Origin of the sequence: Streptococcus sp. FDAARGOS_522, assembly GCF_003812445.1 — a bacterium.
Classification (GTDB): domain Bacteria; phylum Bacillota; class Bacilli; order Lactobacillales; family Streptococcaceae; genus Streptococcus; species Streptococcus agalactiae.
Genome location: NZ_CP033808.1, coordinates 1,357,006 through 1,414,676 on the forward strand (window position 1 = coordinate 1,357,006; position 57,671 = coordinate 1,414,676).

45 protein-coding genes, 2 tRNA genes and 3 rRNA genes (2 of these 50 only partly in view) are annotated in these 57,671 nt (G+C 37.2%); 9 read left to right on the plus strand and 41 right to left on the minus strand.

Features of this window, described 5'->3' with window-relative positions; all coding sequences use genetic code 11:
* The 7 genes from comGC to pbp1b all read right to left on the minus strand — a co-directional run.
* On the minus strand, positions 1-15 hold the beginning of the coding sequence (gene comGC, locus EGX70_RS06960) for a competence type IV pilus major pilin ComGC (RefSeq protein ID WP_000793380.1). 315 nt of this gene lie to the left of the window's left edge; 15 of the gene's 330 nt are visible here — the first part of the coding sequence; the start codon lies at positions 13-15; its stop codon lies beyond the left edge, outside the window.
* On the minus strand, positions 12-1,055 hold the full coding sequence (gene comGB / locus EGX70_RS06965) for a competence type IV pilus assembly protein ComGB (RefSeq protein ID WP_301182249.1): 1,044 nt from the start codon (positions 1,053-1,055) through the stop codon (positions 12-14). The genes comGC and comGB overlap by 4 nt, the downstream gene beginning before the upstream one ends.
* Positions 949-1,920, minus strand: coding sequence for a competence type IV pilus ATPase ComGA (gene comGA / locus EGX70_RS06970; RefSeq protein WP_000250805.1), 972 nt, complete (start codon positions 1,918-1,920; stop codon positions 949-951). Before comGA ends, comGB begins: the two co-directional genes overlap by 107 nt.
* Positions 1,921-2,092: 172 nt before the next feature.
* Positions 2,093-2,458 (minus strand): DUF1033 family protein, encoded by a 366-nt coding sequence (locus EGX70_RS06980; RefSeq protein ID WP_000285373.1) that lies wholly within the window; start codon positions 2,456-2,458, stop codon positions 2,093-2,095.
* Between the two features lie 113 nt (positions 2,459-2,571).
* A complete protein-coding gene (rpoC, locus tag EGX70_RS06985; RefSeq protein ID WP_000228729.1) occupies positions 2,572-6,222 on the minus strand; it encodes a DNA-directed RNA polymerase subunit beta' in 3,651 nt (1,216 codons plus the stop codon).
* Between the two features lie 116 nt (positions 6,223-6,338).
* Positions 6,339-9,914 (minus strand): DNA-directed RNA polymerase subunit beta, encoded by a 3,576-nt coding sequence (rpoB, locus tag EGX70_RS06990; protein WP_000907187.1) that lies wholly within the window; start codon positions 9,912-9,914, stop codon positions 6,339-6,341.
* A gap of 523 nt (positions 9,915-10,437) precedes the next feature.
* Positions 10,438-12,735: a penicillin-binding protein PBP1B gene (pbp1b, locus tag EGX70_RS06995; protein WP_000472396.1), complete on the minus strand. Its 2,298-nt coding sequence runs from the start codon at positions 12,733-12,735 to the stop codon at positions 10,438-10,440.
* A gap of 110 nt (positions 12,736-12,845) precedes the next feature.
* Between pbp1b and tyrS the strand changes: the two genes are divergently transcribed.
* Positions 12,846-14,105, plus strand: a complete 1,260-nt coding sequence (gene tyrS / locus EGX70_RS07000; RefSeq protein ID WP_001019844.1) for a tyrosine--tRNA ligase — start codon at positions 12,846-12,848, stop codon at positions 14,103-14,105.
* Positions 14,106-14,683: 578 nt separating this feature from the next.
* Complete coding sequence (locus EGX70_RS07005) at positions 14,684-15,715, plus strand: DNA/RNA non-specific endonuclease (protein WP_000777430.1); 1,032 nt, start codon at positions 14,684-14,686, stop codon at positions 15,713-15,715.
* A 210-nt stretch (positions 15,716-15,925) separates the two neighbouring features.
* On the opposite strand, the gene EGX70_RS07010 is transcribed toward EGX70_RS07005, so the two are convergent.
* From EGX70_RS07010 to EGX70_RS07075, 14 genes are all read right to left on the minus strand, one after another.
* The gene (locus EGX70_RS07010) at positions 15,926-16,738 is read right to left on the minus strand and encodes a metal ABC transporter permease (RefSeq protein WP_000923270.1); all 813 of its coding nucleotides are present in this window, start codon (positions 16,736-16,738) and stop codon (positions 15,926-15,928) included.
* On the minus strand, positions 16,728-17,438 hold the full coding sequence (locus tag EGX70_RS07015) for a metal ABC transporter ATP-binding protein (protein WP_001269501.1): 711 nt from the start codon (positions 17,436-17,438) through the stop codon (positions 16,728-16,730). The genes EGX70_RS07010 and EGX70_RS07015 overlap by 11 nt, the downstream gene beginning before the upstream one ends.
* A gap of 2 nt (positions 17,439-17,440) precedes the next feature.
* Positions 17,441-17,884, minus strand: coding sequence for a zinc-dependent MarR family transcriptional regulator (locus EGX70_RS07020; protein ID WP_000217076.1), 444 nt, complete (start codon positions 17,882-17,884; stop codon positions 17,441-17,443).
* Between the two features lie 85 nt (positions 17,885-17,969).
* Complete coding sequence (gene ispE / locus EGX70_RS07025; RefSeq protein ID WP_000688172.1) at positions 17,970-18,821, minus strand: 4-(cytidine 5'-diphospho)-2-C-methyl-D-erythritol kinase; 852 nt, start codon at positions 18,819-18,821, stop codon at positions 17,970-17,972.
* Between the two features lie 139 nt (positions 18,822-18,960).
* Positions 18,961-19,034: transfer RNA gene (locus tag EGX70_RS07030), tRNA-Asn, on the minus strand.
* 5 nt (positions 19,035-19,039) lie between these two features.
* Positions 19,040-19,155, minus strand: a 5S ribosomal RNA gene (gene rrf / locus EGX70_RS07035).
* Positions 19,156-19,229: 74 nt separating this feature from the next.
* Positions 19,230-22,126: ribosomal RNA gene (locus EGX70_RS07040) — 23S ribosomal RNA — on the minus strand.
* Between the two features lie 152 nt (positions 22,127-22,278).
* Positions 22,279-22,351: transfer RNA gene (locus EGX70_RS07045), tRNA-Ala, on the minus strand.
* Between the two features lie 54 nt (positions 22,352-22,405).
* Positions 22,406-23,950: ribosomal RNA gene (locus tag EGX70_RS07050) — 16S ribosomal RNA — on the minus strand.
* Together the 16S, 23S and 5S rRNA genes with 2 tRNA genes alongside form the textbook arrangement of a ribosomal RNA operon.
* 395 nt (positions 23,951-24,345) lie before the next feature.
* Positions 24,346-25,278, minus strand: a complete 933-nt coding sequence (locus EGX70_RS07055) for an ABC transporter ATP-binding protein (RefSeq protein ID WP_000138506.1) — start codon at positions 25,276-25,278, stop codon at positions 24,346-24,348.
* Positions 25,278-26,324 carry an ABC transporter ATP-binding protein gene (locus EGX70_RS07060; RefSeq protein WP_000410286.1) on the minus strand — a complete coding sequence of 349 codons (1,047 nt, stop codon included), beginning with the start codon at positions 26,322-26,324 and terminating at the stop codon, positions 25,278-25,280. Before EGX70_RS07060 ends, EGX70_RS07055 begins: the two co-directional genes overlap by 1 nt.
* Positions 26,325-26,336: 12 nt before the next feature.
* On the minus strand, positions 26,337-27,368 hold the full coding sequence (locus EGX70_RS07065) for an ABC transporter permease (RefSeq protein WP_000764052.1): 1,032 nt from the start codon (positions 27,366-27,368) through the stop codon (positions 26,337-26,339).
* Between the two features lie 9 nt (positions 27,369-27,377).
* Positions 27,378-28,292 (minus strand): ABC transporter permease, encoded by a 915-nt coding sequence (locus tag EGX70_RS07070; RefSeq protein ID WP_000598965.1) that lies wholly within the window; start codon positions 28,290-28,292, stop codon positions 27,378-27,380.
* Positions 28,293-28,410: 118 nt separating this feature from the next.
* Positions 28,411-30,066, minus strand: coding sequence for a peptide ABC transporter substrate-binding protein (locus EGX70_RS07075; RefSeq protein ID WP_123948045.1), 1,656 nt, complete (start codon positions 30,064-30,066; stop codon positions 28,411-28,413).
* 239 nt (positions 30,067-30,305) lie between these two features.
* Between EGX70_RS07075 and pbp3 the strand changes: the two genes are divergently transcribed.
* Positions 30,306-31,541 carry a D-alanyl-D-alanine carboxypeptidase PBP3 gene (gene pbp3, locus EGX70_RS07080; protein WP_000720942.1) on the plus strand — a complete coding sequence of 412 codons (1,236 nt, stop codon included), beginning with the start codon at positions 30,306-30,308 and terminating at the stop codon, positions 31,539-31,541.
* A 152-nt stretch (positions 31,542-31,693) separates the two neighbouring features.
* Positions 31,694-32,875, plus strand: coding sequence for a D-alanyl-D-alanine carboxypeptidase family protein (locus tag EGX70_RS07085; protein WP_001125235.1), 1,182 nt, complete (start codon positions 31,694-31,696; stop codon positions 32,873-32,875).
* Positions 32,876-32,946: 71 nt separating this feature from the next.
* Here EGX70_RS07085 and sufB read toward each other — a convergent pair whose 3' ends face one another.
* From sufB to EGX70_RS07130, 9 genes are all read right to left on the minus strand, one after another.
* A complete protein-coding gene (gene sufB, locus EGX70_RS07090; RefSeq protein WP_001289834.1) occupies positions 32,947-34,365 on the minus strand; it encodes a Fe-S cluster assembly protein SufB in 1,419 nt (472 codons plus the stop codon).
* 99 nt (positions 34,366-34,464) lie between these two features.
* Complete coding sequence (sufU, locus tag EGX70_RS07095) at positions 34,465-34,908, minus strand: Fe-S cluster assembly sulfur transfer protein SufU (RefSeq protein ID WP_001218456.1); 444 nt, start codon at positions 34,906-34,908, stop codon at positions 34,465-34,467.
* Positions 34,895-36,127, minus strand: a complete 1,233-nt coding sequence (locus EGX70_RS07100; RefSeq protein ID WP_000173341.1) for a cysteine desulfurase — start codon at positions 36,125-36,127, stop codon at positions 34,895-34,897. Before EGX70_RS07100 ends, sufU begins: the two co-directional genes overlap by 14 nt.
* Position 36,128: 1 nt before the next feature.
* Entirely contained in the window at positions 36,129-37,391 is a 1,263-nt protein-coding gene (gene sufD, locus EGX70_RS07105; protein WP_000031280.1) for a Fe-S cluster assembly protein SufD, read from the minus strand.
* 36 nt (positions 37,392-37,427) lie between these two features.
* Positions 37,428-38,198 (minus strand): Fe-S cluster assembly ATPase SufC, encoded by a 771-nt coding sequence (gene sufC / locus EGX70_RS07110; protein ID WP_000114502.1) that lies wholly within the window; start codon positions 38,196-38,198, stop codon positions 37,428-37,430.
* A gap of 164 nt (positions 38,199-38,362) precedes the next feature.
* Positions 38,363-39,523 (minus strand): glycosyltransferase family 4 protein, encoded by a 1,161-nt coding sequence (locus EGX70_RS07115; RefSeq protein ID WP_000612108.1) that lies wholly within the window; start codon positions 39,521-39,523, stop codon positions 38,363-38,365.
* A 1-nt stretch (position 39,524) separates the two neighbouring features.
* Entirely contained in the window at positions 39,525-40,280 is a 756-nt protein-coding gene (gene mecA / locus EGX70_RS07120; protein ID WP_000425371.1) for an adaptor protein MecA, read from the minus strand.
* A 119-nt stretch (positions 40,281-40,399) separates the two neighbouring features.
* Positions 40,400-41,239 carry an undecaprenyl-diphosphate phosphatase gene (locus tag EGX70_RS07125; RefSeq protein WP_000905327.1) on the minus strand — a complete coding sequence of 280 codons (840 nt, stop codon included), beginning with the start codon at positions 41,237-41,239 and terminating at the stop codon, positions 40,400-40,402.
* Positions 41,240-41,284: 45 nt separating this feature from the next.
* Positions 41,285-43,168, minus strand: a complete 1,884-nt coding sequence (locus EGX70_RS07130) for a DUF2207 domain-containing protein (protein ID WP_000710516.1) — start codon at positions 43,166-43,168, stop codon at positions 41,285-41,287.
* A 135-nt stretch (positions 43,169-43,303) separates the two neighbouring features.
* Between EGX70_RS07130 and EGX70_RS07135 the strand changes: the two genes are divergently transcribed.
* From EGX70_RS07135 to EGX70_RS07150, 4 genes are all read left to right on the plus strand, one after another.
* Complete coding sequence (locus tag EGX70_RS07135; protein ID WP_123948047.1) at positions 43,304-44,854, plus strand: ABC transporter substrate-binding protein/permease; 1,551 nt, start codon at positions 43,304-43,306, stop codon at positions 44,852-44,854.
* A gap of 9 nt (positions 44,855-44,863) precedes the next feature.
* On the plus strand, positions 44,864-45,604 hold the full coding sequence (locus EGX70_RS07140) for an amino acid ABC transporter ATP-binding protein (RefSeq protein ID WP_000189496.1): 741 nt from the start codon (positions 44,864-44,866) through the stop codon (positions 45,602-45,604).
* Positions 45,605-45,945: 341 nt separating this feature from the next.
* Positions 45,946-46,236: a hypothetical protein gene (locus EGX70_RS07145; RefSeq protein WP_000768361.1), complete on the plus strand. Its 291-nt coding sequence runs from the start codon at positions 45,946-45,948 to the stop codon at positions 46,234-46,236.
* Positions 46,237-46,603: 367 nt separating this feature from the next.
* Positions 46,604-46,720, plus strand: coding sequence for a putative metal homeostasis protein (locus EGX70_RS07150; RefSeq protein ID WP_000818733.1), 117 nt, complete (start codon positions 46,604-46,606; stop codon positions 46,718-46,720).
* Positions 46,721-46,811: 91 nt separating this feature from the next.
* Here the strand turns inward: EGX70_RS07150 and EGX70_RS07155 are convergent, their stop codons facing one another.
* From EGX70_RS07155 to rpmB, 4 genes are all read right to left on the minus strand, one after another.
* On the minus strand, positions 46,812-47,696 hold the full coding sequence (locus EGX70_RS07155; RefSeq protein ID WP_000052520.1) for an SPFH domain-containing protein: 885 nt from the start codon (positions 47,694-47,696) through the stop codon (positions 46,812-46,814).
* Positions 47,697-47,843: 147 nt separating this feature from the next.
* Positions 47,844-49,508, minus strand: coding sequence for a DAK2 domain-containing protein (locus tag EGX70_RS07160; RefSeq protein WP_000036700.1), 1,665 nt, complete (start codon positions 49,506-49,508; stop codon positions 47,844-47,846).
* The gene (locus tag EGX70_RS07165) at positions 49,508-49,873 is read right to left on the minus strand and encodes an Asp23/Gls24 family envelope stress response protein (protein ID WP_000216445.1); all 366 of its coding nucleotides are present in this window, start codon (positions 49,871-49,873) and stop codon (positions 49,508-49,510) included. Before EGX70_RS07165 ends, EGX70_RS07160 begins: the two co-directional genes overlap by 1 nt.
* Positions 49,874-50,004: 131 nt before the next feature.
* Positions 50,005-50,193, minus strand: a complete 189-nt coding sequence (rpmB, locus tag EGX70_RS07170; protein ID WP_001140949.1) for a 50S ribosomal protein L28 — start codon at positions 50,191-50,193, stop codon at positions 50,005-50,007.
* Between the two features lie 238 nt (positions 50,194-50,431).
* Between rpmB and EGX70_RS07175 the strand changes: the two genes are divergently transcribed.
* Positions 50,432-51,349 (plus strand): L-lactate dehydrogenase, encoded by a 918-nt coding sequence (locus EGX70_RS07175; RefSeq protein WP_000197060.1) that lies wholly within the window; start codon positions 50,432-50,434, stop codon positions 51,347-51,349.
* 83 nt (positions 51,350-51,432) lie between these two features.
* Here EGX70_RS07175 and EGX70_RS07180 read toward each other — a convergent pair whose 3' ends face one another.
* The 7 genes from EGX70_RS07180 to EGX70_RS07210 form a co-directional block, all read right to left on the minus strand.
* On the minus strand, positions 51,433-52,314 hold the full coding sequence (locus EGX70_RS07180; RefSeq protein ID WP_001018987.1) for a class II fructose-bisphosphate aldolase: 882 nt from the start codon (positions 52,312-52,314) through the stop codon (positions 51,433-51,435).
* A gap of 140 nt (positions 52,315-52,454) precedes the next feature.
* Complete coding sequence (gene argH, locus EGX70_RS07185; protein WP_123948049.1) at positions 52,455-53,843, minus strand: argininosuccinate lyase; 1,389 nt, start codon at positions 53,841-53,843, stop codon at positions 52,455-52,457.
* 18 nt (positions 53,844-53,861) lie between these two features.
* Positions 53,862-55,052, minus strand: a complete 1,191-nt coding sequence (locus EGX70_RS07190) for an argininosuccinate synthase (RefSeq protein ID WP_000514047.1) — start codon at positions 55,050-55,052, stop codon at positions 53,862-53,864.
* Positions 55,053-55,205: 153 nt separating this feature from the next.
* Positions 55,206-56,285: a cell wall metabolism sensor histidine kinase WalK gene (locus EGX70_RS07195; protein ID WP_001874772.1), complete on the minus strand. Its 1,080-nt coding sequence runs from the start codon at positions 56,283-56,285 to the stop codon at positions 55,206-55,208.
* On the minus strand, positions 56,269-56,940 hold the full coding sequence (locus EGX70_RS07200) for a response regulator transcription factor (RefSeq protein WP_000590686.1): 672 nt from the start codon (positions 56,938-56,940) through the stop codon (positions 56,269-56,271). Before EGX70_RS07200 ends, EGX70_RS07195 begins: the two co-directional genes overlap by 17 nt.
* Before the next feature lie 30 nt (positions 56,941-56,970).
* Complete coding sequence (locus tag EGX70_RS07205; RefSeq protein WP_001274148.1) at positions 56,971-57,657, minus strand: ABC transporter ATP-binding protein; 687 nt, start codon at positions 57,655-57,657, stop codon at positions 56,971-56,973.
* A protein-coding gene (locus EGX70_RS07210) for an ABC transporter permease (protein WP_000017575.1) crosses the window boundary here: on the minus strand, positions 57,657-57,671 show its 3' end. Its footprint extends 1,074 nt past the window's final position; only the last 15 of its 1,089 coding nucleotides appear in the window; its start codon lies beyond the right edge, outside the window — the gene reads right to left on this strand; its stop codon occupies positions 57,657-57,659. Before EGX70_RS07210 ends, EGX70_RS07205 begins: the two co-directional genes overlap by 1 nt.

The following is a 57,671-nucleotide window of genomic DNA, read 5'->3' on the forward strand; positions in this document are numbered from 1 at the left end:
CAATAAATTTTTCATGATAATATCTCCATATTTTGATACATTGGTAACAGCATTGCTGCATAAATCATAACAATGATAAGAGCTACAAAAATTAAAATAACGGGTTGGATTAACTGGGTCGCTCTAGCTAATTTTGTAAAAAAATCCTCCCACTTCTCATCAGCATATATATCTAACTCTGTTCCTAATTTCGCCTTAACTTGGCCATATTCAATCATTAAACTAAGCTCAGTTAAGAAAAACGGATAGTCTAATACTTTTTGGTGAAATGCTTTACCTGATAGAAAACCTTCTTCCATGTCATATCCTATTTCCCTAAAAAGTTTGGATTTCTGATTTTGCATTACTTTAACAATTTGGTCCAATTCAATACCTTGACTTAATAAATTTCCCCACTCACGGGCATAGTAAGCAGTTAAATAAAGCTTAACATATGATCCAACTAAGGGAATTGTTGTTAAAAAACAAGCTACTTTAATGCGCGACAATCGCTTTTGAATAATATAAAATATTAAACTAAAAATAAGTACAACTGCTAAAAGTAATAAGAAAATATTCGGCACATTTGTAATCAGTCTAGTTGCAAAATTATTTTCTCCTAATTGGGGCATTAAATAATTCCTAAGGCCAATCATAATTAGCACCAGAAAAGACAATAATATCAATGGGTAAGTAGCTACTTCTATTACTTTTTTTCTAACTAACAAAAGATTAGCTAAATAAGACTCAATCTTTAGTAGGCTCCTTGAAATGTTACCATGCAAATCAGCTAATGCAACCTGTGTGATAACAGTGTCAGAAAAACCTAACTCTCCTAACATTTTTGATAAATCTTTTCCCTCTAATAATGCCTTATTCATACTATCTGTATAACAATCAGACAATAACTTACTCCTCTTTAAGAAGGTGACCATATCAGTTAAAGAAAAACCACTAGCAAAAAGATTATTAAAAAGTTGGACTACTTTCCGTTGTTTCTTGAGGGATAATTTTTTCGACTTGTGCCTGTTTCTTACTGATATGTCCTTCTTCAGCCAAGATATCCACTTGTCTATTCCACTTGTCTGATGAGTGTTTTTTAAAATTACCTGTCTCAAAGTCAATTAGGCTTCCTCCTCCAATTAAACGTTGATATGCTATTAATTTTAGACTATTTTCTAACTCTTGATAGTTAACCCCTAATTCTATAAGCCTATCATAGACTCCGGGAATACTTTTAGCATGAATAGTAGAAAAAACCATCACTCCCGTTAAACTTGCACGAATAACAGCACGGGCCGTCGCTTGATCTCTAATCTCTCCGATAATTAAAATATCTGGACGATGCCGTAAAGACAGTTTGATTAAAGCATCATAAGTCATTCCAATATCCTCATTCAATTGGAGTTGTAACATCTTGTCATTCTTGATTTCTACCGGATCTTCAATCGTGATAATTTGCTTATTTTTAAATACTTCTGAAGCTAATTGATACATGAGAGTTGTTTTACCACTCCCCACAGGGCCGGAAAAAAGATATAGCCCTCTTATACCCAGTACTTCCTTCATTTGCTTTATATTATCAAACCAATATTTTAAGTCCTGATGACCTGAATACAAAATACGAATAACTAAAGATTCTTGACCACGATAATCTCCCACACTCGATAGTCGTAATGAAACCAGTCTTCCCTCTGACAGTTCATAGTCACAAGAACCTAATTGACTTCGTCTTTTTTCTCCAACGTTCATGCCTGCCACAAATTTAAAGTGACTAATAAGACTAGCCATCCTATTAAACTCAAAAACATCAATAAACCGCCTTTCATCATCAATACGCATATAGAGTTCATAACAATCACCTTTGGGAATGATATAAATATCTTGAGCATTTACTTCTACTGCCTGATGAATGACTTGCTTTGCTAATGATTGAACCATCCCGTAACCTCCTTAACCATATATTCGAAAATAAAATAAAAAAATCTCACCAATTGGTGAGATCTTTTCAATGATTTCTTGAGAGGTAGTAACATAAATATTATGAAGCAGAGGCTGAACAAACCTATTATATCCCCATAAAAACTATCTAACTTTTTTAAACTACTTTTAATTACAAATTTAAAGAACATGCCGATGGCAACTCAGCTATCTTATTAAATACTTCAAATCGCTCAATAGATTCTTCCTTAGGAATTTCTTGCCATTCTTTCAATAACATTAAGGAATGATACTGTTGGAGGTACTCATCACATTCTTCACACCAACGTTTTTCTTTTATACTCCAAAACGTTGCCAACAAACTAGACTTACTTTGAAAATAAGGCCACTTTTCCTGTCCCCTATCCCACTCCTCTTGAAAATAGAGCAAAGCTTCTGATAAGGTATCATACTCAGCAATTTCAGTAATATCTTCCTCCCAACCTTCAATAAACCACCATGGTTCCCAATCACCAAACATTTTTACAACTTGATACATAATACACTTCCTTTAGAGAGTATTATATAAAAAATAAGAATAAAATAAAAAATATCTGCTCATTCCAAATTCTTGTAAAAAAAGAACCTGAGTTAAACTCAAGTTCTTTTTGATTAATCTTCTGTTGTAGGTGTTGATACTTCCGTAACTTCTGCATCAACAGGAGTTCCTTCAATAATCTCAACTTCATTAACAGCAAGTGGTTCAATATTACGGTAACGAGCCATACCAGTACCCGCTGGAATGATTTTACCGATAATAACATTTTCTTTAAGACCAAGTAAGTGATCTTTCTTACCACGGATAGCAGCATCTGTAAGGACACGTGTTGTTTCTTGGAAGGATGCAGCTGATAAGAATGAATTAGTTTCAAGGGAAGCCTTAGTAATACCCATAAGGACAGGACGGCTTGTCGCAGGGATTCCACCAGAAATAACAATATCTTTGTTAGCATCTGTAAAGTCTGAAATATCCATAAGTGTACCTGGAAGAAGATCTGTATCTCCTGGATCCATGACACGAACTTTACGGAGCATTTGACGAACCATTACCTCAACGTGTTTATCTCCGATTTCTACCCCTTGGCTACGGTAAACTTTTTGTACTTCAGCAAGTAGGTACGTTTCAACAGATAAAGTATCACGAACTTCAAGGAGACGTTTTGGTTGGATAGATCCTTCAGTTAAGGCCGCACCACGAGCTACTTCATCACCAACTTCAACTTTCATACGTGCTGTAAATGGAACAACGTATTCTCCCTCACCTGTCTGACCTTTAACGAATACTTTCTTAGTACGTGTTGAAGAGTCTTCTTCAATTGCAACGACTTCACCCTTAACTTCAGTAATAACTGCCTCACCTTTAGGGTTACGTGCTTCAAAGATTTCTTGGATACGTGGGAGACCTTGTGTAATATCAGTATTTGAAGCAACACCACCGGTATGGAAGGTACGCATTGTAAGCTGTGTCCCTGGTTCACCGATAGATTGAGCTGCAATAGTACCAACTGCTTCACCAACCTCAACAGCATCACCTGTTGCCAAGTTAATACCGTAACAGTGACGACAAACACCATGGCGAGTGTTACATGTAAATACTGATCGGATAGTTACTTCCTCAACGCCCGCTTTAACAACTTTAGCAGCCATATCTTCAGTAATTAAGGTATCTGCACCAACGAGAATTTCACCTGTCTCAGGATGTTTGATTGACTTCTTAGTATAACGTCCTATCAAACGCTCTTCAAGTGTCTCAGTAACCTCTTTACCATCTGTAATTGCTGTGATTGTCAAACCGCGGTCTGTTCCACAGTCATCTTCACGAATAATAACATCTTGGGCAACGTCAACCAAACGACGAGTAAGGTAACCTGAGTCGGCTGTCTTAAGGGCCGTATCAGTCATACCTTTACGCGCACCGTGAGTTGAGAAGAACATTTCCAAAACACTAAGACCTTCACGGAAGTTTGATAAGATTGGCAATTCCATGATACGTCCGTTAGGAGCAGCCATCAAACCACGCATACCGGCAAGTTGTGAGAAGTTTGAGATGTTACCACGAGCTCCTGAGTCCATCATCATAACGATAGGGTTCTTTGGATCTTGTGTCTCAATAAGACGTTTTTCAAGTGCTTCTTTAGCTTCACGCCATGTTGTTGTAACAGCAACATAACGATCTTCTTCAGTCATCAAACCTCGACGGAAGGCTTTATTGATATCTTCAACTCTGTGGTGAGCTGCATCAATAATCTCAGCTTTATTGTCAATAACTGGGATATCAGCAATACCCACAGTCAAACCAGCAAGTGTTGAATGATAATATCCAAGGTCCTTCAAACGGTCAAGGAAAGCAGAAGTTTCTGTTGTACGGAAACGTTTAAAAGTTTCTGCGATAATATTACCAAGATTTTTCTTCTTAAAGGGAATATTAATCTCTAAGTTATCAATAACTGCTTGAATATCCTGACCTGGCTCTAAGAAGTATTTATCTGGAGTTTTTTCTGTCAAGTTTGCATTATTAGGTTCAATTAAGTACGGTAAATCTTCAGGCATGATATCGTTGAAGAGAATCTTACCAACTGTTGTAACCATGATTTTATGTTTTTGCTCTTCTGTCCAAGGCTTATTCGGCATTGAATCAACAGCGATACCAACACGTGTATGTAAATGAACATAACCATTTTGATATGCCATAACTGCTTCGTCATGATCTTTGAAAATCATGCCTTCACCTTCACGACCAGCATCTTCCATAGTCAGGTAGTAATTTCCTAAAACCATGTCCTGAGATGGTGTTACGACTGGCTTACCATCTTTAGGGTTAAGGATGTGCTCTGCAGCAAGCATCAAAAGACGAGCTTCTGCTTGGGCTTCTTCAGACAATGGAACGTGGATGGCCATTTGGTCTCCATCAAAGTCAGCATTGTAGGCCTCACATACAAGTGGGTGAAGACGAAGCGCCTTACCATCAATAAGGACAGGTTCAAACGCTTGGATACCTAATCTGTGAAGAGTAGGTGCACGGTTTAGAAGTACTGGGTGCTCTTTAATAACTTCTTCTAAGATGTCCCAAATACGCTCGTCCCCACGTTCAACCATACGTTTAGCTGCTTTAACGTTCCCTGCGAGGTCACGAGCAACGATTTCACGCATTACAAAAGGTTTGAAGAGCTCAATAGCCATTTCACGTGGTACACCACATTGGTACATTTTGAGTGTTGGACCAACAGCAATAACGGAACGTCCAGAGAAGTCAACACGTTTACCAAGCAAGTTTTGGCGGAAACGACCTTGTTTACCTTTAAGCATATGGCTTAATGATTTCAAAGGACGACTACCTGGTCCGGTAATTGGACGACCACGACGACCATTGTCGATAAGCGCATCAACAGCTTCTTGTAACATACGTTTTTCATTTTGAACGATGATGCCAGGAGCATTTAATTCCAACAAACGTGCCAAACGATTGTTACGGTTAATAACACGGCGGTAAAGGTCATTCAAGTCTGATGCCGCAAAACGACCACCATCTAATTGAACCATCGGACGAAGATCCGGTGGGATAACCGGTAAAATGTTAAGAACCATCCATTCTGGTTTATTTCCAGATTTTTTAAAGGCATCTAACACATCCAGACGACGAACTGCTTTCACACGTTTTTGACCTGTCGCTGATTTCAACTCCTCTTTAAGAACTGCGATTTCTGCATCTAAATCAACGCGTTTAAGAAGATCTTGAATGGCTTCAGCACCCATTTTAGCAACAAACGAACCGTAACCGTACTCTTGAAGTTTTTCACGGTATTCACGCTCAGTAAGGAGTGACTTCGGTTCTAATGGTGTGTCCATTGGATCGATAACAACATAAGCCGCAAAATAAATAACTTCTTCAAGTGCACGAGGACTCATATCCAATGTGAGCCCCATACGCGATGGGATACCTTTGAAATACCAGATATGAGATACTGGTGCTTTTAACTCGATATGTCCCATACGTTCGCGACGAACTTTTGCACGGGTTACTTCAACGCCACAACGGTCACAAATGATTCCTTTGTAACGAATACGTTTGTATTTTCCACACGCACATTCCCAATCTTTTGTTGGACCAAAAATAACTTCATCAAAAAGTCCTTCACGTTCTGGTTTCAATGTGCGGTAGTTGATTGTTTCAGGTTTTTTAACTTCACCATAAGACCATGAACGGACCTTACTTGGTGATGCTAATGTGATTTGCATACTTTTAAAACGATTTACGTCAACCACTAGTTTTACCTTTCTTCGATTTATCATCATACTAGCCCAGCTAGGATTTCAATAAATCCTAGGACTAGCATTGCATATCAATTCTATATTCGCTTCTAGTTATAAACTAGATAAATTTAATCTTCTTGAACGACTTCAGATACTTGTTCAGCTTGTTTTTCTTCAGCTTCTTGTTTCACACGTGCTTTTTCAAGGTCATCAACGTGCATCACATCATCATCTTCACCTTCATCAAGATCACGGAGTTCAACTTCGTTGTCATCTTCATCAAGGACACGCATATCAAGACCAAGTGATTGCAATTCTTTTACAAGAACACGGAATGATTCTGGAACACCTGGTTTTGGAATTGGCTTACCTTTTGTGATAGCTTCATAAGCTTTAAGACGTCCTGTAACATCATCAGATTTGTATGTTAAAATTTCTTGAAGAACATTTGAAGCACCATAAGCTTCAAGCGCCCAAACCTCCATCTCACCAAAACGTTGTCCACCAAATTGAGCTTTACCTCCAAGTGGTTGTTGAGTAACAAGTGAGTATGGTCCTACTGAACGGGCATGAAGTTTATCATCAACCATGTGGTGAAGTTTGATCATGTACATGACACCAACTGACACACGGTTATCGAATGGTTCACCAGTACGACCATCATAAAGAACAGTCTTAGCATCTGAATCCATACCTGCTTCTTGAACAGTTTCCCAAAGGTCTTCTGAAGAAGCCCCATCAAAGACTGGCGTTGCAATATGAATACCTAAATTACGAGCAGCCATACCTAAATGAAGCTCCATAACTTGTCCGATATTCATACGTGATGGCACCCCAAGTGGGTTCAACATGATATCAACTGGCGTTCCATCTGGTAAGTAAGGCATATCTTCAACAGGAACAATACGTGAGACGACACCTTTGTTTCCGTGACGACCGGCCATCTTATCACCGACTTTGATTTTACGTTTTTGAGCGATATAAACGCGGACAAGCATATTAACACCTGATTGCAATTCATCACCATTTGCACGAGTAAAGATTTTAACGTCACGAACTACTCCATCGCCACCGTGAGGTACACGTAGTGAAGTATCACGAACTTCACGTGATTTATCACCAAAAATGGCATGCAAGAGACGTTCTTCAGCAGATAAGTCCTTTTCACCCTTAGGTGTTACCTTACCAACAAGAATGTCACCTTCTTTTACCTCAGCACCAATGCGGATAATTCCCATTTCATCGAGATCACGTAGTGAATCTTCACCAACATTTGGAATTTCACGAGTAATTTCTTCAGGCCCAAGCTTTGTATCACGCGTTTCAGATTCGAATTCTTCCAAGTGAACAGATGTATAGACATCTTCTTTCACAAGGCGCTCACTCATGATAACGGCATCCTCGAAGTTATAACCTTCCCAAGTCATATAAGCAACAACTGGGTTTTGTCCAAGAGCCATTTCACCATTTTCCATAGATGGTCCGTCGGCGATAAAATCACCTTTTTCAACGAGATCACCAACTTTAACTAAGGTACGTTGGTTATAAGCAGTACCTGAGTTTGAACGGCGGAATTTTTGAACATGATAAACATCAAGAGAACCATCTTCGCGACGCACTTCAACTTTTTCAGCATCTGAAAAAATAACACGACCATCATGTTTAGCAATCACAGCTGCACCTGAATCGTGGGCTGCTTGATACTCCATACCAGTACCAACATATGGTGCTTTTGGATCAATCAATGGCACAGCCTGACGTTGCATGTTGGCACCCATCAAGGCACGGTTAGAGTCATCATTTTCCAAGAAAGGAATACATGCTGTTGCGACAGCAACTACTTGCTTAGGTGACACGTCAACAAAGTCAACAATGCTTGAAGGAAACTCTTGGTTATTACCTTGATGACGACCCATAACGATTTCTTCTGCAAATGTACCGTCTTCGTTAAGCTTAGAGTTGGCTTGTGCAACTGTAAATTCATCTTCTTCATCAGCAGTCAACCAAACAATTTCGTTCGTTACCGCACCAGTAGAACGATCTACTTTACGATATGGTGTTTGAATAAATCCATATTTATTGAGGTGTCCAAATGAAGATAAGTTATTAATCAAACCAATGTTTGGACCTTCAGGTGTTTCAATCGGACACATGCGCCCATAGTGGGTATAGTGCACGTCACGAACTTCATATCCAGCACGGTCACGTGTCAAACCACCAGGTCCTAAGGCAGAGAGACGGCGTTTGTGCGACAATTCTGATAGAGGGTTGTGTTGGTCCATGAATTGTGACAGCTGTGATGAACCAAAGAATTCTTTAACGGCGGCAGTCACTGGACGAATGTTAATGATTTGTTGAGGTGTCAAGACTTCATTGTCTTGTACAGACATACGTTCGCGGACATTGCGTTCCATACGAGCAAGTCCGATACGGAATTGGTTCGCAAGTAATTCACCAACTGCACGAATACGACGGTTACCTAAATGGTCAATGTCATCTACCTTACCGATACCCTCTGCAAGGTTTAAGAAGTATGACATCTCTGCTAAAATATCTGCAGGAGTTAAGGCACGAACTTTATCTTCAGGATTTGAGTTTCCAACAATAGTAACAACACGGTCTGGATCAGTTGGAGCAACAACTTTGAATTTTTGAAGAATAACTGGTTCAGTAACTACAGCATAATCATTTGGTGTGTAGACAAACTTGTTTAAGTCTCCATCGATATGCTCTGCAATTGAATCAATGACATCTCGTGTCATAACGGTTCCAGCTTCAGCAAGAATCTCTCCTGTTTCACCATCAACTAAATTTTCAGCGATTGTTTGGTTCAATAGGCGTGTTTTAAGATTCAGTTTTTTATTAATCTTATAACGACCAACAGCCGCTAAGTCATAACGACGTGGATCAAAGAAACGTGCAACTAAAAGACTACGTGAGCTGTCTGCAGTTTTTGGTTCACCTGGACGAAGACGTTCATAGATTTCTTTAAGTGCTTCATCTGTACGAGAATCACTTGGATTTTTATGAATGTCTTTTTCAATAGTATTGCGAACAAGTTCACTGTCACCAAAGATGTCAACAATTTCATCGTCTCCAGAGAAACCAAGTGCACGGACTAGTGTTGTGAATGGAATTTTACGTGTGCGGTCAATACGTGTATAAGCAATATCTTTTGCGTCTGTCTCAAGTTCCAACCAAGCTCCGCGGTTAGGGATAACAGTTGACCCATAACCAACTTTTCCATTTTTATCTACCTTATCATTAAAGTAAACACCAGGAGAACGGACTAATTGTGAAACAATGATACGTTCACCACCATTGATGATGAAAGTACCCATTTCAGTCATAATTGGAAAATCACCAAAGAAAACTTCTTGAGTTTTAATTTCACCAGTTTCTTTATTAACTAAACGGAAAGTAACAAAAATAGGTGCTGAGTAGCTAGCATCATGGATACGAGCTTCTTCCAAAGTATATTTAGGTTCTTTTAATTCATAACCAACAAATTCAAGATCCATAGTATCTGTAAAGTTTGAAATTGGAAGTACATCCTCAAATACTTCTTTCAAGCCAGCATCAAGAAAATCTTGGAATGAATCAGTTTGAATTTCAATTAAGTTTGGTAAATCAAGAACTTCCTTAATTCTTGAAAAGCTACGACGTGTACGGTGTTTTCCGTACTGAACTTCATGTCCTGCCAAGTTTTTAGCTCCTTTTTAAAGATAGAGTGACTAAGTTTTTATCTCATAAAACTTAGTGAGTTTATTTCATTTGCTCGCCTAACAAGAACAAGCTTATAGATGTCGTTTGCGGTAATTTTCAGAAAGTTTAAATATGTATTACAATAACCTTTTTTCTTAAAATTAGGCACAAAAAGAGCAGCTAAATCTCACTTTATCAAGTTGATTTAACTGCTGTATATCTAGGTCGGACAATATTTCAACCTAGACAGACGACAAATAGTTACATACATTATAACTTATTTTCACCAATAAATCAAGTTTTATTCTCTTGACTTCAAGGAAGCTTCTAGAATTTCAATTTGTTCATCAACACCCTTGAGTTTTAGCATAACACGATGATTTTTAAACATAGCATACTGGTGTTTTTCTAATTCTTTGAAAGAAGACTATACAAGAATTAAATCATATTATCTTGGAAAAAATAAAAGGAGAACAGATCACTCTATTCTCCTCAAATAAAACTATCAGTATCGTAAACCTGTTATCGTTTTCCACCCAAAGTAGACCAAGCTTTTTGATAATCACTATCAGTTCCCCCAATAGCAAAACGATAGGTCATCGTTCCAGGTCCATTTTTTGCCCAATAACTTGTTGTGCTTTCACCTCCAACAGTGATTCGACGACCGTTTACTGTTACTACACCTGGCTGTAAACCTGTAGACTTAAGAACTTTAGCTTTTATAACGCTATCATCAAGTCTAAACCTTTCTGACTTACCAAAAGTATTGCCATCTGCATTATTAATAGCATTAACCAAGTGAGCCATATAATTAGCATTATTATTGTAACCTGTCAATTTCGCTAAAGAGGCATTATTATCATGTCCTGCCCATCCACCTAAAGTCACTTTAGGTGTAGAAAGCATCAACCAAACATCAGAAGTTGAGTTAGTAGTACCCGTTTTTCCAATCCAATCTACCCCAGCTAAACCACTATTTAAACCTTGTAAGCGATTTTTAAAGGTTGTAGTCTTTCCGGAGTTAATTGGTCCATGTAATAGCTGCTGTAAGATAGTAGCTGTTGCTTTCGAAAAGACACGGACAGGTTTACTTTCGTGATTATAAATCACTTTCCCATTACTATCCTCTATGCTTTCTATCATATACTGCTTATGATAAACACCACCATTTGCAATCATTTGATAAAGGTTTGTTTGCTGAGCAACTGACGTATCAATACCACCACCAAGTGGTAAACTTTCTATACCAAAGTTTTCAATTGGATAGTCTAATTTCTCCATATAGTTTTTTACATCAACGCCTCGATCTCGTAGCATCTTGTAAGTCCAGAAAGCTGGAATGTTCCAAGAAATGTCCAATGACTCTTGAAGGTTAACCATAGCAGTACCTTCTTCATCCGCATGCATAATCTTTTCGCCACTTGAATATGTCGTTGGATAATTTGAAAGAACACTACCACTGCCTAACATCCCTTGATCAATAGCAATTCCGTAAGGTAATATCGGTTTAATACTTGACCCTGGAGAGCGTGCCGTATCAAAAGCATGGTTATTTTGATTCTCACTATAGTTACGACCACCAATAAATCCTATAATAGCACCACTAGAATTGTCCGTTAGTACATTTCCCATTTGAACCTTGCCAGTACCATCATCTAACAACCCTCCGTATTGAGCTGCAGCATCCTGCATGGCTTGATAAACAGATTTATTGATAGTAGTTTTAATAGTATACCCTCCCTGTTGAATCTCTTCAATAGCGCGGTGTCTGTACGTCGCTCTAGTCTCATCATTTTTTAAATCATGCTCTGAAACATTATCCTTTTTAATGAGGTAATTGTACATCACTTTTTGAGCTTCAGATAATGCCGAGTAGTAAAGATAATCATGATGATTTGTTGTCGCCACTGCAGGTTTGATAAAATCTTTTTTGATGTCATAATCTTTGTAGGATTTGTACTCATCTTTGGTTAAAGCTCTCGTTCTATACATATTGTATAACACATTTTTTTGGCGCTTTATACCAAAACTAAGATCTTTATCTGATTTCAACTGGGCATCTGCAGTATAAGGAGAATATACAATAGGACTTTGCGGTAAACCTGCAAGGAAAGCTGCCTGAGGAATTGTTAAATCTTTTGCGGAAACTCCAAAAATCCCTTGTGCTGCTTCTTCAATACCTGCAATATTCTGTCCTTTGTTATTGCGACCAAACGGTGATACATTTAAATAATCTGATAAAATCGAATCCTTATCCATGTAACGCTCTAATGCTAGAGCATAGATAATTTCTTTTGATTTGCGTTTAAATGACGGATCATCTCCCAAAATTTGCTGCTTTAATAATTGTTGTGTCAGCGTTGAACCACCGCTACTCTCTCCAAACCCCAGAACAGATCCTGCTGCAGCACGTAGTACGGCTTTGGGAACTACACCTTTATGGTCATTGAAATTTTCGTCCTCTGTTGCAATGATAGCCTTTTTAATATTATCAGATATAGCATCCTTTGCCACTGGTGTACGTTGTAAATCAGTGTCAATCTCTGAAATTTGTGATTTATCAGAATAAGTTAACCTAGACACCCTAGTAAGTGTATTAACTTGTGTCACTAAACTATTTTTACTTGGTACTTTAACAGAGTCAACTTGACTAGCAAGATACCCTACTGCAAGTCCTACTCCGAGCATAACAAATAGTGAAATAATAACATAGATGAAATCTGATAAAAGCTTTACAATTCTTAAAAAAATAGAACCAAATTCAAGTGGTGTGTAATCACCTAATTTAGAACTATTCAACTTCTTATTACCTTTAAACATGAATAATACCTCATCCTACATTATATCAGATTTAATATAACTTGCATATCCTAAAGAGTTTTGATATAGTTGACATTGATACACAACAAGTTAATAATTAGGAGAAAAAGATGAATATTTTTGATGAACTCAAAGAACGTGGACTCGTTTTTCAGACAACTGACGAAGATGCTTTACGCAAAGCTCTTGAAGAAGGTTTTGTCTCTTACTATACTGGCTACGATCCTACGGCTGACAGCCTTCATCTTGGACATTTAGTTGCTATTTTAACCTCTCGTCGCTTACAACTTGCTGGTCACAAGCCGTATGCACTTGTGGGAGGCGCAACTGGACTTATTGGGGATCCTTCATTTAAAGATGTTGAGCGCAGTTTACAAACAAAGGAAACTGTAGTTAGTTGGGGTAATAAAATCCGCGGTCAATTATCTAATTTTCTAGAGTTTGAAACAGGTGATAACAAAGCCGTATTGGTAAATAATTATGATTGGTTCAGCAATATTAGTTTCATTGATTTCTTACGAGATGTTGGTAAATATTTTACTGTCAATTATATGATGAGTAAAGAATCTGTTAAAAAACGTATCGAAACAGGGATTTCCTATACTGAATTTGCTTATCAAATTATGCAAGGATATGACTTTTACGAATTAAATAAGAACTATAATGTCACTTTGCAAATTGGTGGTTCTGATCAATGGGGCAACATGACTGCTGGAACCGAACTTATTAGACGAAAATCAAATGGTGTATCTCATGTTATGACTGTTCCATTGATAACAGATTCTACAGGAAAAAAATTCGGAAAATCTGAAGGAAATGCTGTTTGGCTTGATGCTGACAAAACCTCTCCTTATGAAATGTACCAATTTTGGCTCAATGTTATGGATGCTGATGCCGTTCGCTTCCTTAAGATTTTTACATTCCTAAGCCTTAAAGAAATAGAAGATATACGTATTCAATTCGAGGAAGCACCTCACCAACGCTTAGCACAAAAAACACTAGCACGTGAAGTTGTAACTCTTGTTCATGGTGAAAAAGCTTATAAGGAGGCCGTTAATATCACGGAACAGCTATTTGCTGGCAATATAAAAGGATTGTCTGTTAAAGAGCTCAAACAAGGTTTACGTGGAGTACCAAATTATCACGTTCAGACGGAAGATAACCTCAATATCATAGACCTTCTAGTCACTTCAGGAGTTGTCAATTCTAAACGTCAAGCTCGAGAAGATGTCTCCAATGGAGCTATTTATATTAATGGAGATCGTATTCAAGATTTAGAATATACTATCTCAGAAAATGATAAGCTTGAAAATGAAATTACAGTCATTCGTCGTGGAAAGAAAAAATACTTTGTATTAAACTTTAAATAGACTTGAAGTGTAATCGATACTCTGATAATAATATTTCAAGACAATAAAAAGTGTAGTCAATTGACTACACTTTTTATTAATGAACAACATTCCTGAAGAGACAACTTTTAAATTATAGTTATTATACATGACTACCTTATTTTTATTAAGAAATAACACCAAACAAACAGCTTAGAATTTTTACCATAGAGTAAATAGTTATCGAAAAAATATACATATCTAATACCCACAATTTTTTCATAAAAACAACAAATATCGTCTGTCTAACACCAACGAATTTATTCTAACCTTTACATGTTATAAATCAAGAAAATATGATTAGAATACCTTAACTTTGTAATCAAAATCAGCTAAAGAAATAATCCATTAAAAAATCTAATAAAATAACAAATCATATAAAAATTATTATGTAATAACAGTATATCTATAACATTTAACTTTAATAACTATCTAGTTAAATAACATAATCTCCAAAAAAAATTAACTAGTTATGTTTTTTTATTACTTTTTCCCAATAAAATGATAAAATTATACTTGTGAAAGGCCTTCACAAATATCATTTAGAAGGGTTTAGGTTTATGAAATTATCTAAACAATTATACAAATCACTCCCACTATTAACTGTCGTGCTATGCGTTGGGGCATTACAACAGAATGTTGAAGCTAAGGATAAACATTATAAGACGACATCCCATGTTGAGACACAGTATGTAAGTACTTCTTCAAAAAAAATCTTACCGTTTACTCATAATAAGCAAATCAAGGTAGGTTCATTAGATAACTTAGGAAGAGCAACATATTCTCACATACAATTAAGGGATGCAGATGAGCCTAAGATAAAAAGAGAAAGACTGACGTATAATCCAACCGGTTGGCACAACTACAAATTTACTACTGAAAAGGGTAAAACAACTTGGCTTATGGACCGAGGTCACCTCGTTGGTTATCAATTTTCAGGAATGAACAATGTTCCTGAGAACCTAGTTACTATGACCAAATATCTAAATACAGGATTTAGCGAAAATAATCCTGATGGTATGTTATATTACGAAAATAGATTAGATAGTTGGTTGGCAAATCATAAAAATTTCTGGCTTGATTACAAAGTGACTCCAATATACGAAGGAAACAATTTAGTACCTAGCCGAGTTGAACTTCAGTATGTTGGAATTGATAAACAAGGAAAACTTCTAGAAATCAAATTAGGCGGCGGCAAAGAACAAGTTGATGAATACGGCGTCACAACTGTTACATTAGAAAATACGTCTCCTCTCGCAAAAATTGATTACAAAACTGGTATGCTAATCAAAGAAGATGGGAAACAGGCAGAAGAAGGTGAAGATCCAAATAGCGATGCTGATGAAAACGAAGCAGCTATTGAAAGTGCATCTGATATAGAAGAAAATACTAACACTAATACTTCTGAATCAGATACAAATAATGTAGCTCCCCAAAATAGAATCGTCTACGTTGCAAATAAGGGTCGTTCAAATACTTATTGGTATAGTTTAGAAAACATAAAAAATGCAAATACCGCTAATATCGTTCAAATGACTGAACAAGAAGCGTTAAATCAACACAAACATCACAGCACTACTGAAGCACAATAATTACAATTTACTGCCGGCAAAATTGCCGGTAGTATTTTTTATCCTAAAACGCAAAAATAGATTCACATTGCCCCTTCTATCAACTTAAGCCAGAAAACTTAGTAGATACCTCATCGAGATAATTTCTCAACTGATCCCTCATAAAATATATTCGAAAAAAACAGGGAGATAAATAAAAAATCTATCCTAGAATAAGATAGATTTTTTTATTTAACGTTTGCGAAGCAAGCCTACTAAGCTAACTAATAGGAAAATGCCAATAAAAATCATCGTTATTGTTGCACTAGCAGGTGTCTCCCAATAATACGAAAGGAAAATACCAGCTACCATTCCCACAAATCCAATTAACATACCCAGAAAAATAACAGTTTTAAAATTTCGACCTAACCGCATAGCAATACTAGCTGGTAAAACCATAATAGTTGACACCAATAGAGCACCTGCGGCAGGAATTGTTAATGCAATAGCAATACCTGTAACAACATTGAACAAAATAGACATTGTACGCACAGGCAATCCATCTACAAAAGCTGTATCCTCATCAAACGTTAATATATACATTGGTCTAATAAATAGGATGGTTAAAATAAAAGTGATTAATGCAATAACAAACAAAGCAATCACTTGTTCCTTCCCAATAGTAATAATAGAACCAAATAAATACTGTTCAAGACTGACATTACCAACATTATGAGCTTTACTCATAACGATTAAAGATATAGCCAACCCCATCGACATCAGGATAGCAGTTGATATTTCCATATAATGTTTGTATACAGTACGCAAATACTCTAATACAACTGCCGCCAAAGTAACAACGAAAATAGTTGACCATGTAGGCGAGATACCTAAAACAACGCCTAATGCAACACCGGCTAAGGAAACGTGACTCAAAGTATCACTCATCAAACTCTGACGACGTAAAATTAGGAAGATGCCTAAAATTGGAGCAAAAATACTAATAGCCACAACTGCTAAGAGCGCTCGTTGCATAAAATCATAGGAAAGCATATCAAGTAGCATCTGATTCAACCTCCATTTCGTTTGTATGGACATTGAAACAACGCCATGGTAAAGATTGGTTCCTAACAAGATGAATATTTCGGTCAGCATACCCCTTTACTTCATCAGGATCGTGAGTAATCATCAAAACAGACTTACCATGCTTATGAGCATTATGATGCATTAACTCATAAAATTTCTCAGTAGTCCCTGCGTCCATACCAGTTGTTGGCTCATCCAATACAAAAATATCTGGATCAGAAGCAAACATCCTAGCAATGACAGCCCTCTGCTTTTGACCGCCAGATAAACTTCCTATCTTTTTATGGCGATTATCCCACATACCAACAGCTTCTAAACTAACCCTAATATGTTCTTCATCATGTTTAGTCAGTCTTCTAAACCAACCATTTCTAGGGTATCGTCCAGATTTCACAAATTCATAAACTGACGATGGAAAGCCAGCGTTAAAACTTGCAATCTGTTGAGGTAAATAGGCAATACGTAATTTTTTTCCTTCTTTGTTTTCTTTAGAGATATTAACTGTACCCACTTTGGGCGTTAAAATACCTAAAGTAGCCTTTATTAAAGTTGATTTAGCAGCCCCATTTTCACCTGTTAAGGTAACAAACTCCCCACTGTCTAAATGGTAATTAACCCCTTCCAGCACAGGATCGCTATCGTACTGAAAAGTAAGACCACTAACTGTAATATATCGCATGATTACCCTTCTAATTCTCTAGAGAAAAGATCAAGAAAACGTTCTAAAACGACCTTTTCGTCCTTTGAAAAATGATTTACTAATCTTCCGTAAACCCCTAACGTATTGTCATGATGATGTGTGTGTTCATCTGCAATGGGTTTAGCAAGTTCAGATAACTCAAAATAAGTAATACGAGCATCTTTAGAATCTTTATTCGCTTTCAACATATCCTGAGAAATTAAACTTTTTACTGCTTTAGTTACAGCTGCCTGACTAATATTTAACTTCTTAGCTAAATCAGAATTTGTCAACTGCTCTTGTGATAAAAGCATCAGAATGTGTTCTTGCGTATTAGTCAATTTAACATCACTTTGACAAGTACCAAACAATAATTCATGTTGATTTTCTGCTTTAAGCAAGATTTGACTCACTAAATGGTCTAATTTTTGTTCTAAAACTGTCATATATACCTCTTTTTTGTTAACCAGTAAATTATATCACGAAGATATAGAAGAATCAATCATAGATAGGTGAAGAAGATAAAACCTTTTATCTCAACAACCTAACTTTATAAACTTCTTTGCAAAAACCTTTCATACTATTAAAAACACGATCAGCTTTTTTCTCTGTAGAACACATTGAAAAAACAGTTGGTCCACTTCCTGTCATTAATGCAACATCGGCTCCAGAATTTAACATACGTTCTTTTATTGTACTTATAACTGGATTTTTAGTAATTGTAATATCCTCGAGTGAATTTCCCATAGATTTGACCATTAACTGATAATCTGATGACAAAATAGCAGACTTTAATAAATCAATATCAACTCTACTTATAGACTTACAATCAATATCTCTAAAAATGGATTTAGTTGAAATACCAAAATCCGGCTTAACCAGAACTATCCAACATGGTCTCAATGTCGGTAAGGGTTTAACAATTTCACCTTTACCTAATACTAACGAACATCCCCCACCAAGACAATAAGGAACATCACTACCAATTTTAAAACCAATAGCAACCATTTCGTCATAGTCCATTTGAAGATTCCATAATCGATTAAGAGCTCTTATTGTAGCAGCAGCATCAGTAGAACCACCCCCCAGTCCTGCACAGACAGGAATGGATTTTTCTAATCTAATATGAACACCTTTATTAATACCATATTGATTTTTGATTATATCTGCAGCTTTAAACACATCATTATCATTATTTAAAGGCATTTTGCTACTATCAGAATCGATAACAATACAATCTTCCTTTAGCTCAGAAATGGTAACGTAGTCATTAAGATCAATACTAACCATAATCATAGCTAATTCATGATAACCATCGTCACATCGTCCTTTAATATCTAATCCTAAATTAAGTTTGGCAGGAGCTTTCTCAAAAATTTTCATAAAACCTCCCTAATAAAATATAGAATATCCATATTATAACATAACAAATGACAAATTCGGACAATTAAGATGTTAGCCAATCTTAAGGATAATAATTCCAATAAAAAAAGGCTAACCAAAGTTAGTCTCCCTTTATCTACTCCGCCAGTAGGACTCGAACCTACGACATCATGATTAACAGTCATGCGCTACTACCAACTGAGCTATGGCGGATTATAGCTAAGCGACTACCTTATCTCACAGGGGGCAACCCCCAACTACTTCCGGCGTTCTAGGGCTTAACTTCTGTGTTCGGCATGAGAACAGGTGTATCTCCTAGGCAATTATCACTTAACTATTGAGCCTTATTCACTCAAAATTGAATATCTATAGTCTAACAAGAAACCGTAACGTTGTCAATATCTCTTTTTGGATAAGTCCTCGAGCTATTAGTATTAGTCCGCTAAATGTGTCACCACAATTACACTCCTAACCTATCTACCTGATCATCTCTCAGGGCTCTTACTGATATAAAATCATGGGAAATCTCATCTTGAGGTGGGCTTCGCACTTAGATGCTTCAGCGCTTATCCCTTCCCTACATAGCTACCCAGCGATGCCTTTGGCAAGACAACTGGTACACCAGCGGTAAGTCCACTCTGGTCCTCTCGTACTAGGAGCAGATCCTCTCAAATTTCCTACGCCCGCGACGGATAGGGACCGAACTGTCTCACGACGTTCTGAACCCAGCTCGCGTGCCGCTTTAATGGGCGAACAGCCCAACCCTTGGGACCGACTACAGCCCCAGGATGCGACGAGCCGACATCGAGGTGCCAAACCTCCCCGTCGATGTGAACTCTTGGGGAGATAAGCCTGTTATCCCCAGGGTAGCTTTTATCCGTTGAGCGATGGCCCTTCCATACGGAACCACCGGATCACTAAGCCCGACTTTCGTCCCTGCTCGAGTTGTAGCTCTCGCAGTCAAGCTCCCTTATACCTTTACACTCTACGACTGATTTCCAACCAGTCTGAGGGAACCTTTGGGCGCCTCCGTTACCTTTTAGGAGGCGACCGCCCCAGTCAAACTGCCCGTCAGACACTGTCTCCGATAGGGATTGCCTATCTGGGTTAGAGTAGCCATAACACAAGGGTAGTATCCCAACAACGCCTCAAACGAAACTGGCGTCCCGTTATCATAGGCTCCTACCTATCCTGTACATGTGGTACAGATACTCAATATCAAACTGCAGTAAAGCTCCATGGGGTCTTTCCGTCCTGTCGCGGGTAACCTGCATCTTCACAGGTACTAAAATTTCACCGAGTCTCTCGTTGAGACAGTGCCCAAATCATTACGCCTTTCGTGCGGGTCGGAACTTACCCGACAAGGAATTTCGCTACCTTAGGACCGTTATAGTTACGGCCGCCGTTTACTGGGGCTTCAATTCATACCTTCGCTTACGCTAAGCACTCCTCTTAACCTTCCAGCACCGGGCAGGCGTCACCCCCTATACATCATCTTACGATTTAGCAGAGAGCTGTGTTTTGATAAACAGTTGCTTGGGCCTATTCACTGCGGCTGATCTAAAATCAGCGCCCCTTCTCCCGAAGTTACGGGGCCATTTTGCCGAGTTCCTTAACGAGAGTTCTCTCGCTCACCTGAGGCTACTCGCCTCGACTACCTGTGTCGGTTTGCGGTACGGGTAGAGTATATGTATCGCTAGAAGCTTTCTTGGCAGTGTGACATCACTAACTTCGCTACTAAACTTCGCTCCTCGTCACAGCTCAATGTTAAAGATATAAGCATTTGACTCATATCACACCTCACTGTTTGACCAGACACTTCCAATCGTCTGGTTTAGTTAGCCTACTGCGTCCCTCCATCACTATATACTCTAGTACAGGAATATCAACCTGTTGTCCATCGGATACACCTTTCGGTCTCTCCTTAGGTCCCGACTAACCCAGGGCGGACGAGCCTTCCCCTGGAAACCTTAGTCTTACGGTGGACAGGATTCTCACCTGTCTTGCGCTACTCATACCGGCATTCTCACTTCTATGCGTTCCAGCGCTCCTCACGGTACACCTTCTTCACACATAGAACGCTCTCCTACCATGACACTTTTGTGTCATCCACAGCTTCGGTAATATGTTTTAGCCCCGGTACATTTTCGGCGCAGGGTCACTCGACTAGTGAGCTATTACGCACTCTTTGAATGAATAGCTGCTTCTAAGCTAACATCCTAGTTGTCTGTGCAACCCCACATCCTTTTCCACTTAACATATATTTTGGGACCTTAGCTGGTGGTCTGGGCTGTTTCCCTTTCGACTACGGATCTTAGCACTCGCAGTCTGACTGCCGATTATATCTCGTTGGCATTCGGAGTTTATCTGAGATTGGTAATCCGGGATGGACCCCTCACCCAAACAGTGCTCTACCTCCAAGAGACTTAACATCGACGCTAGCCCTAAAGCTATTTCGGAGAGAACCAGCTATCTCCAAGTTCGTTTGGAATTTCTCCGCTACCCACAAGTCATCCAAGCACTTTTCAACGTGCCCTGGTTCGGTCCTCCAGTGAGTTTTACCTCACCTTCAACCTGCTCATGGGTAGGTCACATGGTTTCGGGTCTACAACATGATACTATGACGCCCTATTAAGACTCGGTTCCCTACGGCTCCGTCTCTTCAACTTAACCTCGCATCATATCGTAACTCGCCGGTTCATTCTACAAAAGGCACGCTCTCACCCATTAACGGGCTCGAACTTGTTGTAGGCACACGGTTTCAGGTTCTATTTCACTCCCCTCCCGGGGTGCTTTTCACCTTTCCCTCACGGTACTGGTTCACTATCGGTCACTAGAGAGTATTTAGGGTTGGGAGATGGTCCTCCCAGATTCCGACGAGATTTCGCGTGTCTCGCCGTACTCAGGATACTGCTAAGGTTAATCTATCATTTTAAATACGAGGCTGTTACTCTCTTTGGCTTACCTTCCCAGGTAATTCTTCTATAATGATTAATCCTATATCGCAGTCCTACAACCCCGAAGTGTAAACACTTCGGTTTGCCCTCCTGCCGTTTCGCTCGCCGCTACTAAGGCAATCGCTTTTGCTTTCTCTTCCTGCAGCTACTTAGATGTTTCAGTTCACTGCGTCTTCCTTCTCATATCCTTAACAGATATGGATACTAGTCATTAACTAGTGGGTTCCCCATTCGGACATCTCTGGATCAGCGCTTACTTACAGCTCCCCAAAGCATTTCGTCGTTAGTCACGTCCTTCTTCGGCTTCTAGTGCCAAGGCATCCACCGTGCGCCCTTATTAACTTAACCTTATTAACCTAGTTTCTTTAAAACTAGAAAACTCATTAAATATTCACAGCGTTTCGGTTTATTTCTTGTTACTTTCTACAATCTATTTCTAGATCGTGGAATTTGATATAGATATTCAATTTTCAATGAACAATTTGAACCTTTCGATTCAATGGAGCCTAGCGGGATCGAACCGCTGACCTCCTGCGTGCAAAGCAGGCGCTCTCCCAGCTGAGCTAAGGCCCCACAAGACCTCTCAAAACTAAACAAGACGCAAATGGCAGGTTTCCTTATCCTTAGAAAGGAGGTGATCCAGCCGCACCTTCCGATACGGCTACCTTGTTACGACTTCACCCCAATCATCTATCCCACCTTAGGCGGCTGGCTCCTAAAAGGTTACCTCACCGACTTCGGGTGTTACAAACTCTCGTGGTGTGACGGGCGGTGTGTACAAGGCCGGGAACGTATTCACCGCGGCGTGCTGATCCGCGATTACTAGCGATTCCGACTTCATGTAGGCGAGTTGCAGCCTACAATCCGAACTGAGATTGGCTTTAAGAGATTAGCTTGCCGTCACCGGCTTGCGACTCGTTGTACCAACCATTGTAGCACGTGTGTAGCCCAGGTCATAAGGGGCATGATGATTGACGTCATCCCCACCTTCCTCCGGTTTATTACCGGCAGTCTCGCTAGAGTGCCCAACTTAATGATGGCAACTAACAATAGGGGTTGCGCTCGTTGCGGGACTTAACCCAACATCTCACGACACGAGCTGACGACAACCATGCACCACCTGTCACTTCTGCTCCGAAGAGAAAGCCTATCTCTAGGCCGGTCAGAAGGATGTCAAGACCTGGTAAGGTTCTTCGCGTTGCTTCGAATTAAACCACATGCTCCACCGCTTGTGCGGGCCCCCGTCAATTCCTTTGAGTTTCAACCTTGCGGTCGTACTCCCCAGGCGGAGTGCTTAATGCGTTAGCTGCGGCACTAAGCCCCGGAAAGGGCCTAACACCTAGCACTCATCGTTTACGGCGTGGACTACCAGGGTATCTAATCCTGTTTGCTCCCCACGCTTTCGAGCCTCAGCGTCAGTTACAGACCAGAGAGCCGCTTTCGCCACCGGTGTTCCTCCATATATCTACGCATTTCACCGCTACACATGGAATTCCACTCTCCCCTTCTGCACTCAAGTCCTCCAGTTTCCAAAGCGTACAATGGTTAAGCCACTGCCTTTAACTTCAGACTTAAAGAACCGCCTGCGCTCGCTTTACGCCCAATAAATCCGGACAACGCTCGGGACCTACGTATTACCGCGGCTGCTGGCACGTAGTTAGCCGTCCCTTTCTGGTTAGTTACCGTCACTTGATAGATTTTCCACTCCTACCAACGTTCTTCTCTAACAACAGAGCTTTACGATCCGAAAACCTTCTTCACTCACGCGGCGTTGCTCGGTCAGACTTCCGTCCATTGCCGAAGATTCCCTACTGCTGCCTCCCGTAGGAGTCTGGGCCGTGTCTCAGTCCCAGTGTGGCCGATCACCCTCTCAGGTCGGCTATGTATCGTCGCCTTGGTGAGCCTTTACCTCACCAACTAGCTAATACAACGCAGGTCCATCTCACAGTGAAGCAATTGCTCCTTTAAATAACTAACATGTGTTAATTACTCTTATGCGGTATTAGCTATCGTTTCCAATAGTTATCCCCGCTATGAGGCAGGTTACCTACGCGTTACTCACCCGTTCGCAACTCATCAGTCTAGTGTAAACACCAAACCTCAGCGTTCTACTTGCATGTATTAGGCACGCCGCCAGCGTTCGTCCTGAGCCAGGATCAAACTCTCATTAAAGTTTGAGCTTTGCTCTTTTCTGTCTCGCTGACAGATTTATTGTTTTTTGTCATTGACGGATTTACAATGTAAATCCACCCTGCACATTCGTTCGTCTTGTTCAGTTTTCAAAGGTCTTTGCCTCTCTTGAGACAACTTCTATATTCTAGCAAACTTATTCTGCTTTGTCAACTACTTTTTTTAAGTTGTTAACTACGCGCTAATAGAAACTGCTCTCTCGAGACAACTTATTTAGTTTACTACATCATCTCTTACTTTGTCAACTCTTTTTTCATACTTTTTCTACATTTTCTGAAAAAAGTTTCCTGTTGGCTAACACCAATAACATAGAGTTTAAAATTCCATACCTAAATTTATTTTATTAGTAAAAAAATAAAAGATGGGCTAGCCATCTTTTATAATATTTGTTTTTTATATTCTTCAGCTTCTTGGGGTGTAGATAAAACAAAATGACCAGGGGTAATCTCGTGCATTTGACGTTCTTGTCCGTCTTGCTCAATAGCTGGATTATACGGCTGGTGAACACGTTGACGTTCACTCTCCGGATCTGGTTCTGGAATAGCTGATAATAGACTCTTCGTATAAGGGTGGATTGGATTGTTATAAACATCATCAGATGTTCCAACTTCTAACAGTTTCCCCCAATGCATAACACCGATACGATCTGAAATGTATTTTACCATAGACAAATCATGTGCGATAAACAAATAAGTCAATCCTTGTTCTCTTTGCAATTTTTGCATTAAATTAACAACTTGTGCTTGGATTGAAACATCTAAGGCAGATATTGGTTCATCAGCAATGATAAATTTAGGCTCTACTGCTAAAGCACGTGCAATCCCGATACGTTGTCGTTGTCCACCTGAAAATTCATGCGGATAACGTGTTAAATGATCTTTATTTAACCCTACAAGATCTAATAGGGCCTGAACTTTACTATCACGATCTGATTTTGATTTAGCTAATTTATGTATATCTAAACCTTCTGCTACGATATCACGAATCTTCATACGGCCGTTTAAGCTAGCCTGAGGATCCTGAAAAATCATCTGAGCGTCTTTACGAAAACTATGTAATGCTTTACCTTTCAGATGTGAGATCACTTCTCCATTAAAGGTAATTTCTCCATCAGAAATATCATAAAGTTTTAAAATTGAACGTCCAACGGTTGTCTTTCCTGATCCAGATTCCCCAACTAATCCAAACACTTCACCTTCATAAATGTCAAAACTAACATTATCAATTGCTCTCACTTCATTAGCTTTTCCTTTATTGAAGGTCAAAGAAACATTTTTGACTTCAACTAATTTTTTTCGATTTTCAGTCATTAGGCTTTCCTCCCTTCAATCTCGTTCCATTTTTCCCAACGTTTTTGGATCGGTAATGGAGGAAGCACCTTAGGTGATCTTTCATCTAAAAGCCATGTAGCAGCGAAATGTGTTTCTGAAACTTTGAAGTACGGTGGTTCTTCTTCATGATCAATATCTAATGCAAATTCATTACGAGCTGCAAATGCATCTCCTTTAGGTGGGTTCAACAAATCTGGTGGTGTTCCCGGAATTGACTCTAAACTACCTGATTCTGTGTCGGTTGTCGGCATTGAATTCAATAATCCCCAAGTATATGGATGTTGTGGATTATAAAAGACTTCATCAACAGTTCCAAATTCAACAATTTTCCCTGCATACATAACTGCTACACGGTCTGCCATCCCTGCAACGACCCCTAAGTCATGAGTTATGAAAACAATGGAGGAGTCTCGTTCTGCTTGAATTTTTTTCATTAAGTTCAAAATTTGTGCTTGAATTGTTACATCTAAAGCAGTCGTTGGTTCATCAGCAATAAGAATTTCAGGATCAGCAGCTAAAGCAATCGCTATAACCGCACGTTGGCGCATTCCTCCAGACCACTGATGTGGGTAATCATTAATATGCTCTTCAGCATTTGGGATACCTACATCTTTCATTAGCTCAAGAGCTAATTTTAAAGCATCCTTTTTTGAAATTTTTTGATGAATCATCATTGGTTCTGCTATTTGCATGCCAATTTTCATCGTTGGATCCAAACTAGTCATAGGGTCTTGGAAAATCATAGAAATCTCATTCCCGCGTACCTTAGTCCACTCTTCTTCTGATAGTTCAACAAGGTTACGCCCCTTAAATTGAACATTCCCTGATATCTCTGAATTTTTAGCATTTAAACCAATTAAAGTTCTGGTAGTTACAGATTTTCCTGAACCAGATTCACCAACGATTGCAAGAGTCTCACCTTTTTTTAATTCAAAGTTGACATCACGAATTGCTTTTACTTCTCCAGCATATGTGTGGAAGTCAACATGAAGATTATTAACACTTAAAATAGTTTCTTTTTCCATGATTATACCTCCTTATTCATCGCTAGATTTTGGATCAAAAGCATCTCGCAACCCATCACCAAGCAAAATAAATGCCAATGAAATCATTACCAATGCTAAAGCTGGCAAGATAACTTGATATGGATAATATTGTAAATTTTCTTGTGCATCTGAAATCAATGATCCTAATGAAGCTGTCGGTGGTTTAACACCTAAATTGATTGCTGAAAGTACCGCTTCATACATAATAGCACTTGGGATTGTCATCATAATTTGTACAATGATAATACCAGAAATGTTAGGTAAAATATGTTTGAAGGCTATTTTAATTGGACTTTCCCCAAGTGAACGTGCAGCAAGCACAAACTCTCTTTCTCGATATGATAGGGTTAAATTCCTTACCTGACGAGACATAGAAGTCCATCCGGTAAAAGCAATAGAGATAATAATAGCCGTAATACCGTTACCAAGGACCAAACCTAACATTGTAACGATAACTAAGTTTGGAATTGATGAAATTACCTCTACGATACGTTGCATTAATGTATCAAGGCGTCCTCCAGCAAAACCTGAAACAAGACCGTATGTAACACCGATAATTAAATCAATGAATGTAGCTGCAATAGCTACAAGTAAGGAAATCCGAATACCTACGATGATGCGCTTAGCAACACTTCTCCCTAGAGAATCTGTACCTAAAGCATACTTAACTTTTTCAGGGACATTTTGAGACTTATAAGCGTCTGTAGATTCTGTATTTCCAGCGTACTTAATGCTACCATTCCAAAAAGGAAGGTTTGAACTCAATTTAGGTGGTAAGTTGCGATATGTAGTTACTTTTTTCGAATCAAACCCATTAGCATCCTTCTGAGTTACAAATAAATTTGAGGCTAACGAAAAAGTAAGTAAAAGAGCTAATAAATAGAGTGAAACTACTGCTAATTTGTTTTTTTTCAAGCGACGCCACGCATCTTGCATAAACGAAAGAGCAGGCTTTTCAATTTTTTCTTGTGTGCTAGAAGATCCTGCACCTACAAGTTTAAATGTTCTGTTTTTATCTGCCATAACATCTCCTTACTGCAAGCGAACACGTGGGTCTACGATACTAATAACAACGTCTGTTATCAAGATAGCAACCATCAACATTACTGCATAAACAATGGTTGTCCCCATAATAACAGGATAGTCTTTTGTTGGAATCGAAGTAACAAACTGCTGCCCAATTCCTGGAATCGAGAAAATCTGCTCAATTAGTGCAGAACCAGTTAACAGACCCGCCGCCAAAGGGCCAATTAGAGTTAAAATTGGAATCATAGAATTACGGTAAGCATGTTTTCGAGTTACTTGACGAATTGTCATACCTTTTGAACGAGCTAGTTGCACATAATCAGAATTTAAAGTTTCAATCATTTCACTACGGAAGAAGCGTGAAACAGATGCTAATGTAGGGAGTCCTAGAGCTAAAGAAGGTAAAATGGTTTGAGAGAAAGTCCCCCAACCTGATAAAGGCAACAAGTTCCACTTAAATCCAAAATAGTCTAATAATAAGATACCAATGATAAATGAAGGCATAGAAATCCCTAGCGTTGCAATAACACTTAAGATACCATCGACTTTATCATTCTTATGACGTGCCGAAATAGCTCCTACCAAAATACCGCCTAAAACACCAAATACGAGAGCCTGAACACCTAGATGTACTGAAACTCCTAATCTCAAGCTAATCATACGTGATACTGGCTGATTCACTGATTGATAACTCGTTCCAAAGTCACCATGAAGTACATTCCAAAGGTAAGTCAAATATTGTTGCCATACAGGCTTGTCTAAACCATACTGTTTATTAAGCAATGCGATCATTTCTTCAGTGAGTTTTGGATTATTGTAGGGTGTTCCTGGAAGGATCTGCATCAGAAAGAACGATAGGGTTATGACAACCCATAGCGTTACTAACAAAATAGCAACACGCTTTAAAATATATTTAATCATATCATTTCCTTTTCTTAGAATTGCTAAAAATAGCAAACTCTTTCACTTTCTTTACTTAACCAAAAGCAAGAACTGGCAATTACCAATTCTTGCAAAGGTTTAGTGTAAAGTAATTTAATTATTTTTTATAAGCATGTGTAAAGTCTATTGACAAACCTGTAGTATTACGAATAACACCTTTTAATTTTGGATTTTGTAAACCTTTACCACTACGGAAGTAGAGTGGGTTATAAGCACCTTGCTCAAATAAAATTTTCTCTGCTTCTTTATAGTCCTTCGCTGATTCTGCTGGTTTCATCGCATCTTCAGAAATTGCCTTGTTATAAGCAGCATCATAGTCCTTGTTAGCAAATTTTCCATCGTTATTTTGTGAATCTGACTTAAAGAGGCCGTAGAAAGTTGATCCTTCTGGATAATCCCCACCCCAAAGAGAAACTACGATGTCAAAGTTTTGTTTTCTACTGTCTTCTAAGCGTTGTTTAAAGGTTACAAATTTTTCTTCAACAGTAAGTCCTGGAAGAGCAGCTTCCCAAGTAGACTTGATATAGTCAACAGAGTTTTTGGCAGCAGGAGCATCAGCATCTGCTGTAATTGTTAATTTTAGCTTAGTCAAGCCTGATTCAGCCAAACCTTCTTTAAAGAGTTTTGCTGCTTCAGTTTTATTATATTCATAACCTGGGGCAACATATTTTGCCAAATCAGTTCCATCTGGTGTTTTGGCTAAACCAGTAGGTGCAAAAGCAATTGCCGGTTTTGAGCCTGTATCAACGGCTGCTTGAACAACTCCTTTACGGTTAGTTGCTAAGTTTAAGGCGCGACGAATCTTAACATTATCAAGCCCTTTCACAGAACCAGTAGTATTATATTCCATATAGGCAGTGGTCGCTTCTAGAACATCTGTGACATCTTTATTATTCTTATTAGCTTGATAAATAGCAGAAGTATTTGAGATATTAGCTGCATCTAACTCACCACGTTTATACATTTGAACGGCGGTATCTGGTTTTTTAACAGTCTGGATGCGAACTTCTTTTGTTTTTACATTTTTAGCGTCCCAATAATTTTTGGTTTTCTTCAGCGTGAAAGTACCATTCGAACCATTCCAACCTTCAACAGTATATGGTCCTGAGTAAACTGTATTTTTTGAAGTAGTTGCGTAATCTTTTCCATATTTTTCAACAACTTCTTGTTTTTGTGGCATGAAGTTAGTGAATGCAAGGTAGTAGATAAATTGTGGAGACGGACTAGATAAAGTAATAACAACTTTGTCATCGCCTTCCGCCTTAACACCTAGCTTATTCAAGTCTTTCTCTTGTCCTTCGTTGATTTTATCGGCATTAAGCACATGCCCTTCAACAGCAAGGTAAGCATATTGTGAAGCTGTTTTAGGATCAACTAAACGTTGCCATGAATAAACAAAATCCTTTGCAGTAAGTTTACTGCCATCTGACCACTTCAAGCCTTTACGTAATGTAGCTGTATAAGTTAAGCCATCTTTTGAAACATCTACTTTAGTAGCCAAATCTGGTCTTGTCTTTCCATCTTTATCTAAGCGAAGGAAATTACTACTAGAGTTACCAATAGCTAGATTTGAGTAAGTGTCTGTGACTTTAGATAAATCTAGTGTATTGATTTCTGTTGGAATAGCCCAATTAATCGCTCCATTAGAATCCTGGGAAGCTGATTTACTTCCACATGCAGCAAGAGTCGCAACTGAAGCAAGTGTAAGGACACCAACTCCAACACGGCGCCAGTTATTTTTCTGTTTTGCCATAGCTTTGTTCTCCTAATTCATTTATCTAGTGACTAACATTATACCACAAAAAATTCTTAAGAAAAGACAAAAACGCAAAATTTTCAGATAATTTTTTAACTTTCATTTTTTACATTTTTTTACATTTTTATAACAAACGTTTTCTTTATTTAATTATCAAAAATAATAATTCCTAGTATGATATAGTGATATGATATAATAGGAGGGACAAAGTTTAAAAAATTTCTAAAGGTGTTATTTTGAAAAAAATTATTACTTCTATTCTATTACTTAGTTGCATTTTTTTTATGCCAACCATCTCTGCTGAATCTTTTAATGCTTCCGCTAAACATGCCTTGGCAGTTGATTTAGATTCAGGAAAAATCTTGTATGAAAAAGATGCTAACAAACCCGCTGCTATTGCTTCCTTGACTAAAATAATGACCGTTTATATGGTCTATAAAGAAATTGATAACGGTAACCTCAAGTGGAATACCAAAGTAAATATATCTGACTACCCTTATCAACTAACACGCGAATCTGATGCTAGTAATGTTCCTTTAGAAAAAAGGCGCTATACTGTTAAACAGCTCGTGGACGCTGCCATGATTTCTAGTGCTAACAGTGCAGCCATTGCTTTGGCTGAACATATTTCAGGAACCGAAAGTAAATTTGTTGATAAAATGACTGCTCAATTGGAAAAGTGGGGAATTCATGATAGCCACCTAGTCAATGCTTCTGGCTTAAATAATAGTATGTTAGGCAATCACATTTATCCAAAATCGTCACAAAACGACGAAAATAAAATGAGTGCACGTGATATTGCTATTGTTGCCTACCATTTGGTCAACGAATATCCTTCCATTCTTAAGATTACTAGTAAGTCCGTTGCTAAATTTGATAAAGATATTATGCATTCTTATAACTACATGCTACCAGATATGCCTGTCTTTAGACCAGGTATTACAGGTTTGAAAACTGGGACAACGGAATTAGCTGGCCAATCTTTTATTGCTACATCTACTGAAAGTGGAATGAGACTACTCACTGTTATTATGCATGCTGATAAGGCCGATAAAGACAAATATGCTCGCTTTACAGCAACTAACTCTCTCTTGAACTATATCACAAACACCTACGAACCTAACCTTGTATTAGCTAAAGGAGCTGCATATAAAGGTAAAGAAGCAAGTGTGAGAGACGGAAAAGAACAATCGGTCATCGCTGTTGCTAAAAACGATTTGAAAGTAGTACAGAAGAGAAATATCACTAAACAAAATCAGTTAAAAATTAACTTTAAAAAAGAGCTTACTGCTCCTATTACAAAAAAAGAGAACCTAGGGAAAGCTTATTACGTTGACCTTAATAAGGTTGGAAAAGGCTATCTCATAAAGGAACCTAGCGTTCATTTAGTGGCAAAAGATAGTATTGAGCGCAGTTTCTTCCTCAAAGTGTGGTGGAATCATTTTGTGCGCTACGTTAACGAAAAACTTTAATAGTAATCTCCCTTTGACACAAGGAGTTGCTGCACAGCAGTTTCTTTAGCTAGGTTTAGGAGAATATATAAAATTAAAAATCACTAATGAAATGTCTTTTTTATTAGTGATTTTTTGTTATAATATTAATAAAAAGTTTTCAGGAGTTACCTATGCCTAAATTAATCGTATCTTTCCTCTGCATTTTATTATCCCTGACTTGTGTAAACTCTGTGCAAGCTGAAGAACATAAAGATATTATGCAAATTACCCGAGAAGCCGGATATGATGTTAAAGATATTAATAAACCTAAAGCGTCTATCGTTATTGACAATAAAGGTCATATTTTGTGGGAAGATAACGCTGATTTAGAACGTGATCCCGCTAGCATGTCTAAAATGTTTACTTTATATTTACTATTTGAAGACTTAGCTAAAGGAAAAACAAGCCTCAACACCACAGTGACTGCAACAGAAACAGACCAAGCCATAAGTAAGATTTATGAAATTAGTAATAATAATATTCATGCTGGGGTTGCTTATCCTATTCGTGAACTGATTACTATGACAGCTGTCCCGTCATCTAATGTAGCAACTATTATGATTGCTAACCACTTATCACAAAACAATCCTGACGCCTTCATTAAACGAATCAATGAAACCGCCAAGAAACTCGGTATGACAAAAACTCACTTTTATAACCCCAGTGGGGCGGTAGCGAGTGCTTTTAATGGACTTTACTCCCCAAAAGAATACGATAACAATGCTACTAACGTTACGACTGCACGTGATCTATCAATTTTAACCTATCATTTCCTTAAAAAATACCCTGATATACTGAACTATACAAAATATCCTGAAGTCAAGGCCATGGTCGGAACTCCTTATGAAGAAACATTTACAACTTATAACTACTCTACCCCCGGCGCTAAATTTGGATTAGAAGGAGTAGATGGCTTAAAAACTGGTTCTAGCCCTAGCGCTGCTTTTAATGCCTTAGTTACAGCTAAACGCCAGAATACTCGCTTGATAACTGTGGTTTTAGGAGTTGGTGATTGGTCAGACCAAGACGGAGAGTACTATCGTCATCCGTTTGTCAACGCTCTTGTAGAAAAAGGTTTTAAAGACGCTAAAAATATTTCTTCTAAAACTCCTGTATTAAAAGCCGTTAAACCTAAAAAAGAAGTTACTAAAACCAAATCTATTCAAGAACAGCCTCAAACAAAAGAACAGTGGTGGACAAAAACAGATCAATTTATTCAATCACATTTTGTATCTATTTTAATTGTTCTGGGCACCATCGCTATCCTTTGTCTTTTAGCTGGGATAGTATTACTTATAAAGCGCTCTAGATAATAACTGTGCTAATATAAAAGCCCCCTTCATCAATAACATAGGGGCTTTTTATTATCTCTTGAAATCTTCAATTAACCAACTGAACCTTCCATTTCATAGGAAATTAAGCGGTTTAACTCTACCGCATATTCCATTGGTAATTCTTTCGTAAAGGGCTCAACAAACCCCATAACAATCATTTCTGTTGCCTCAGCTTCAGATAAACCTCGACTCATCAAGTAGTACAGTTGCTCTTCAGAAATCTTAGACACCTTTGCTTCATGCTCTAAAGCAACCTGTGAATTATGAATCTCATTAAACGGTATGGTATCTGATTTTGAAATATCATCCATCAATATGGTGTCACATTCTATATGTGACACTGATTTTTTGGAATCTTTATTAAATGTCACTTGACCTCGATAATCAACTTTTCCTCCACCCTTAGCAATTGATTTAGAGACAATGGATGAACTAGTATGGGGAGCATTATGAATCATCTTTGCACCCGTATCTTGGTGTTGTCCTTTGTTTGCAAAAGCAATAGACAACATCGTGCCACGTGCTCCTTCACCATCAAGGTAAACCGATGGGTATTTCATTGTTGTTTTAGCACCTAGATTTCCATCTATCCACTCAACTGTTGCATCTTTTTTAGCGGTAGCACGTTTTGTCACTAAATTATAGACATTATCGGACCAATTTTGAATAGTCGTATAGCGCATATAAGCTCCATCAAGTGCAAAAATTTCAACTATAGCTGCATGTAAACTATTTGAAGAATAAGTTGGGGCGGTACAACCTTCAACATAGTGAACACTTGCTCCCTCATCGACAATAATGAGAGTACGTTCAAATTGTCCAGTATTTTCATTATTAATACGGAAGTAAGTTTGAAGTGGAATATCCACCTTAACACCTTTAGGGACATAAATAAATGTTCCACCTGACCATACAGCAGAGTTCAGAGCAGCTAATTTATTATCTGTTGGAGGGACAAGTTTAGCAAAATATTTTTTGAATAGCTCTGGGTACTCTTTAAGTGCAGAGTCAGTATCCGTAAAAACAATACCCAGCTTATCATATTCTTCTTTCATATTATGATAAACCACTTCTGATTCATATTGTGCTGATGCTCCTGCAAGATAAGCTCTTTCAGCTTCTGGAATCCCAATTCTTTCAAAAGTTTCTTTGATTTTTTCTGGAACATCATCCCAATCACGCGCAGGTTTATCAGATGCTTTTTGATAATAAATAATATCATCAAAATCAATATCTGATAAATCTGCTCCCCAGGTCTGCATTGGCATTTTATTAAACGTTTCCAAGGATTTTAGACGAAAGTCCAACATCCACTCAGGTTCACCCTTAGCTGCAGATAACTCACGAATAACAGCCTCATTTAGACCTTTTCCCGTAGAATAAATTGGCTTTACATCGTCATGAAATCCAAATTTATATTCCCCAAGATCTATTGGCTGTGGTTCTACTTTTTCATTTATTTCGGACATACTTATCCTTTCTTTAATATTTAAATTTAAGACATTCTTCTACTAGACTACCTTATGTCAGTAAAAGTTGTTTAAATGTAATTCCTTCAACTATGGTTGTCAGAGTTCTGCCTGATTATCTCTCTCAATAGCCTTTCTTAAAGCATTCCACGAAAGCGTAGCACATTTGATACGTTGTGGAAATTTTGATACCCCAGCTAGAAACTCTGCATCCCCAAGTTTCTCTTGTTTTGGATTTTGATCGCCTTGAACCATTTTGGAGAATACATCAGCAAGCTGCAATGCTTCTTCTTTTGTTTTCCCAATAACTGCATCTGTCATCATGCTTGATGAAGCCGTAGAAATTGTACAACCATTACCAGCAAATGCAATATCTGAAATAATATTTCCATCAAATTTAACAGATAAGGAAATAACATCTCCACATGTAGGATTATTTAACTGCACTTGTTCAACGCCTTCTAAAAATCCATGATGATGAGGGTGTTTTGAATGATCAGCTACCACTGCCATGTAGAGATTATCTAATTTAGAGAGTGCCATTGAAAAACTCCTTAGTTTTTTGGATAGCGTCTACCAATTTGTCGCAATCCTCTTTGGTATTATAGAAATAGAAACTTGCTCGAACCGCCGAATGGATACCAAGATGATTAATAAGGGGTTGTGCACAATGATGACCTGCACGAACAGCCACTCCTTCGTAATCCATTGCAGTTGCCACATCATGTGGGTGTAAACCTTCTAAATTGAAGGCAATAACGCCTACATGAGATTCAGCATCACTAGGTCCGTAAATAGTTAAACCATCGATAGCCTGTAATTTAGGCAACACATAAGAAACTAAACTTTGTTCATATTGATGAATCTCATCCATACCAACATCCGTTAAATAATCTAAAGCTTCTCCAAAAGCGATCGCTCCAGCAATATTAGGCGTTCCAGCTTCAAACTTCCAGGGCAATTCCTTCCATGTTGCACTTTGCTCATAGACAAAATCAATCATTTCACCACCAAATTCGACAGGTGGCATCTTATCTAAAATGCTTTCTTTCCCATAAAGAACACCGATACCAGTAGGACCAAGCATCTTATGGCCAGATAAGGCGAAGAAATCACAATCAAGGTCTTGAACATCAATCGCCATATGTGGCGCTGATTGAGCTCCATCAACAACCATGTATGCCCCAACTTGATGCACACGTTCTGCTATTGCTTTTACTGGTGTAACACAGCCAAGTACATTTGAGATATGTGCCAAACTAACAAATTTAGTTTTAGAGGATAATTTATTATAGAAATCTTCTAAATCTAAAGAACCATCTTTTAGATAGGCATAAACCAATTTAGCGCCAGTTCTCTCGCAAGCTTGTTGCCATGGGATAATATTAGAATGATGCTCCATAATGGAAATAAGTACCTCATCACCTCGTTCTAAAATACTTTCGGCAAACTTAGCTACCCAATTTAATCCTGTTGTGGTGCCACGTGTGAATAAAATTTCTTTACTTAATTTAGCATTTAAAAACTGCCTTGCTTTTTCACGAGCATTCTCGTACTGAGCAGTCGCTCGTTCTGCTAAAGTATGAACACCACGATGGACATTTGCATTGTCGTTTTGGTAGTAGTCTCGCAAAGCTTCTAAAACTTGATTCGGTTTTTGTGTCGTTGCTGCATTATCTAAATAGATAAGCGGCTCATCATTAACTAATTGATTTAAAATTGGGAAATCTTGCTTTAGTTTATAACTATCTAGTAATGTCATATTAACGTTTTTCTAGTTTTGTATCAATAACGGCAATCATTTCATCGCGAACTTCTTTTACTGGTATTTCAGCAATGACTGTTCCTAAAAATCCACGAATAACTAATTGCTCTGCTGTTTTTTGGTTCAAGCCTCGGCTCATCAAATAATATAAATCCTCTGGGTCAACCTGACCAATTGAGGCTGCGTGACCAGCTGTAACATCATTTTCATCAATCAAAAGGATAGGATTAGCATCTGAACGTGCTTTGTCTGATAACATGAGAACTCGGCTTTCTTGTTGGGCGTCTGCTCCCTTTGCACCTTTTATAATATGTCCGATACCATTAAAAGTAAGAGTCCCACGCTCTAAAATAACCCCATGCTGTAAAATATGTCCTACTGAATTACAGCCGTAGTTTGTAACACGCGTATCAATTCCTTGAACTTGACGCCCTGACGAGGCAGCAACTACTTTTAAATTAGCGTGACTTCCATCACCAATTAAATCAGAATCAAAGTCAGCAACAACATTGCCTTCATTCATCACCCCAAGGGCCCAATCTATTGTTGCATCGCTACTGTGACGACCACGACGACTTATAAACGTTGTCACATTTTCTCCGAGGCGATCAATTGAAGCAAATTTAATTTGGCTACCTGCTTGGGCAATTACTTCTACAGAAATATTAGCACTTGTTCGTTCTGTCCCATCACCAATTGACTCAAATCGCTCTAAGTAACTAACTTTTGCATTCTTTCCAACAATAAGAAGGATATGCTTATTAAATGGTACTTTAGACTGACTATCTTGATAAAAAAGACCTTCGATTGGTTGAGTAATTTCAACATTATCTGGAATATAAAGCACTGCACCACTGTTGAAGTAAGCTGTGTGATAGGCAGCAAGTCTATCTTCTTCAAAAGGACGTGCTTTCCCAAAGTAGCGCTCTATGACTTCTGGAATTTCTTCCAAGGCCGAATAGAAATCTGTAAAGACAACGCCTTTCTCTATTAATTCCATAGGAACTTGTTCAAGGACGGTTTGGGTCCCAATTTGAACCAACTTGGGATTGTTTCCTAACTCTGTGAAATCTGGAACGTTAGCTGTATAGTCATTCTCTAAAATGGTTCCATCACCTAAATTCCATCTATGAAATTTTACACGTTCAATTACTGGTAATTCTAGTTCTTCTATTTTTTCAAAAGCCTTTAGTCGTAATTCTTGTAACCAAGTAGGCTCACCTTTGGCTTGTAAAAAATTTAATATAGCTTCTTTAGACATTTGTAACTCCTTTTCTCTTCTAGTTGAAGTGACAAATTAGACTTCTTCTTTATACTCTAAACCAAGCTCTTCAGCGATTTGAGCATAACCTTCTTTCTCAAGGCGAACCGCTAATTCTGGTCCTCCTGACAATACTACCTTCCCGTCCATCATAACGTGTACTTTATCTGGTGTAATGTAATTCAAAAGGCGTTGATAGTGTGTAATAATCATAGCACCAAAACCTTCACCACGCATTTCATTGACTCCCTTTGATACCACTTTAAGAGCATCAATATCAAGGCCAGAGTCAATCTCATCCAAGAGGGCAAACTTAGGCTCTAACATTAGGAGTTGTAAAATTTCATTGCGCTTCTTCTCACCACCTGAAAAACCTTCGTTAAGATAACGTTCCGCCATTTCTTCTTTCATGCCAAGTAGTTCCATCTTTTCATCTAACTTAGTGATAAATTGGCGGATGGAAATTTTATCATCATCAGCCTTTCCCGCATTCATAGCTGCTCGGATAAATTCAGCATTAGTAATCCCTGGAACCTCTGAAGGGTATTGCATGGCAAGAAATAGACCCAAACGAGCACGTTCATCCACTTCTAGCTCTAAAATATCTTCACCATCAAAAAGAATTTCACCTGCTGTAACTTCATAATTAGGATTTCCCATAATAGCTGCTGAAAGTGTCGACTTCCCAGTACCATTTGGACCCATGATAGCAGCAATTTCTCCTGTTTTCAACGTTAAATTAAGACCTTTTAAAATTTCTTTATCTTCAATAGAAACATGAAGATTTTTGATTTCAAGTACAGACATTGTACACTCCTTTTCTTGGTTAACAGAGAATATGTGATATTTCTCTATGGTTTAAAGAAGATATTATAGGGCACTCACCCGATATTATATTCTAAATAATTATAGCAAAAATGAGGTGTGACTGCTATCTAAATGATTAAAACTAAAAAAGCCTTTTCAGGCTTTTATTTTTGATGCTTATCGCTATATTTAGCAATAACACTTTGTCTGTAATCACTGTTGCCAATGAACTTTAAGAGATTAAATAGTGGTGTCCGATTCTCACCCCAAATATTTAAACCTTCTATAAAAATTTCCATCGCTAATAGTAGCGCCAATAGAAGAAAAATTCCCCCAATACGACTAGAAACATTTAAAAGCAAAGCGATAAGCGAAAAGATAATTGCAATACCATAAACAACTAAAACTGCTCCTCTATGTGTAAATCCCATAGATAGCAATCGGTGATGCAGGTGCATCTTATCAGCTTCAGAAATCTTTTTCCCTGATAATTTACGCCTCACAATAGCAACAGCTGTATCCAAAATAGGAACTCCTAAAATAATGACAGGTGTTATCACTGCAACAGCTGTGGAGTTTTTTAAACCTTGAAGCGATAATACACCAATCATAAATCCTATAAACAAGGCACCAGCATCACCTAGGTAGATAATGGCTGGATGATAATTATAAGGGAAAAAACCAACTATTGAGGCGATTAAAATAACAATAGTTAGCGTGAGAAAAAAATCTATTTTAGGTAAAAAGAAATAAGAAACCACTGCCATCGTTGCTAGACTGATAATTGAAACACCACTAACTAGACCATCTAGACCATCAATCAGATTGATAGCATTAGTGATTGAAATAATCCATAAAACTGTCAAAAAGAAAGTTAAAATAGGACCAAACTCCAAGAGTGGACCACCTATTGGAATCTTAAAACTATCAAATCTAAAATGTGTAAATTTCCATATGATAATAGCTGCAATAATAATTCCCAACATTTTATAACGAGGTCTTAATTCAAAGATGTCATCTATGAATCCTGTTGTTGTAACTACGAGACCGCCAATAATTACAGGCAAAATGTAGTGAAAATAAGAGACTTCTATAAAGTGTCTACTGGCCGCCATTGGCATGAAAAATAATGTTGTTACAACAAAGGAGAGAAATATTGCTAAACCACCACTACTTGGCATTGGTACTTTGTTGATTCTTCGAGCGTTCGGTTTATCAACCGCTCCTACCTTCAAAGATATAACTCGAATAATAGGAGTTAGAATGATTGATAATAAAAATGCTCCAATCAATACAAAAATATACTCAATTGTAAAAGGTATCATTTTATCCCATCTCAATCATTTGTAATTTTGAAATAGCATCATCATGAATCAATTGAATACTATGCTCTTTCAAGTAAGCTCGTGTTTTTGTGCCCACATTAGCATGTTCAAGCATTCGAGCATACATCAAATTAGCAAAGTAGCTTGGTTGGTTTTCCAAGTCTAGCAAAATTGTCATATGATAGCCTTTACCATTTTTATAGAGTTCAGAAGCTTCTATTGGAAAATCAATCGTTTGTGAAAATCGAACTACAGCTTCAATATTATCAAAATCAAAGACATAGTGAACATATCCAATCGTTTCTACTTCCTTTTCAGGTTGTTCTTCAGAAACATTTTCCTCAACTACTTCTTGAGTTGCTTTATCCATCATATTTTCAATTTCTGCTAATTTGGCATGGGCATCCGTATCCCCTTTTTCCAACATCGATTGTTCCAATGTTTTAAAAAAGTCTTCTGGAGACATTTTTGAAATGTCACCCAAATCTGCTAATTCTTCTAAATTTAAATCTTTACTTAATTCAGACTTTGTAACAAAAACATCAATGCGATCTTTTTTAGGTGTTACTCGAAAACTTAACATACCACTATTTTTAAAGTTTTCTGGCAAGTCTAATTCATCCATGACAGAATAGAAAAATTCCTCAGTCTTCTCCTGAGGGATTAGGAAATCTTTCAGCTCCATACCACGATCTTCTAAATCTTCCATACTAATTGTAATTTTCAGTGTTGTTTCACTGATTTGTTTCATTTCCATATCATCACCTCATACGAGTATTCAGTTTTCTTATTATACCGAAAAAGCTATTTTTTAGCAATTTTTCACAGCCTAACACGCTAAAAAGCTGAGGAATACTCAGCTTTTTATGTTATATTTTAGAATAAATGAACAACTAACCAGTAGAGGATGAGTAAACTTCCTAAGACTATACGATACTTACCAAAGATGGTGAAATCGTGTCGTTTGACATAGTCTGTCAAGAAACGAATAACATATAAACTAACTACGAAAGCTGTCAGACTTGCTACTAAAAGTATTAAAGATTGGTCTAAACTCAAGACGTTACCATCTAAAAAGTATTTAACCGCCTTAAGTCCACTATAACCAAACATAGTTGGGATGGCAAGGAAGAAAGTAAAGTCAGCAGCGACCGAACGACTAGTTCCAATAATAATTGCTCCTAAAATAGTAGCTCCAGAACGACTGGTTCCCGGAACAATACTGAGAACCTGGAAGCATCCAATCAAGAAAGCTGTCTTGTAAGACATACTTGCCAATTCGGTTACCTGTGGTTTGAGGTGTGCATTACGTTTTTCAACCCATATGAAGACAAAACCATAAAAGATTAGGGCTATTGCAATCGGGATCATGAAATTAAAATGAGCTTCAAACCAATTATCAAATGGTAAAGCAATTAAAATAGATGGAATACAAGCTATCACTACTTTTAACCATAATTGCCAAGTTAAACGAATTTCTCTAGCAGATTTACCTGGCTGAAATGGGTTAAGGCGTTTAAAATAAATGACAATAACTGCCATAATTGCCCCAAGTTGTATAACAATATTAAACATTTCAACAAAGGATTTGCTTTGGTTCAACTTCATAAACTCTTGAACCAAGATTAAATGGCCAGTACTAGAAACAGGTAACCATTCTGTCACTCCCTCAACGACTCCTAAAAATAGGGCTTTGAGTAATTCAATTATTAACATAATAACTCCATAAATTTTTCTTTATTATACCATACTTTTGGAAAATTAGAAGGCACCACCACCTCCGCCGCCTCCGCCGCCTGAGAAACCACCTGAAGAACCGCCTGAATTAACACTAAAATTAGAAGCGTGACTAACATCTTCAGTTATCGTTGAAAAATGATTACTAGATTGATTGACTGAAATCGCAAATTGATGACTATCAATGTTTGCAAATCTTTCTGGAATATCTATTTGGTTCACTCTGAGTACTTTCTCAACACGGTCAGCGTAGCCGAATAAAGTAGCGTAAACCAATATTCGATTCCATAATACGATACTTTCTAACTCTGAACGATCAAACGATTTGATATCCCTTAGCATGTTCCTAAAACTAGTCCATTGGTAGACACGACTTGCTCCATCTTCAGTTACAATATAACCGTTACTTATTTTTCTTGTCATCATAAAAATGATTTTATTCAACAACAGGATAACACCAAACAATAAGAGATAGATACAGAAATAGGTAAAATAATTTAAAAAAAGCGTATAAATTATAACAACAAAAGAAATAAGAGGTGATAGGTAACTGAATCTTTTCAACCTAGATAATTCTTTAGACTCTTCTGAAGACATTTTACGATAAGGGGATGAAATTCCCTTTCTTCTAAGAGAGTTTATATTGTCTTTAGAAATCAACCTTGTGAGACGCGTAATTCTTGATAAGGCATTACTTCCTCGGCGTCTCATTTGAGTTTGCAGATCTGAAGCCTTGTGCTGCTTTTTCAGTTCACGTAGTGTTTCTTTATAACTAAATTGGTAATTAGAAAAGAGTTGATCTGGCTTCAAACTCGTAGAATCCGCAAAAGCAAACTCTATAAAATCTATTTCTGCATCAGAAGCTCTATCTAAGTTAGCTAGAGATAACAAGTTATCATCATAATTCAATACTTTTCTATCAATCAAGTCTAATAGAATTGACTGAATGAGTTGTTCTTGACTGATAAGGTGAGTTTTCTTCTCCTCATCTTGAAAATTTTTAAAACTCATACTATAAATGCTTTGAGTTAACTCTAGTGGTGAAAGGTCCTCAGGTGCTTCATATAAATGATGTTCCTTAGGGAATTGCCCGTATTTATTAACTTTTTTTCTAAACAGGAACACCCTAATTGAGATGAATAGTGTCACAATAATAAAGAATGAAGGTAATAATATCCTTAACAAGAAACTTAGGATAAAACCATGACGCTCTATCATCTTCTCTTGATATTCAATTTTTTTCTTGTAATTATTTTTACTGTTTGTAGGTAGATTAAAATAAGATCTATCCCAATAACCATGAAATTCTAATCGTTTGTTTACATTAAAAGCTGTCAAATGGTAACGATTATTATTTTGTCTTATTTTAGGAGGAGTTTTAAGATAACCCAAGTGCCCCCAAAGACGAGAAAGAGCAACCTTTTTGTCAGTTGATATCCAAAAATCTACTTTCTCTAACGTTTTATCCCAGTCGCTAATAGGAATCCAGTTAAGTTCACCAACATCCTTATGCATAAATAGAACATTTTTTAGTTTCCACTGAACATTGACTTTAACAGTATCACCTGCTTCACCACCATTAAACACTTTCAAACGGTAGCCATCCTCCAAATCTTCTATCTGGTAACTAACTTTCCTTACTTTACCATTAATTGAAACTTCAACCTGTGGCTTATTATTAATATCAAAATTGTCAGGTAACTTACCCGCCGTACCTAATGTGACATACTGTCCATTATAGGACGAATCAAATTGGTAAGTAACCTTCTCTGTAAAATCAGCACTATTATCATTGTGAATAGTTAGATTACCCTCATAATGAGGAATGTTATAGTCCACCTCATCTGCTTGAACTGAAACCATAAAAAAACTAAGAGCTAAACAAATAGCCAAAAAACATTTCTTCATTATCATCCTCCTTCCTTTGTTTGTATACCATTTTAACATAAAAATACAATTAATCGCTTTCAATAAGATAATGATATTGAAATCGACCTTGTTTTTCGGTAAAATAGGAGGAAGTAACTTATCGGAGGCTGTTGAATGAAAAAAATATTACTAAGTTTATTCACTGCTTTGCTTATCACCTTTGGAGGTATGACAAGTATACAAGCAGATGAATATCTACGTGTCGGTATGGAGGCAGCCTATGCTCCTTTCAACTGGACACAAAATGATAACACAAATGGTGCAGTTCCTATTGAAGGAACTGATCAATATGCTAATGGTTATGATGTACAAGTCGCTAAAAAGTTAGCTAAAAAGTTAAATAAAAAAGTTGTTGTTGTCAAAACAAAATGGGAAGGCCTTGTTCCAGCACTAACTTCTGGAAAACTCGATATGATTATTGCAGGAATGAGTCCTACCGAAGAACGTAAAAAAGAAATTAATTTTTCAAAGCCTTACTACATTTCAGAACCTACTCTAGTTGTTAATGCTGAAGGAAAATATACTAATGCTAAAAATATTAGTGATTTCAAAAATGCTAAAGTAACTGCCCAACAAGGAGTCTACTTATACAACCTCATTGATCAAATCAATGGTGTCAAAAAAGAAGTTGCCATGGGGGACTTCAATCAATTAAGACAAGCTGTAGAATCTGGTGTTGTAGACGCCTATGTTTCAGAACGTCCAGATGCAACTTCCGCTCAAACTGCTAATCCTAAATTAAAAATGATTGAACTGCACCAAGGGTTTAAAACATCTGATGCCGATACAAATATTTCTGTTGGGATGCGTAAAGGTGACAATCGTATTAATCAAGTTAATCAAGTTCTCGAAAGCATTTCTAGAGATAAACAAATCGCCTTGATGGATAAGATGATTAAAGAACAGCCATCCGTTAAAAAAGGAAAAAATGGGAAACCAAACTTCTTTGAACAGATGGCAACTATTTTAAAAAACAATGGTTCTCAATTCCTCAGAGGAACAGCTACAACCCTCCTAATTTCTATGGTAGGAACAATCGTCGGATTATTTATCGGCCTTCTCATCGGTGTTTTCCGTACAGCACCAAAATCTGACAATAAGTTAAAGGCTGCCTTACAAAAATTATTAGGTTGGTTACTTAACATCTATATTGAGGTCTTCCGCGGGACACCTATGATTGTACAATCGATGGTTATCTACTACGGAACAGCACAAGCTTTTGGAGTTTCGCTGGACCGTACACTAGCAGCTATATTTATTGTTTCAATCAATACTGGTGCTTATATGAGCGAAATTGTACGTGGTGGTATTTTCTCTGTTGATAAAGGACAATTTGAAGCCGCAACTGCACTTGGTTTCACCCACGGACAAACCATGCGAAAAATTGTTCTACCACAAGTTGTACGTAACATACTCCCAGCTACTGGTAATGAGTTTGTTATCAATATCAAAGATACCTCTGTACTGAACGTTATCTCTGTTGTCGAACTCTACTTCTCTGGTAATACTGTTGCAACACAAACCTACCAATATTTCCAAACATTCACCATTATTGCGATTATTTACTTCATCTTAACCTTCACCGTAACACGTATCTTACGTTACATTGAAAAACGTTTTGATTCAGATAATTACACAACCGGTGCGAATCAATTACAAGTCTAGGAGGTTGGTATGACACAAGCTATTTTAGAAATTAAACATTTGAAAAAATCTTACGGAAGCAATGAAGTGTTAAAAGATATTTCGCTTTCGGTCAACAAAGGCGAAGTTATTTCTATCATTGGTTCTTCTGGATCAGGAAAATCAACTTTCCTACGTTCTATTAACCTCTTAGAAGAACCAAGTGGAGGAGAAATCTTATATCACGGTCACAATGTTCTTGAAAAAGGCTATGATTTAAATAATTATCGTGAAAAACTTGGGATGGTCTTTCAATCTTTTAACCTCTTTGAAAATTTAAATATCTTAGAGAATGCTATTGTCGCACAGACTACTGTTCTAAAACGTGAACGCCAAGAAGCTGAAAAGATTGCTAAAGAAAACTTAAATGCTGTTGGCATGACTGAGCAATATTGGAAAGCTAAACCAAAACAATTATCAGGTGGGCAAAAGCAACGTGTCGCAATCGCCCGAGCACTTTCTGTTAACCCAGAAGCTATACTTTTTGATGAACCAACTTCAGCCTTGGATCCAGAAATGGTTGGTGAGGTCCTTAAAACAATGCAAGATCTAGCTAAATCTGGATTAACAATGATAATTGTGACACACGAGATGGAATTTGCTAAAGAAGTATCAGACCGCGTTATTTTCATGGACAAAGGAATCATTGCAGAGCAGGGTACTCCTAAACAACTTTTCGAAAATCCAACACAAGAAAGAACTAAGGAATTTCTACAACGCTTCTTAAAATAAAATTTATTCACATTTAAATATAGACTATTTATACCCCTACAGGTTTTGTCATTGTCATCATTGCAATGGAACTGGAGGGGAATTTTTATTGCTACATCTTTAGTGAAATCCACGACTAGCTTCAACTATAGATCAAATTAGACAGTCGTTATTGGATTGTATACTATTAAATAAGTTACTAAATCTCATTTTTTAATTTTAAGCGATATTTGATTAATCATATATTTGTTTAAAATTAAAAACATGTTGTTCGAATGAGCTTTTGATGATATAATATAGTATGCACAAAATGAACTAACCACTGTGCAAGAATAGTTTATTATCTTTGAAAGGATTTTATAATGAAACTTAAAATCAGTGTTTTAACAGCAGCTTCAGCTGTCACTCTATTATTAGCTACTTTAGCAAGTCTTGCGAAGGCAGACACAGTGTCTTATCCTTCACGTGATGCCGGATTTGTCTACTCTCGTGGGTATGCGCCTTCTGAATCAAGCTATCCTTCACGCGATGCCGGGTTTATCTACTCTCGTGGGTATGCGCCTTCTGAATCAAGCTATCCTTCACGCGATGCCGGATTTATCTACTCTCGTGGGTATGCTCCAAAACACTTCCTAAGTGCTTACGATAAATAAAAACTGACCTTATTAACTTAACCGATACACTTTCACAAGTATAAATTTTCATTCAATTACATTAAAAATAATTATTTAGTTTGCTGAAAAACGATCACTCATCGATCGTTTTTTTATATGCACAATGATAGCCATTAGCTACTTTCTCGTTGGGTATTTTCCTCATTCATCTTTCACTTAACATCACTTGTCAAATCCAAACCTCATTAATAAAGGTTTAATATATCTTTGAACTTATTACTTTTGATTGATATTTAATTACTTTGCTATTTATTTTTAAATTTATCAACAAAGTACTTTACCAGTTAATTTTTTTGTGGTATACTGGTGTCTGTTAACGTTAATAAATTGTCTATAGGAGGTAATCATGGCTGAAAAAACAGACCTATCGTCAGCCTATCGCAGACTTAAAAGTCCTAACATTAAAACTAGAAAACGTGCTCTGAAAATCATTCATGAGTACAAACGTTACGGTAAAAAATAACTTTTTTCCGTCTCTCCAATTATAATAAATAAGTCAGACACAAAATAACCAGAGCAAATGCTCTGGTTATTTTGCTTCTATAAAAAGTTCATTATCTTGTTTTAAGAGCAGATAAAACTTGTGTACGAATATCTTCAACACCTTCTGGGTTATTTGGTAAGAAAATCGTTTGATTACCATTAATAGCAAATGTATTTAAAGTATCTAAATATTGATTTGTTAACAAGATAGACATGATTTGTTCTTCTGTCAATGTCACGTTAGCATCTTTCAATTCTTGAATCGAATCAGCTAACCCATCTACAATTGCTTTACGTTGTTGCGCAATACCCACACCATGTAGACGATCTTTTTCTGCTTCTGCTTCTGCAGCAGTTACAATTTTGATCTTATCAGCATTCGCTAATTCTTGAGCTGCTACACGTTTACGTTGTGCAGCATTGATTTCGTTCATGGATTGTTTTACTTCTGCATCTGGCTCAACCTTAGTAATTAAAGTCTTAACAATGATGTAGCCGTATGTTGACATTTCTTCTGCCACTTGATGTTGAACTTCCAAGGCTATTTCATCTTTCTTTTCAAATAGCTCGTCTAATGTAAGTTTAGGTACTGATGAACGCAAAGCATCTTCGATATAAGATTTAATCTGAGCTTCTGGCTTTATTAATTTGTAATAAGCGTCTGTAACGTTATTTTCATTGACACGATATTGTGTAGCAATATTTAAAGTGACAAAAACATTATCTTTTGTTTTTGTCTCAACGATAATTTCACTCTGTAAAAGACGTAACTGCACTCGTGCTGCAATCTTATCGATACCCAATGGTACACGAATATGAATACCGCTAGTAGCAGTCTTTTGATATTTACCAAAGCGTTCAATGATGGCTACTGTCTGTTGTTTAACAACGTATAAAGAAGTTATCAACAGAACAATCACTAAAACCAAAATAACCGTAAGAATAATTAATGACATCATAAATCTCCTTTGTATGAATGTTTTAAAACAATTCTAACACAATTTGTCAAAATTTTCAAAATACTGATGCTTTATCATACTAAAATAGAAACTCTGATAAAATAAAAAATTAGAAGTATCTCTCCTAATTTTTTATTTTATCAATTATTCAACGCTCATGAGGTATGGATATACAGGTTGATCTCCTTGGTGGATCTCAACTTCAACATCTTCATAAGTTTCCTCAAGATATTCCGACAAGGTCTCAGCTAATGCTTGCTTACCATCTTCACCAACATAGATTGTCACGATTTCACTATCTTCATCAATCATTTTATCAAAAGTGTCTTTAAGTGCTTTTTCCATATCTGGTGTAGATACTAGAATTTTACCATCAACCATCCCAAGGATGTCGTTTTCATGAATTTCAAGGCCATCTATCGTTGTATCACGAACAGCTAAAGTCACACTACCACTAATGACATCTGAGAGGCTATTTGTCATATCAGCTACATTAGTTTCAAGAGACTTAGCAGGATCAAAAGCAAGTAAGCTAGTAAATCCTTGTGGAACTGTACGTGTCTCTACTACTGCTGCTGGAATATCAACGACATCTGCAGCTGACTGTGCAGCCATGAAGATGTTCTTATTGTTTGGTAAAATAATAACATTTCTAGCGTTTACTTTTTCAATCGCTTTTACAATATCTTCTGTAGATGGGTTCATAGTCTGGCCGCCAGAGATGATATAATCAACACCTTGTGATTTAAAAATCTCAGCTAGACCGTCACCAGCTACAACAGCAATAATACCATATTCTTTAGTTTCTTTGACAGTTTCTTCAACTTCAACCTTTTGCATTTGGGCATCATGTTGGTTACGCATGTTTTCAACTTTAACCTTCACAAGCGATCCATATTTCAAACCTTCTTGCATAACAAGACCTGGATCTTCTGTATGAACATGAACCTTGACAATTTCATCATCATTAACAACTAGTAAAGAATCCCCTAGATTGCTAAGATAACCTTGAAATTCTTCGTAGTTAAATTCCTTAACGTAAGTTGGTCCTTGCTTTAAACCAACCATGACTTCTGTACAATAGCCATATTTAATATCTTCTGTGGCTACGTGGCCTACTACAGCTTTATGGTGCTCTGCATTAACCATTTCAGTCATTGTTGCGGGAGTTGCTTTAAAATCTTCTGATGCGATATATTCCCCAGTCAGTGCTGAGAGGAAACCTTCGTAAATAAAGACGAGTCCTTGACCACCAGAATCAACAACACCAACCTCTTTAAGAACAGGTAGCATATCCGGTGTTTTAGCAAGAGCACGCTTAGCACCTTTGAGAGTTGCGCGCATAACTTCAACTGCATCATCAGTTTCTTCAGCTTTTTTTAGAGCAGCGGTAGCTGCACCGCGTGATACTGTCAAGATAGTTCCTTCAACTGGTTTCATAACGGCTTTATAAGCTACTTCAACACCATTCTGGAAAGCGTGTGCCAAATCTTGACCCGTTAATTCTTCTTTATCCTTGATACTTTGACCAAAACCACGGAATAATTGTGATGTAATTACACCTGAATTTCCACGTGCTCCCATCAATACACCTTTAGAAAGAATTTGACCAACTTCTCCAACAGTCGTCGCTGGTTTGTCCGAAACTTCCTTGGCTCCGTTTTCCATAGTCATCCCCATATTCGTACCAGTATCACCATCTGGAACTGGGAATACATTTAATGAGTTGACATACTCTGCCTGTTTACTCAGACGTGTACTGGCAGCTTGTACCATTTCTTGGAATAAACTTGTCGTAATCTTTGACACTAATCTTCTCCTACAACCTTAATACTTTGCACATAAACATTCACCATATCAGCAGATAAACCAAGCTGATTTTCGAGATTGAATTTCACTCGCTCTTGAATATTTTTTGAAACTTCACTAATTTTGACGCCGTAACTCATGACAGTATAAACATCTACTACGATGCCCGCTTCACTAGACCTCACAACAACACCTTTTGCGTAGTTTTCCTTACGCAAAAGTGCTTGAAAGTTATCTTTGATAGCACTTTTACTTGCCATACCAACAACGCCAAAAATTTCCGTTGCTGAACCTCCAACGACAGTTGCAATAACGTCATCAGAGAGTTCAATTTGACCATCTCTTGTATTGATTTTTACAGTCATATCTACTACCTCAAAAAGTTTTTATCACTCTATTCTATCATATCTCACTATTATTGTAAAAAAATAGAGGCATCTAACTATCAAATCAGCCTTAGAAACACTAAAAAAAGCCCTAAGGCTTTCTCAGTTTATTAAACGCGTTCTACTTTACCAGATTTAAGCGCACGAGCTGAAACCCAAACTTTTTTTGGTTTACCGTCGATAAGAACAGTAACTTTTTGAAGGTTTGGTTTAACAGTACGTTTTGTTTGGTTCATCGCGTGTGAACGGTTGTTACCAGAAACTGTTTTACGTCCTGTGAAATAACATACTTTAGCCATTTTACGAGTTCCTCCTATATTGATCAATATTTACGGATGTGCTAGCACCACATACTAGACTATTCTATCACAACTTACTTCTTCTAGCAAGTTCTTTTCAAAATTACTTTTTCATTTGTTTTATCTAAATCGCTTACATATTTTTTATAATAAGACACACTTCCTTCTAATTCATTTTTTAGTTTACATTTTCTTTCAAAATATTATAATAGACAACAATAATCAAAGGAGGTTTCATATGACACGTAAAATTGGAATTATAGGCATGGGGCACGTTGGATCAACTGTTGCACACGCTCTTATTGCACAAGGTATTGGTGATGATTATGTCTTTATTGATACTAATGTTGATAAGGTTAATGCTGATATGATTGATTTTCAAGATGCTCTGGCAAATGCTACTTATCACGCTAATCTAGTATTAAACGACTATGACGCGTTGTCAGATGCTGATGTTGTGATTTCAGCCTTAGGTGATATTTCACTACAGAATAACAAAGAAGCTAATCGCTTTGCTGAACTACCATTTACCAGTAAAGAAGTCTACGACGTTAGCCAAAAGTTAAAATCATCTGGTTTTAGAGGGATCCTTATTGTCGTTACTAATCCTGTTGATGCCATTACCCAGCTTTATCAAGAATATACTCAATTTCCTAAATCACGCGTTATCGGAACAGGAACCTTATTGGATACTGCTCGGATGAAAAGAGTGCTTGGTCAACGCCTACAAGTTGATCCAAGGAGTATCGGTGGTTATAATCTAGGAGAGCATGGTAACTCCCAATTTGTCGCTTGGAGTCAGGTAACTGTAAAAGGACAACCAGCTATATCACTATTAAAAGCAGAAGAATTAGAACAGATAAAAGAAGCTTCTTTAAAAGGCGGGCACACTGTCTTTTTTGGTAAAAAATATACTAGTTATGGTATCGCTACCGCAGCTGTCCGCATCGTTTTAACTGTGTTAAATGATTCCCATGAGTTACTACCTGTATCTACCTTCTATGAGTCCGAAGGGGTTTACCTTGGATATCCAGCTATTATTGGTAGAGTAGGAATTGTAGAAAGAATTTCTCTTTCACTAAGCCCAAAAGAAGAGCAACAACTCACAGATTCAGCGGCATTTATTCGAAATTATCTTAAGCATATCAATCTTTAAAGAGTATCTATTTAATAAAAAGTCATATAATCCAAAAAAAGCTCACCATAAGTGAGCTTTTAACTATTATCTGTTTATGTTAATTATGCTTTGTTTGCTGAACCAAACACGTCAATACGTTCTTCAACTGCTTCTGTAATTGCATCGAAACCAGGTTTCAAGAATTTACGTGGGTCAAAGAGTTTTTTCTTCATGTATTCAGCTTCATTAGCGTTGAATTCAACAGCGTAGTCACGAGTTGCTTGACAGAAAGCTAATTGACATTCTGTGTTAACGTTAACTTTAGCAACACCAAGTTTGATAGCTTCTTGGATTTGATCATCAGGAATACCTGAACCACCGTGTAACACGATTGGGAAACCAGGAACAGCTTCAGTCAATTTCTTCAAGTGATCAAGGTCAAGTCCTTCCCAGTTTGCTGGGTATGGTCCATGAATGTTACCGATACCTGCAGCCAAGAAGTCAATACCAGTTTCAACCATAGCTTTAGCGTCTTCGATTGGTGCTAATTCACCTTTACCGACAATACCATCTTCTTCACCACCGATAGTACCAACTTCAGCTTCTACTGAAATACCTTTAGCATGTGCTTTAGCAACAACTTCGCGTGCTTTTTCAAGGTTTTCTTCAACTGGAAGGTGTGAACCATCAAACATAATTGAAGTGTAACCTACTTCAATACACTCAAGGGCATCATCGTAATGACCGTGGTCAAGGTGGATAGCAACTGGTACAGTAATACCCATTGATTCAACCAAAGTTTCAATAAGTTGTTTACAAAGTTTGTAACCACCCATGTATTTAGCCGCACCCATTGAAGTTTGGATAAGTACTGGAGCTTTTTTAGCTTCTGCTGCGCGCAAGATAGCTTGAGTCCACTCAAGGTTGTTTGTGTTAAATCCACCTACTGCATAGCCGTTATCACGAGCTGCTTGGACGAATTTTTCTGCTGAAACGATTGCCATTATTCAGGCCTCCTATTTATTTTTTGGGCGTTGCCCACTTACATGTTAATTCTAGCACAATTCTATAAAAAATGCTAGTTTTTTACTGAAAATACGTGAGAAACTTAACAGAGTTAAACGAGGGTTTTTTCAGAAAGCAGTCATTCCGCTTTCAATTCTTTACGTGCCAATAGGATCTGTTTTTTAACCTGGTCAAACCCCGTTCCTCCTAATGAATTTCTTCGTTTAACTGCTGTCTTTGCAGTTAATATCTCATAGATATCGTTTTCTATCAACTCTGAAATTTCTTGATAATATTTTAAAGGTATATCCTGTAAATAAGAACCATTTTTACTGCATTCTAAAACCAATTTACCTACAATTTCATGTGCTTTTCTGAAAGGTACCCCCTTACTTGCTAAATAATCTGCTAATTCTGTTGCATTTGAAAAATCAGTCTCCGTTGAGGTCATCATTATGTGCTCATTCACAGTCATTGTCTCAAGCATATTAGCCATGATTTCAATAGCTATGCTGACTGTTTCTACGCTATCAAACATCCCTTCTTTATCTTCTTGTAAATCTTTGTTATAAGCTAACGGCAATGATTTCATAACAGTTAGTAAACTAAATAAATTTCCATAAACACGGCCTGTCTTCCCTCGAATTAATTCTGCCATATCAGGATTTTTCTTTTGAGGCATAATAGATGATCCTGTAGAGAAAGTATCTGATAATGTGATGAATTGATATTCATAACTGCACCAATTAATGATTTCTTCACAAAAACGTGATAAATGCATCATTAAAATGCTAGCATTGGATAAAAATTCTATGATAAAGTCACGATCTGAGACAGCATCAAGCGAATTACTATATGGTTTTTCCAAATCTAATAAACGAGTTGTCATATGGCGGTCAATAGGAAACGTTGTCCCTGCTAGAGCAGCAGCTCCTAATGGTGATAGATTGGTGTGTTTCATATTAAACTCTAATCGCTCTGTATCACGCGTAAACATATTATAGTAAGCCATTAGATGATGTCCAAATGAAATCGGCTGAGCATGTTGTAAATGTGTATACCCTGGCATAACAGTATAGATATGATTTTCTGCTAAATTAACTAAGGTTGTTCGTAAATGAAGCAATTTCTTCATCATTTCTTGCAATTTATCTTTCAAATAAAGGTGCATATCTGTAGCCACTTGATCATTTCGTGAACGTGCAGTATGAAGCTTACCTGCTACTTCTCCAATTTCAGCGGTTAATAAGCTCTCTATGTTCATATGAATGTCTTCATTTGATATGCTAAAAGTCAATTGACCTGCTCTGTATTTATCTTGCAGTATTTTTAAACCATCTTTTATCAAGCCTGCTTCTTCTTGACTAATAATATCCGTTTTGCCTAACATTGTGACATGGGCCATAGAAGCCTTCATATCATAGGGAGCTAATTTTTGGTCGAAACTGATTGATGCACCGAACTCTTCAACCCATTTTTCAAGACTACTTTCAAAACGACCACCCCATAACTTATGATTTTTTGTCATCCTCTTATCTTCCTTTATTTATCCTTTGTTTACTTGGGCATTAACTTGGGTTGGAAGTCCCCAGAGTTTGATAAAACCAACTGCTGCATCTTGATCAAAGCTATCAGCAGCTGTATAGGTTGCTAAATTCTCATCATATAATGAATTAGATGAGTGGCGAGCAACGACTTGGGCAGAACCTTTATATAACTTAACTTTTGTAGTACCATTAACCACTTTTTGTGTTTCTTTGACATAGGCAATGATAGCTTTTGTAGCTGGACTAAACCATAAAGCATTATAAATAAGATTTGATAGTTCATTTTCAAGGATAGGTTTAAAATGAGACACTTCACGAACTAGTGTTAAATCTTCAATTTCTTTATGAGCAGCTAACAGTACCATTGCCGCAGGACATTCATAAATTTCACGTGATTTGATACCGACTAAACGATTTTCAACATGATCAATGCGTCCAATACCATGTTTTCCTGCAATTTCATTTAGCGATAAAATCAAATCTGCTAGTGTCATTTCTTGATTGTTTATAGCTATAGGCTTCCCATTTTGGAACGTAATATCAATATATTCTGCACAATCAGGAGCTTCTTCTGGTGATTTTGTAATACCAAAAGCTTCTTCTGGCGCTTGATTCCAAGGATTCTCAAGCACACCACATTCATTGGCACGTCCCCATAAATTTTGGTCTATAGAATAAGGGTTATCTAAATCTGCTGGAATAGGTACGCCGTTAGCTTTTGCAAAAGTAATTTCCTCTTCACGATGCCACTTCCACTCACGAACAGGGGCAATTACTTTTAATTCAGGATCTAGTGCTGCAATTGCAACTTCAAAACGCACTTGGTCATTTCCTTTACCTGTACAGCCATGTGCAATTGTGGTCGCACCTGTTTGATGTGCCATTTCAACTAATTTTTGGGCAATAATTGGACGACTAAGCGCTGAAACAAGCGGGTATTTTTGTTCATACATCGCATGTGCCTGTAAAGCTGGTAAAACAAAATGCTCAGCGAACTCATCTTTAACATCTAAAATATAAGATTCTATGGCACCTATTGTTAAAGCCTTATCGTGAATAAAATCAAGATCTTTACCTTCGCCAACATCCATACAGACAGCAATAACGTCATAATCTTTTTTTAACCAAGCTATAGCAACAGAGGTATCTAAACCACCAGAATAAGCTAAAATTAATTTTTCTTTTCCCATAAAAAATCCCCTTCCAAATTCCTATGTTTTGTAATATTATACACTTGCTATATTTATTGTCAAATATTTTTATAGTTTTTGTCTATTTTTAGTATATTTATTTCTAAACAAATAAAACAATAACTGCCAATTGGCAGTTATTGTTTTAAATAATTATGATAAAGGTAGTTCTACACAAAATTCTGTTCCAATTTCCAACTGACTGGAGACACTAATACGTCCCTTACAAAGAACAATTATACGTTTAACTATTGCTAGTCCTAATCCATTTCCTTGTTGATTATGCGACTGATCCGCTTGGTAAAATTTATCAAATATATGCTGAACATCATATTGAGAAATTCCCCTACCTTTATCAGAAATAATAACTCTCAGATAATGATTATTAGTTTCTTCCATTCGTACACTTAAGTCTACAATATCCTCGGAATATTTTATTGCATTATCTAAAAGGTTTATCCAAACTTGCATCAGCAAGTCAGAGTTTGAGTAAACAGTATATGGTTTTGAATCCAGTTGAAAATTTATCCTTTTAGCTTGCCAACGTTCTGTTAAACTAATCATTGCTTGACGAATTTGTTCATCTACACGAACAGAGGATAGCTCCCCAATAGTCTCCTGATTATCCACGCGCGACATTTGCAACATCGTATCACATAATCTTGTTAACCTTAGGCTCTCTGTTTTAACAAGACCTAATAACTCACTTTGTGTTTCTTCATCTAATTCTGGATCTTGTAATAGTTCTACAATATTAGCTACTGCAGCAATCGGAGTCTTTAGCTCATGAGAAACATTAGTGATAAAGTCTTTTCGCATATGATCCATATGAGATAAAGAAACAATCATCTGATTAATACTTTCAGATAGCTCATCCAATTCATTATAATACTCATAGGATTTACGACGATTACTGTTTCGATAAATATGCCCTTCAAAGTCACCGTCTGCAACATTGGACACAATATGGCTAATATCTAAAATTGGTTTTGTTAAATGATAAGAACCGTACCACATACTAATACTAGCTATCACAAGGCTTAAAAAAACAACAGCGAGAGCACTAACTTGTAATACATGAGTAGTTAAGACTCCTTGAAAAAAAGTAAAAACTATTGCTGCAACTAGTAAAAGAGAAGCTAGGACTGAGAAAAGCATCGTTAACACAAACATTAATGTGAAATAAAATCTTAACGGAAACCGAAATCGCCTTAGCTTAGTCATTTTTTGCACGATACCCTACCCCTCTCACCGTCTCAATCTTAAAATCTGGTAAGTGTTCTACTTTTCGTCTAATTTTATTGATGCAAGCATCTACCACCCGCTCATCTAAATCAGTATCCATTCCCCAAATACTATCCAATAGTTCTAAACGTGTGAAAATCCTATTAGGATAGCTAAGTAAGTGGAAAAGAACCCTAAATTCTTTCTGAGGAAATATAATTTCTTGCTCAAAATATTTCAAGCTTAATTCATCTTCATTAAGACAAGTATTCCCAATAATTAGCTGATGTTGAGCTACAATATTAGCTCTCCTCAAGAGTGCCTTAATACGTAAAGCTAATTCTTGTAACTGCACAGGCTTAACCATATAATCATCTGCACCAAGGCCAAACCCTTTTGTCATATCTTCCATTTGTGATTTTGCTGTCATAACAATGATTGGAACATTATAAGCAGCTGACCTGAGTTCTTGAATTAATTGATAACCATCCATCATGGGCATCATGATATCAGTTATAATCAATTGTACTTCTTCTGTATCTAGACAATTTAGAGCTTCTTGTCCATTTGAAGCAGTGATAAATTGGTAGCCCTCTTGTGTTAATTTTGTGGTAATGATTTTTTGTTGAACAATGTTATCCTCTACAACTAATATTTTAATCATTAAATCACCTCTAGCTTATTGTAACACAAGTTAGAAGTTTTCTTTAACTAATTTCCCGTCCTTTAAACGATAAACGGTATCTACTAAATCTAGAACGCGCTCATCGTGTGTCACCATAATAGCTGCAGTATTATGTGATTTAACTTCCTGACGAATAAGTTCTGTAACTTGACGCCCACGTTCTTCATCAAGGCTAGCTGTTGGCTCATCTGCCAAGATAACCTTAGGATGATTAATAAATGCTCTAGCAATTGCTGCGCGTTGCTTTTGTCCTCCCGATAATTGGTTAGGGTATTTATGTGCACACTGCTCTATTCCTAAATCTGATAATAATTTATTAATTTCTTCCAAGCTTGTTTTCTTATCATAGTGTTTTGCAAATCGAGCCTCTTGTTGCAACTGTTCTTGGATTGTTAAATAAGGAAGCAGTTGATGACTTTGAAATATAAAACCTAGTGCTTCACGGCGCAATTGTGTTCTTTGTCTTTGAGACAAATCCGTAACGTTCTCATGATTGACATACAAACTACCTTGATCTGCGCCAAGAAGTAACCCTGCAATGGATAAAAGTGTGCTTTTACCTGAACCTGAGGGTCCCAGTATAGCTACAAACTCACCTGCAGAAACTGATAAATCTAAATTATCTAATATTGATAAAAGCTCATCTCCATCTGGATAGTGCTTTGAGATGTGTTTTAATTCTAAGATTGCTGACATTATTCTCCTCCCCC

What these genes read in the sequence shown, in the direction of transcription:
- sufD (WP_000031280.1), bottom strand. Translation starts at nt 37,391, where the DNA reads ATGTCTAAAGAAGCTATATTAAATTTTTTACAAGCCAAAGGTGAGCCT.
- mecA (WP_000425371.1), bottom strand. Translation starts at nt 40,280, where the DNA reads ATGGAAATGAAACAAATCAGTGAAACAACACTGAAAATTACAATTAGT.
- EGX70_RS07190 (WP_000514047.1), bottom strand. Translation starts at nt 55,052, where the DNA reads ATGGGAAAAGAAAAATTAATTTTAGCTTATTCTGGTGGTTTAGATACC.
- EGX70_RS07020 (WP_000217076.1), bottom strand. Translation starts at nt 17,884, where the DNA reads ATGACAGTTTTAGAACAAAAATTAGACCATTTAGTGAGTCAAATCTTG.
- comGA (WP_000250805.1), bottom strand. Translation starts at nt 1,920, where the DNA reads ATGGTTCAATCATTAGCAAAGCAAGTCATTCATCAGGCAGTAGAAGTA.
- EGX70_RS06980 (WP_000285373.1), bottom strand. Translation starts at nt 2,458, where the DNA reads ATGTATCAAGTTGTAAAAATGTTTGGTGATTGGGAACCATGGTGGTTT.
- EGX70_RS07135 (WP_123948047.1), top strand. Translation starts at nt 43,304, where the DNA reads ATGAAAAAAATATTACTAAGTTTATTCACTGCTTTGCTTATCACCTTT.
- argH (WP_123948049.1), bottom strand. Translation starts at nt 53,843, where the DNA reads ATGACAAAAAATCATAAGTTATGGGGTGGTCGTTTTGAAAGTAGTCTT.
- EGX70_RS07175 (WP_000197060.1), top strand. Translation starts at nt 50,432, where the DNA reads ATGACACGTAAAATTGGAATTATAGGCATGGGGCACGTTGGATCAACT.
- EGX70_RS07115 (WP_000612108.1), bottom strand. Translation starts at nt 39,523, where the DNA reads ATGATACCTTTTACAATTGAGTATATTTTTGTATTGATTGGAGCATTT.
- EGX70_RS07085 (WP_001125235.1), top strand. Translation starts at nt 31,694, where the DNA reads ATGCCTAAATTAATCGTATCTTTCCTCTGCATTTTATTATCCCTGACT.
- pbp1b (WP_000472396.1), bottom strand. Translation starts at nt 12,735, where the DNA reads ATGTTTAAAGGTAATAAGAAGTTGAATAGTTCTAAATTAGGTGATTAC.
- EGX70_RS07145 (WP_000768361.1), top strand. Translation starts at nt 45,946, where the DNA reads ATGAAACTTAAAATCAGTGTTTTAACAGCAGCTTCAGCTGTCACTCTA.
- EGX70_RS07075 (WP_123948045.1), bottom strand. Translation starts at nt 30,066, where the DNA reads ATGGCAAAACAGAAAAATAACTGGCGCCGTGTTGGAGTTGGTGTCCTT.
- EGX70_RS07150 (WP_000818733.1), top strand. Translation starts at nt 46,604, where the DNA reads ATGGCTGAAAAAACAGACCTATCGTCAGCCTATCGCAGACTTAAAAGT.
- EGX70_RS07055 (WP_000138506.1), bottom strand. Translation starts at nt 25,278, where the DNA reads ATGACTGAAAATCGAAAAAAATTAGTTGAAGTCAAAAATGTTTCTTTG.
- EGX70_RS07015 (WP_001269501.1), bottom strand. Translation starts at nt 17,438, where the DNA reads ATGCGATATATTACAGTTAGTGGTCTTACTTTTCAGTACGATAGCGAT.
- EGX70_RS07070 (WP_000598965.1), bottom strand. Translation starts at nt 28,292, where the DNA reads ATGATTAAATATATTTTAAAGCGTGTTGCTATTTTGTTAGTAACGCTA.
- EGX70_RS07180 (WP_001018987.1), bottom strand. Translation starts at nt 52,314, where the DNA reads ATGGCAATCGTTTCAGCAGAAAAATTCGTCCAAGCAGCTCGTGATAAC.
- EGX70_RS07130 (WP_000710516.1), bottom strand. Translation starts at nt 43,168, where the DNA reads ATGAAGAAATGTTTTTTGGCTATTTGTTTAGCTCTTAGTTTTTTTATG.
- EGX70_RS07165 (WP_000216445.1), bottom strand. Translation starts at nt 49,873, where the DNA reads ATGACTGTAAAAATCAATACAAGAGATGGTCAAATTGAACTCTCTGAT.
- EGX70_RS07065 (WP_000764052.1), bottom strand. Translation starts at nt 27,368, where the DNA reads ATGGCAGATAAAAACAGAACATTTAAACTTGTAGGTGCAGGATCTTCT.
- EGX70_RS07125 (WP_000905327.1), bottom strand. Translation starts at nt 41,239, where the DNA reads ATGTTAATAATTGAATTACTCAAAGCCCTATTTTTAGGAGTCGTTGAG.
- rpmB (WP_001140949.1), bottom strand. Translation starts at nt 50,193, where the DNA reads ATGGCTAAAGTATGTTATTTCACAGGACGTAAAACAGTTTCTGGTAAC.
- EGX70_RS07200 (WP_000590686.1), bottom strand. Translation starts at nt 56,940, where the DNA reads ATGATTAAAATATTAGTTGTAGAGGATAACATTGTTCAACAAAAAATC.
- EGX70_RS07060 (WP_000410286.1), bottom strand. Translation starts at nt 26,324, where the DNA reads ATGGAAAAAGAAACTATTTTAAGTGTTAATAATCTTCATGTTGACTTC.
- EGX70_RS07100 (WP_000173341.1), bottom strand. Translation starts at nt 36,127, where the DNA reads ATGACATTACTAGATAGTTATAAACTAAAGCAAGATTTCCCAATTTTA.
- EGX70_RS07155 (WP_000052520.1), bottom strand. Translation starts at nt 47,696, where the DNA reads ATGTCATTAATTATTCTTACGGTTATTTTGGTTTTAGTGATTGTTCTG.
- sufB (WP_001289834.1), bottom strand. Translation starts at nt 34,365, where the DNA reads ATGTCCGAAATAAATGAAAAAGTAGAACCACAGCCAATAGATCTTGGG.
- EGX70_RS07140 (WP_000189496.1), top strand. Translation starts at nt 44,864, where the DNA reads ATGACACAAGCTATTTTAGAAATTAAACATTTGAAAAAATCTTACGGA.
- ispE (WP_000688172.1), bottom strand. Translation starts at nt 18,821, where the DNA reads ATGAAAATTTTTGAGAAAGCTCCTGCCAAACTTAATTTAGGATTAGAT.
- EGX70_RS07010 (WP_000923270.1), bottom strand. Translation starts at nt 16,738, where the DNA reads ATGCTACTTGATATGCTTTCCTATGATTTTATGCAACGAGCGCTCTTA.
- tyrS (WP_001019844.1), top strand. Translation starts at nt 12,846, where the DNA reads ATGAATATTTTTGATGAACTCAAAGAACGTGGACTCGTTTTTCAGACA.
- EGX70_RS07005 (WP_000777430.1), top strand. Translation starts at nt 14,684, where the DNA reads ATGAAATTATCTAAACAATTATACAAATCACTCCCACTATTAACTGTC.
- sufU (WP_001218456.1), bottom strand. Translation starts at nt 34,908, where the DNA reads ATGGCACTCTCTAAATTAGATAATCTCTACATGGCAGTGGTAGCTGAT.
- EGX70_RS07205 (WP_001274148.1), bottom strand. Translation starts at nt 57,657, where the DNA reads ATGTCAGCAATCTTAGAATTAAAACACATCTCAAAGCACTATCCAGAT.
- sufC (WP_000114502.1), bottom strand. Translation starts at nt 38,198, where the DNA reads ATGTCTGTACTTGAAATCAAAAATCTTCATGTTTCTATTGAAGATAAA.